Raw genomic sequence first — 57193 nt, 5'->3', positions numbered from 1 at the left:
TCCTGAATAGTTTTAGCACTTCTGTATCGCATTCATAATATATTTGTTGAACTGCATTAACATTTACTGCTTCAGCAACAGAACCATACTGATAACTAAACTTAAAAATTGTCTTGCCTTGAATGTTATTCTCAGAATACTGATACCATTGCACTGCACTAACATAAGAGTTCTGTGCAACAAATCTATTCAGGACCGTGACCAGATTGTCTTGCAGTCGATATTCGTTTAGTTCTCTATTAGCAGCAACAAGAATGGCCATTTCAGATTCCAATGTTTTTTCTAACTGATTTTTTCCTTCCTCTTTTTCATCCAACAGATATTTAAACAAAGTCATCAAACCGACAACAATTAATACGGTCCAGACGAGAGAAAACTTTGGTTCGTCGATAAATGGCTCAATCCATTTACCAAAGAAATTTGTTGCTTGCTCTGAATTTTCCACCCACAAATCAAAAAAGAGCAAAAATACCAAACTGCAATAAATATATAATAAAGTTGTCTTTTTCAAAGAAATCCCCTCCCCACTAGAAGGGACAAATATCTGACCCTACACCTTCCATTTTATCATATCCCTGTCCATTAATTTCTTGTTAAACATTTACCATTCAAACTTCGCTTTTAGTACACCCTTATGAAAAAATGATCTCGTATGAAGAAGAGCGTCATACGAATAATATTTTGTTTTTGTATGATGATCAATACAACGCATGGGAACTGGCACCTCTTTTCGATCACGGACTTAGCTTTCTTTCTGATACTCAAGATTATCCGTTAGATGTAGATGTTCAAATTTTAAAAAAGTAAAAGCAAAGCCTTTCAACTCAAGTTTTAAAAAACAATTGGCCATATATGAAGGTCCACCATTTTTAAAAGTAGAAACATTTATGAACGCGTTACAAATAGCACCGTTTCCGCTTGGACGTCTCATAGATGTATTAAAGATGAAGCTAGAAGATCCAGCCTATGAAAAATTGCTGATTCGAGGTGAATAACGTGGTTAATTATATGAAGTTTGATGTCATGCTTTTTGATCAAGTAATTGCCTCCGTTGATCTAAGACCAGAAGATGGCGGAACACTTTATGTTAAAAACTATATAACTGGCTTTAATAAACAATTTTCTGAGGATTCAGAAGGCCATATTACGACGGAACAGATGGAAAGTTGGCTAAAGTGGCGAACCTTCCCTCCGACACGAGTCAATGCGGATGAACTGCTCCAAGCTTTGGGACTAAATGCATTCAATCGCTGGGGTATTGTTCGTAAAACTCACGGTGTAATGGCTGATGATGAGATCTGGATTCGGTTTGAAGGCGAGGAGTTAAATCATAAGGATGTTTGTTTACGCAAAGACGTTTATTATCCGGAGGAATGACAATAAGCGCCTGCTGGGTTATCCAACGGGCGCTTACCATAATCTTGCGGCCTTTACGCCGTCTTCCCAAAATGACCTTTACTCAACCTGCATCCAAAATGAATATGATAGTGGCCATATTATTTTATATTTACAACAGTTCGTTGACTTTTACAATCACTTCATCCGAAATTTCTTTATGCACTTGGCCAAATTTCTTCTTTACTATATGTTTGGAAAGAGTATATAGTTTATCAGCTCTTATAGCAGAAGTCTTTTTTAACTTTCCTGCTGTTAAATTTTCTGTATGAATGATGATTGAAAAGTCTAATTCACTTAATTTAGATGTGATTGCTGCAACGATAATATCATCTGCATTTTGATTATACGTATTATTAGAAAGTACTAAAACCGGCCATTGTTTATTAGTGGTTAAGTTTGTATATAGAATAGGCAGCAGGAGAATGTCACCTTGGCTATACATCATTCCAAATCTTGTCATCTACATCATTGATCCAAAAGTCTAAACTGCTCTCACTTGCCTTCGTAATTTCTTTAAAAATCTTTTTATCTTCTTTATCTTTAATATATTCCGCAAAATCTAATACTTTTGCCAATTCACTTTCCGGAATTTCATTAATGATTTTAATCAATCGTTCTTTCGCAGAGTTCATATTTCTCACTCCTAATTAAAAGGATTTACTGAACCATAGCCCACACTCAATACTACAACGGTCTCACTATTGAAATACTATTCCAACTCTTTTTTTATCCGTCTTATTTCAGTGACCTCTAATCCAATAATATCAGCAATGGTCTCTGTTTCCATCCCTTTTTGAAGCATCCTTTTGACCATCTCTATTTTTTCATTCCGTCTTCCTTCTTCTATTCCTTGTTGAAGTCCTTGTTGAATCCCCCGCTCTAATCCCTCTTTCACGGCTTTTTCCACCGCTTCTTTTTCACTTAACTCCGCTTCGCGTTTAGCTGCTTCTGCATCTAAGACTTGCTTAAGTCTAGATTCATACGCCCAGATTTCTTCTTCTGTTGCACTTAATATATCCCAGCCTTGAAACGCTTGCTTTAATGTTGGATCTTTCATTGCGATGGCCTCCAATTCATGATAGATATCTTCATAAACTTTCCCATTCCGGTGATCAACAATACCGAGCAGCAGCATCCACCGAGCCAGTAAATCGTTCCATGGGTCAAGTAAGTTTTGTTTCCAATCACTTATCATCTTAGGCATTTCCAAAAAATGAAATTCCATCACATCAGTTAATAGAAAGAAGTCTTGGTCTTCATACAAATGATAAGAGGTGTGAAACCGTTTTGTATCCTGAAAAAGATTAAAATTTAAAATATTTATCGCAATCACTGGATATAACTCGCGATAAGCCATTCTTTTTTTCATCGGTCGGCGATAAATGCCTGCCCAGTAGTAAATGGAGCGTTTAATCATATCATATTGATTCGTAAATTGAATCTCAATATTAATACGCTTATCGTCATTTGTCACTGCAAGAATATCGAGCCGTGACTGTTTATCTTCCTCATACTCTCCGCCTGCTTCTGTGCTCGTAAACGAAAGATCACGAATGCTTTCGTGGCCGTTACGATTTAACACGGCATTTAAAAAGACAACGGTAATTTCTTTATTTTTCTCTGTACCAAACAGCTGCTTAAAAGCGTAATCTATCTTTAAGTCCATCAGCTGTTCAAGAGGCACGCGCTTTAAGAGTTTACTGACCATTATTGGTACTCCGTGCTTACGTTCATTATATCATACCCCTTCCTTTTCAAAATCTGCTGGAAACGCATTTTTCTTATCCTTCTCATCGGCTGCGTTACCTTCTTCAAAAGCCATGATCTCGACTAAATGCTCTAATAGAAACTGCTTGCCTGTTTCATTAAATAGAACCTGCTCATACTCTCTGTCCCGAAACTTCCTTTGGACTGATTCAATGCCGTAGCCTTCTGAATGATCATTAGTGACCGTATGTTTTCCTCCTTCTTCATCTTCTATTTCACTTAAAATCCCCATTCGCTTTAGCTGTTTATTAATCCTCACTGCCGTAAGCAGCTGACTATTTTCTCGGTCAAGCACTTGATTAACCGCTTTAGTAAATGCTTGAATCCCGATTTTCCCTTCTGGCAAGCAGACTGTCTGCAGCTCGGCTTTTGTTAAGTGTAACGGCAAATGCCTTGTTCGTTTTCGTTTGGATGGCTTTGATAACGCCTGATCAATGTAGGCACTGAGGTAAAAAAGCGAGGAGGTTAAAGTGGATTCGCGGAGGAAGCTGTCAGATGGGAGCGGCTCTTTCGTAAGGGGGTTGAGGCCATTGGCAAGTGTTTGAAGCAAATTTTTACTCTGTAATAATTGATCTTTTTCATAACGCATGTTTTTCATTCCTTTCGAGTGAGCTTACTTAAACAAACGGCAATGATTTCGTGTGTTGGGTGGCTGGGTGAAGCATGTCACGATTATGAAAGGTGGAGCTTAGATCAGCATAATGAATGGTGATGGGAAGCCGGGTTTTCAACATCGAATGAATATGCATGAAGGAAAGCTTATAGACATCTGAAATAATGTGATCAAATGGCAAATGGTTGGTTTTTTGGACAATCTTCATAACCTTTGCCATCCCAACATATTCCTTCGGTGAAGTGGAGCAAAGATAAGCCACATTGTTTTTCCTATAATACAAACTTTGTTCTGTGGTCCATCTCTCTTGATGATAGACTGCCATACGCCGGTTGACATTTTTTAATATCTCCACATAATCAAAGGCAATATTCGCTTTTGCCAATTGTCGTTCAATAAAGGCTAGGTCTTCTCGGCAAAACCCGTCCCGATGAAACGTGATATGGCGCGGAGGCTCCTTGTAATGTTCTTGATAAAAATGAATCGTGTCATATAAAAGCTCTTCAATGGTCGCAGAATGTATTTTTTCGCCAGTTTCAGGCATGGATAGTGACTTTTGCTGAATGAGCGTACCATCTCGGCTGATGGTTTGGATCATTCCACAAGCGTGATTGCCGCTCTCATGGCTGACATCCAACCCGATAAAACAGTCTGAGTGGAGAGAATCTCCTAATACCCACGGCTGTTTACCGGATTTCACGAAGATGCCTAATAAAAGGTTTTGGATCAAATAAAACGATTTCGTTATATCGATTAATTGTTCAGTATAGGTAACGAATTGAGTGATCATATCCTGCTTCCCGCCGAATTCCTTTTTAATTAGCCGGTACACCTGATCAATTGTTTGTTGAGAAGCAATGACGATGACAGTGCCATCAAAATACCTGGAAATGGATTTAAGCTGATAAGGAAATTCTTCGGACGTTAACAATTGAGGAGAAAGCTGGCCGCGAAGTGCGCGTGGTTTATCAGAGACGATTAAGTTTACTCCGAGCTTCGCTGATTGCTGTATTAACAGCTGGATAAACTGGCCAATATTCTTACGAGCAGTAGGGTTTTGCTGCAAAAGCGGATCGACGAAAAAGCTGACATGAACATTACCGCCTTTGTACACCCCTCCTTTACTCAAACCTTCAGTCACCTTTTTGTTAGTGACTTTATTTCCAAACTGAAGCAATGGAGGCGAGGCATACCCTACTTCATAACCTAGTTTTACAGCGCGAATATTGTCTTGAGGGAAAGTGATCATCGGAAGCTTCCTCAACAACCGGTAGGCTTCTTTATACAGCTCTGTCATTTTTTCGTGGGGTTTCATTTTAATGGTTTTGGAAGCGGCTTTAGAGAGGTGTGATGGAAGTGAATCAAAGGAACAGCTCAGTTTTAATAGATGCGGTAAATAAGGAAAGATCGCTCCTTCGCGGTTTTTTACGTGGATGACCGGCGACTGGTTGCTAACGCCGTTTAGCTTTCGTTCTTCTTTTTTTCGAATATAGTAGTCTATAACGGATTCCTTTAAGTAAGGACTTACCTCCCCAGCTTTGTATGGTGCCACTTCGACGAATTCATATTCATAGGTTCTTGCATGAGTCGTATCCACAACCGAGCGGCCGGTCATATTTATTTTTTGATCGGTCATATAGGCTTGAACGTTCTCTTTATATTCCAGCCGATGTACATAATCAAACCCTGCAATAATGTCTCCATTGACCTGTACTTCGATGTTCATTTGGATCGCTGGGTAAATTAACAGTTCCGCTGCATTCATCGGCTTAGACTGCTTGAGCCGAAACGCACCGCGATCAATGACATGGGTTAGACGCGACCGCTGTTCAAGCTCTTTTTTGATCAGCCGCTCCAGTAACGTTCTTTCATACGAAGCCGCAAGTTTTATAGGACGGTTTTCATAGTGAAGGCAATGATACCCTTGCCAGTTAGTGATCGCTTTGAAAGAAGCTATATATTGATCGAAAAATACCATCGTCTGAAACTGGTTTTGCTTACTTAGTCCATAGCAGACCTTGCCGCCCATCGAATGACGATTTTCCTCCATTGACAGAGGAATGGTATAAATGTGCACAGGTAACTCGGCCGCATTCGTTCCGGATAGCCATTCAGATAAATAATATTGATTCATGTGTGAGCCTCCGCTTCAAATATAGGGGAAATGTTTGCGTGAAAAAAGTGTTCAAAATGGATGGGGATTGTTTCAGTTAGAGAAAGACTGGACGTGATCGTAAATAGAGGTTGATAAATTAGAGGAAGAATGGAGGGATTATGAAAAAGCGTTCAAAAGAAAAGATTTCACTGTAATTATCTTAATCTTCTAACTACTTATCTGTCAATTAGTTTCAAGCAAAAAAAGATGGAGCAATCCTATCTTTTTTCAATCAGCTATCTAATAATGAGGTAACTTTCCTGCTTATGGGCAAGTAAGCCGTACACTTTTAACCTCTTTAGCTTATCGACTCAGGCCAGTATGCCACCTTCACAAAATTCCCTTATGTGAGCCAAATATGCGGGAATGCTCTTTTCAACGTCATGATCGCTAATGTTATTTAAATCGTGGAATACAAAAGACGGAAGATATTTCATACCTACCAAGTTGTTCATCGCCTGAAAGGGTTTTGTTAATTCATTGATTGAAAACTCATTTTTACCTCCAGCTCGGTAAGCAGTGTCAGAGCTGCCTGTGGAAATCGCCAGCATGAATGACTTTCCATGCAATTTTGTCCCGTCACGGCCGTATGCCCATCCATATGTTAGCACTTCATCTTGCCATTTCTTTAAGAGTGGAGGACTGCTATACCAGTAAAAAGGAAACTGAAAAATAATCGTGTCATGCTGTTCAACTAATTTTTGTTCTTTTTCCACATTGATCTTTTCGTCCGGGTATTCTTTATATAGTTCGTGTACCGTAATGTTCTCTTTATTCCTAAATGCTTCCGTCCATTTTTTATTTATTCTGGAATCCTCTTTATTCGGATGGGCAACAATCATTAATATTTTATTCATTTGTTTTACTCTCCCCAAAATGATGTAGATTTTACAAATAAGGAGCTATTTCATTCAATGGAAATAGCTCCTTCTATTTATTCAACGGTCTATTTTACTTCCACTACAAATGGATAGACTGTCACTTTTCCGTTTTTCTGAAACTCGGCCCAAATTTTGTATATCCCAGGTTGAGAGAATTCTGTTTCGAAAACAGGTCTCTTTTCATCTGCTGGATGAACGTGCAAGTATTCATTCGCTTCTTCGTCGAGGATAACCACATGGCCCATCGCACCTAGAAATGGTTCTAGTTCCGCCCCGTGAACATCAAATGTCAGAGTAACCGGCTCATTCTTTACTAATGGAGAGGTCTCAAGCGTTACCATGTTTCCGTCTACAGTTTTCTCTAATAGCTGATCTGCTTTTAATGATCCATGACTATGCTCATCTGCTGCAGGGGTGCCTACTGAAAATGCAAGTGGTTGAACTTCATAATCTAAGTTTTTGGGCTTGATATCCACAAACGCCTTGTACGTTCCTTCTTTAAGTGTACTTGCTGTTTCAAATTGACCCGGTGCTGTTTCTTCGGGATGTAAATGATAATATTGATCTAAATGTTCATCTACAACAATTAGATGGAGAAGCTTTTCGTGATTGATTTCTAGATCGGTCAATGGCTGGCCTGCAGGATCTTTTAGTGTCAATATTAATTGGCCGTTATCTTCTTTGACAGTCACATTGACTTCAGTTTCCTTACTTGTTTTCTCACCATGTCCGTGAGCTTCCTCTGAATGAGAATCTGTGGACTCAGTCTTGTGATCATCATGATCTTTTGTTTCATCTTCGTATACAATTTCAGACGATGTATGACCTTCCCCATGAACTTCTTCATTCTTCTCTTCTCCAAAGAGGACTTCATAGGAAAAGTATCCCGCAATAACTAGAGCTAAATAGGCTAAAGCTGAGAACATCCATTTTTTCATCACCCATTCTCCTTTATTCTTTATAATTTTACTCTTTGAAGACGTAAGGCATTAAGTACAACAGACACAGAACTAAACGCCATCGCTGCACCAGCTAGCCAAGGTGCTAAGAAACCTAAAGCAGCAATTGGAATTCCCATCGCATTGTACGCAAACGCCCAGAACAGGTTTTGTTTAATGTTTCGGATCGTCTTCTTACTCATAGAGATGGCATCAGCTATACTATTCAGATCTCCGCGAATCAGCGTAATGTCTGCCGCTTCCATCGCGACATCCGTTCCTGTTCCAATGGCCATCCCGATATCTGCCATCGCCAGTGCTGGGGCATCGTTAATTCCGTCTCCAACCATAGCGACAACCTTGCCTTGTTCTTGAAGCTTTTTCACTTCCTCTGCTTTTCCTTCAGGAAGAACTTCCGCGATAACAGAGTCAATGCCCGCTTCATTCGCAATTGCTTCTGCTGTACGCTTGTTGTCACCCGTAATCATGACCACTTCAAGGCCCATCTCTTTTAGGCGTTTGACAGCCGCTTTTGACGTGTCTTTAATCGTATCAGCGACAGCAATTAAGCCCGCATATTGACCATCAATTGCAACCAGCATCGCAGTTTTCCCGTTTTCTTCGAGCTCTTCCATGACCTTAAGTGCATGGTCTATATTTATTTCATGTTTTTTCATTAACTTTCGAGTTCCTGCTAATACGACTCGGCCGTTTACTTTTGCTTGAATACCGTATCCCGGAATCGCTTCAAACGTCTCTGCTTCAAAGAGTTCGATGTTTTTTTCTTTGATTCCAGTCACAATTGCCTCTGCGAGAGGGTGTTCTGATTGCTTTTCTGCTGTGCCTGCTAGCTGCAGGAATTCTTCTTCACTAAAGTCATCTTCTACTAGCACATCTGTTAAGACAGGTGCGCCATTCGTTACTGTGCCAGTTTTATCTAATAAAACCGTTGTTACACGATGGGTTCTTTCCAAGTGCTCTCCGCCTTTAAAAAGAATGCCAAATTCCGCTGATCTGCCCGAACCTGCCATAATTGAAGTCGGAGTAGCTAAACCGAGCGCACAAGGACAGGCGATCACAAGGACGGCGATTAATTTTTCCAATGACTCCGCAAAGTCTCCAGGTGTCACTAAGAAAAACCAGACAAGAAACGTGATAACCGCAATCCCAACGACAATCGGTACAAAGATACCTGAAATTTGATCGGCTAAACGCTGGATTGGCGCTTTTGATCCTTGCGCTTCTTCTACCACCTTAATAATTTGGGCAAGCGCGGTGTCACGGCCGACTTTTGTCGCTTTCACTTTTAAAAAGCCATTTTTATTCAGTGTTGCCCCGATCACCAGATCGCCTGCTGTTTTATCAACCGGAACACTTTCACCTGTCAGCATCGATTCATCTATCGCCGAACGACCTTCGATAATTTCACCATCTACCGGAATTTTTTCACCCGGTTTTACATGAACAATGTCACCAGCTGCGACTTCCTCTAACGGGACTTCTTGTTCGACTCCATTGCGTTCCACTATAGCGGTTTTCGCTTGCAGACCCATCAGCTTTTTGATGGCTTCAGAAGAGCGGCCCTTTGCTTTTACTTCAAATAGCTTACCTAAAATAATTAACGTGATCAGAACCGCACTTGTTTCATAATATAGTTCAACCATGTGACCTTGGCTGCCGATTGATTGAATGGATAAATATAAACTATAGAAGTAAGCGGCGGATGTTCCTAACGCGACTAACACATCCATATTGGCACTTTTATTTCTCAAGGCTTTATAGGCGCCTACATAAAACTGCTTCCCAACGACAAATTGAACAGGAGTCGCTAAAGCAAATTGAACCCATGGATTCATGAACATGTCTGGCAGGTAAATAAAAGAAGTGAAGCTGAAATGGCTGACCATCGCCCAAAGGAGTGGAAACGATAAAATAAGAGAGAAGATGAATTTTCCTTTTTGGGTCTCTATTTCTTTCGCTTTGATATCAGAGGAATCTTCTTTTTGTTCACCTTTCAAATTCGCCTTATACCCGAGCTTTTCTACTTTTTTGATAATCTCTGCTGGACTTGTTGCTGAAGGATTATACTCGACAGTCGCACTTTCTAAGGCTAAATTGACAGACGCCTTAGATACTCCTTCCAGCTTATTTAAGCCTTTTTCAATTCTTGTTGAACAGGCTGCACAAGTCATGCCGATAATATTGAATTCAGCCTTTTCTTCCAATACATCATAGCCCAAGTCATTAATTTTCTTTTTTACATCCGCGATACTCACTTGATTTGGGTCGTATTTAATAGATGTACGCTCTAAAGCGAAGTTAACGGAGGCATCTTCTACTCCGTCCATTTTCTTCATTCCTTTTTCAATTCGTACCGCACAAGCAGAACAAGTCATTCCGGTGATCGGAAGTGTAGCTTCTTTTATTTCTTGTGACATTTTTATCCCTCCGTATACCCCTTATAGGTATATTATTATTTAAAAGAAAACGTGCATTCACTTTGCACGTTTTCATGAACATTAAACTACATCATATCCTTGATCATCAATGGTCTCTTTAATCTGATCAACAGAGACTAGGGATGGATCAAACTCTACATCCACTTTTCCTTCGCTTAGGTGAACCTTTACTTCTTTAACCCCAGCTAATTCTCCAACATTTGTCTCCACAGCATTCACACAATGGCCACAAGACATACCTTTTACATTTAACGTGATATTTTCCATTACTTCATCTCTCCTTTATTTTTTCATTAATCTTTGAATAGTTACAAGCAATTCATCCACTACTTCAAGCTCACCATCTTTAATTCGTTCTGTCACGCAGCTTTTTAAATGGGCTTCTAAAAGAACCTTTGAGAAACTGTTTAAGGCTGATTGTACAGCTGCTATTTGTGTGATGACATCATCACAGTACGTATCCTTTTCAATCAAGCCTTTAATTCCTCTAATCTGACCTTCCACTCGACTTAATCGATTGATCAGACTCTTTTTGGTTTTTTCGGAGTGATGACTAGTTCGATCTGAGTGACTTGCACAGCAGGGTTCAATTAATAACACGTCATCATGATTTTCAACTTCCACAATTGCCCACCTCCTTGTAATTAATCTGCCATACCCCCCTATAGTATGTAAAGTGATATGATTAAATATTCTCACTTACTATATTCATCTCTATTCACTATGTGATTGATTTTAATAAAAAATTTAATAAAACGTTTCATATAGATGTTCAATTTCACCTTTGCTTTCCGGTTTTTTTGAAGTGAAAAGAAGCCATACAGATCTTCTATTAAAACACGGCCAAAGCCGTGCTTTAATATAGATGCCCTTCTCTATTATCGGGAATATGCCGGTTTCAATCCCTCCAAATTCCGCATCATTGATCCCATACCACACATTTGCTCTTACAATTATACTACCTTGGTGACAGAACAATAAACATTTTAACCCAATGTTCATGTCCCCATGCAGCCTTAATAGGTTAGAGGGGTATTTCTTTTATTATCATACCCTAATCGTTGAAGTTCTCCATCTAAAAAGGCGAGTTCCTGTTCCATATCTTTATCAAATATCTCCAGCATAAATTCCTGCTGAATATGATTGATAAATGATAAATGATTGATCATTCGTTTAATCGTTACTAGCATCCCGCCTACATCCAGTTTCTTTACATCTCTTGAGAGCGCAACATAAATCACATTGCTGGATGTGGCAATCGAATTGGCAATAAGTAAAATCTTACGGGTTCTTACCTCATATAGCTCTTTACTTCCATGTTTCTCCTCATTATAAAATAAGCGATGAATAAGTCCAATAATGGTGTTAATAAACATTGATATGGTGGCGCCGCGAGTTACACTGTATGTATCTATGCTATATTGATGTATCAATTTTTGGGCAAGATCATTATTGAGAGAACCGATTAACGGCAGCGGTAAGCCTTGTTTGGTAAAATAATCTGAGCCGAAATGAATCGCTTGTTTTACGACTGCCGCTGGCAAATTATGTTTCCCTTCGCTAGCTTTTCTTATAGCAGACTGCATGGCTCCTAGTGTCAATCCGTTATAGAGCGGCCCAATCTTTCCCCCTGTCACTTCATACGTTGTCACCATATCCGTTTTCGTTAATGAGTAAGACAATATATTTACTGGCCCAAATATCCATCCTAGTACAGGATCATGTCCTAGTGTGCGATAACGGTGTGTATTTGCGCTTAAGCCTGTATTCTCAGATTGCGGATCAAGCCGTGCTACGGCATCATATGGCACAGGCCCGAATAAAAAATCTTTCCATTCATCGGGAGCCATTTTTTTCAGAGGAGCTTTAATAGTATCATCCGCATCCTTAGCTGTTTGAAAACGAAATTGATCATTAGCGAAGATATATTGTCTTGCGCATTGCAGAGCAATTGTTAACAGTAAAAGCGCTATGTCTGATTTGTTTAAACTCGTTTTTTTACTAAATGCTTTTTTCACTCGGATGTACTCTGAGTCCGCCTCTGCAATTTCTTGTGGGGTTAGCAAGTCGTCGATGTTTGTATTTATGAAGCCTTCCTTCCCCGCTTCTTTTACTAGATCATTCCATTCACGTCCTTCGTTTGAATGGCGAGCTGGTTTTGGAATTTTTGCTTTTTTCTGGTTTTTTGGTAAATCTATTGATACACCACGACTTGACAACAGCTGCAAAGATCGCTGAATGACTTCATCGGCAGAATCTATGGATCGCTCAGACGCTGCCATGCTTTCTGTTGCACTGTTTGAATGTGTCTCCGCTTTCGATTTCGCTTCAACTAGCAGCTGCTCAGACTCGCTACGATTATAATTTAAAACATCGATAATTTCTTGTTGATCCTTTGACATTGTATCCCGCCTCACGCTGCTGATAAATCACTCATCATTTTATTGATTTCGTTTGTTAGAGCTTCATTTACAGCGGTTAATTCATCAATTTTTTGCCGAAGCTTCATGTTTTCTTCTAAGAGGTCCTTCGCTGATTTTTCAAGCTGCTGAATATATAGCTTTAGTTTGCGAATAACCTCATTTTGTAACGCGACGGCCTTTTTTAATCGATATTCCATTTTTTCTCGAAGTTCTCTATTTTTTTTATTTCTAAAGATTAAATAGGTTATCCCGCCTAAAATAGCTGCTGGTATAGCCACTGGAGCTAGCAAGGCACCCGCACCCATTGTTCCGGCTGCACCGAGTCCTCCTGCCGCTAAACCTGCACCTGTAAAGCTTGCAACTCCTGCACCGGCTGCTCCTAATGTACCTGCGCTTGCAGCTGCAACAGCTCCCGTACCTGCAACTGCGAGCAATGATTTTTTTAATGAAGATGGGATGTTTGAAGAAGTGGTAAATACAATTTTCGAAGTACTTAACGAACGCTCTGCCGCAGACATGATGGCATCTACAGACTGCAACGCTGCTACATCCTTATAATATTTCTTAGCCATTTTCAGGTCCTTCTTCCTGTTTATAGAATAATATAAATATATTCTACCATGAAACAACTAAAATACTTTTAAAAAGAACAGGAGAAAATAATGAAATAATTTTTCTCCTGCCAAACAAAAAGACACCCACACGGATGCCTCTCTTACACGCTATTCATTTCTAACAGCTTTACTTCTACCTCATTGGCAGGTAATGGTTTACTCAAATGATACCCTTGCATCATTTCTATACCAAGCGAACGAACAATATAAAATTGCTGATCTTTTTCCACGCCTTCTGCCACTACTTTTAAACCGATACTTTGCGCGATATTACTAATCGATTTAACAATTTCTTTTTTCATTCTGTTGTTAATATCTGCAATGAAAGATTTATCAATTTTAACGGAAGTGATAGGAAGAGTGCTTAAATAACTTAATGAAGAATAGCCTGTACCGAAATCGTCGAGCGCAATATTTACGCCGAAGTCTCTTAGCTGCTTTAGTTTATTCATTGTATCTGACAAATTGGTGATGGCCATACTTTCGGTTATTTCCAACGTTAAACAGGCAGGCTCCAGTTCGGTTTGCAGCAGTGTATTCTTAACGGTCTGAACTATGTTTTCATCCATCAGCTGGCGATTGGATAAATTAACGGAGATGGAAAGCTCCAGTCCTTCATCCCGCCACTTTTTTGTTTGTTTGCACGCTTCAAATAGAACCCATTCACCGATTGGCCCAATTAACCCGGTTTCCTCAGCAAGAGGGATAAATTCCGCTGGAGAAATACTTCCCTTCTTAGGATGGTACCAGCGCAGCAATGCTTCCGTTGAGACGATTCGATTGGTTTTTACATCGAGCAGCGGCTGATAATAGACTTTTAGCTGATCTTCTTCAAGTGCTCGTCTTAATTCATTCTCCAGTTTCAATTTTGATGAAATTTCCTCATTCATTTCTTGAGTGAAAAACTGATAATTATTTCGGCCTTTTTCCTTTGCTTTATACATCGCAAGGTCTGCATATTTAATCAAAGTTTCGGCATCTAATCCGTCTGCCGGAAAGAAGCTAACACCTATACTTGGTGTACAGTGCACTCTATTACCATCCAGCATAAAAGAAGGAGACATGGATTGAATGATATTCCTCATCAATACTTTTGTATCATCGTACGTAATCTCAGGAAGAAGAAGGATAAATTCATCCCCGCCTTGCCTCGAAACAATATCTTGCTCCCGGACATTTTCGACTAACCGGTTAGACACTTGTTTTAACAGAAGGTCACCCACGCCATGACCATACGTATCATTGATGATTTTAATCCGGTCAAGGTCAATAAATACGACTGCTAGCGAAGACTGATTTTCCTTTGCTTTTGCAAGGTGCTGTTCGATCATTAGATTAAAGTAGTTTCTGTTCACTAAGCCTGTCAGTGTATCATGATGCGCTAAATGGAGAATTTCTTTATTTGCTTTCTCTAATTCACTAGGACTTGGGATCAGTAATAGATTAGGGATGATCTTCCATAGCAATACGGCTGTAATGACCGAAATCGCTGCGGTTAATACTTTAAATATATCTTCAAGAATGAATACCGGTTTTATAGGGTAAAAGTATGTTAGGATATGCATCAAATGTGTAATGCCACAAAGCGTAATAAACAAGATAAAACAGATAAACATCCATCTAAACTCAAAACTTTTTCTTTTCTTAACGAATACGAACATCGTAATCGGAATAGAAAAATAAGCGATGCTTGTTAAAAAGTCAGAAATCGTGTGAACGGTAAAGATCACTGCAAAAGGCAGGGCAAAAATAGAACTCGTGGAACATATTTGAATCATGGATTAAGTTTCTCCTCTAAGCTGGTTAACAATCTATGTTTATCCTCATTTCATGAATATATAGTTTTATTTTTTTCAGTCTTTTTATAAAAAAGACAATTTGCGACAAGAATATATCAAAATCCTTCTGCCAATATTAATTATAAAAGTTTATATCATGATGTAAAGGAATAGTTTTACATACAACGAAAAATAGCCGTACTAACTTCATATCGTTAGAACGGCTATTTTTCATTGTCACTTATTCTTTCTTTCCACCTTCTCCATTTTGAGAAGTTGCTGGTGCAGTCTTTTTCGCTGTTGTTTCATATGCTGCATCATCTGGGGCATCCCCATTTGGCCAATCCTTTTCTTTTCCTTTAAAATCTGGACGTTCATGAGATAGGATATATGCGGCTAAATCTGCCGCTTGCTGGTCAGTCAGCTCTCCCTCATTAATTCCGCCCATTGCTCCTTTCGGCATGTTTCTTTGAATATATCCAGCTGCCGTTTTCATACGAGCCATACCGGCACCGATATTAAATGAGTTTTCTCCCCAAAGCGCCGGTCCAGTTGTAGCACCAGTGCCTTCACCATTTTGACCGTGACATTGAATACACGATTGCTGATATAGCTTTTCACCATTGCTGGCGTTTGGCTCAGGTAATTTTTCCATTTTGTTTTTCTCGATCCAAGGGCGTTCAGCAGCTAATGTCGGCACATCCTTAGAAATATAAGTTAAATAAGATACCATCGCCGTTAATTCTTCACTTCCACTCTCAAGCGGCTTGCCATTCATACTTCTAACAAAACAGCCATTAATGCGGTCCTCAATGGTTAACACTTTGCCGGCACGAGGATTATACTCAGGAAATACGGCAGTTACCCCTACTAAACTGCCGGAATCATCAAGTCCTCCAGTAGCATGACAGCTTGCACAAGACAGCTTATTGCCGACGTTCTCAGGCAGCATTCCATCTGTGCTTTGGAATAATTCATGGCCTTTTTTCACTGATTGGCTAAAAGGATCGTCTTTACCTTCTAAATCCTCTAAATTCGGAGGCTCGAAAGCAATGTCTTTTTGTTCGCTTGTTTCATTAGTGTTTGATGTCTCTTCTGAGTCTTTTTTAGACTCCTCGTTACTGCACGCCGCCATCAATAAAAGAAAAGCAGCAAGAAAAAATAGCAAATACACATGTTTCTTCAAAATCATTTCTCTCCTTTCTATTACTATCATTAAATGGAAAAAAGTGCTTACTTAATAGACTGTATCCTTTCTTTTATATCCATAAACTATCATTATGCAAAAAAATCATTTTTTCACTAAATATGTAAGTTATTGTCGGTTTTTTAAAGTTATTGCAGGCGTGCGTTTTCATCAAAAAACACACCCTAAAAGGATGTGTCTAAAATCATTGCTCTTTATGATGAAATGGGCACTTGCCCTTAATCGGCTCAATATCATCTCCGATAAAGAATTGTTTCCATTCGTTATGAGTGGGATCGCCATAATGGCTGATGTCAGGATGTTTCGGCAGCTGATCCCAGGCTTCAACCCGCTCCCGAACTTTTTCCCGAGACATAATTCCGCCCTTTTCCGTTCCTTTCAGCCCTTCAAAAATCTTTCGAGGCTGAAAACCTAACACCATCGAATTTCCTAAATGACGCGTTTTTCGTTGTTTATAGGCCGGTGCGTTGCCAAAAACAAAAATAGGTTCGCCGCCAAAGTGGAAATCCCATAAAAAATGGTCTGGATCCTTCGGGGCTTCTTCTGGCCATTCTACTTGATCCTGTTTGTGCAGATATTGAAGGATGGACCAAAACTGATCCCTATATTGTTCAAGTGAACCCTCCTCTTCAAACGGTTCAACAAATACAAACAAACCGTGTCTGACGAATGGCGGCTCTCTAAACAGTTCTAAAAATAAAGAAACTGCCTGAGGAAGATTACTCCAATCCTCTTGTGTGATATAAGCATAACGCAGTTCGCCTTTCCTTTCCCCATTCATTCCAAAGTAGCAAGGGAAAGTAGGATCTGTCACGGTGTTATGAAAGGTCGCGTATTCTTTTTTTAGCCATTCAGGTAAATCTTCACGTGTTTCCATGTCTTCCTTCGTTAATAAAGCAGATCGTGTTTTCAGCAAAATGTAAATCCTCCCGTTCTTGAGCATACTCTTACATTTTACGTACCCTTTTAAGAAGGTTCTTCAAACCTTAAAACAGAAACATTTTGTTAGTTCACACAACACTCTAGCAAACAGCTATTGAAAAAATTAAATTAAATCTAACCAAGTGGATGATTGGTGCTATAATTCATCATATTATGTGCCATTTATCTCTAGAATAAGCAGGTGTAAATAAATGAAAGAACAGCATTATGATGATCTGCTCCATATTAAAACGAGAGCCGATCAAAAAACACTAAATCATTCCTTGCATTACCACCCATATGAACCGACGCCGTATCATGCGTTAGAGGAATTATTTAATCAATACGAGCTAAAAAGTACAGATCAATTTGTTGACTATGGATGCGGAAAAGGCCGATTAAACTTTTTTGTGCATCATTTATTCCATTGCCGTGTCACTGGAATCGAAATGAATGACACGTTTTACCGCGAGGCGATAGCTAATCAAAAGAGTTATTCAGCTAAATCTTCACCCCGTCATAGTGAAATTCAGTTTTATCACTGTTTAGCTGAAGATTACCCCATTAATCCGATAGACAATCGATTTTATTTTTTCAATCCGTTTACCATCCAGATTTTCATGAAAATCATTTATAGTATTTTGCATTCTGCGGAAACCTATCCTCGTGACATTGAATTGATTATTTATTATGGATCGGATGATTATATATATTTTATGAATAACCACACTTCATTTGAATTAGAGAAGGAAATTGAGGTGCCTGGCTGGCATGAAAAAAATTCATATGAGCGGTTTTTAATTTATCGATTAACATAAAAAAGCAGGAGCTGTCGCATTGACAACTCCTTTTCCGTTTTTGCTTAACAAGCTATTCAAAGTTGAAATCTATTTTCGACCTAATTAAAGGTCTTGTCTAATTTTTAATTTCTTGATTAAAAAAGTCAGTGCAACTAAAACGATAGGAAAGTGAATAAAAAATGTCATGGCTAAGAAAGCGCCAAAAGCCATAAACGGGTTGTTAAACTCATCTCCATCTCCGCTAAAAAGCAAAATGATTGAAAAAGTCACCGTATATAAAATGACTGTAACTATTAGAGATAATAGTATGTTTGGGGTGTTTCTAATAAGTTTATTCATCTTTTTTCTCCTCATCTGCTTCACATAAAAGCAAGGACAGATCAATAAATACTTTAGTCGGCGGTTATTCAGGAGTTCCCTGATCATTTATTGTTCTTTTCTCTAAACTGTCACGCCATTCGTCAGCAAGTTCTTTCACATTCAATATTTTTCGGATGGCTTCTTTATCTGTTTTTTGATGGTACTTCACTTCATTGGTGAACTGGATCGACACTTTCATAGGATGCCGCTCTATTAATTCAATTGAAGAATCTTTTCGCACCACTCCTTCTTCAAGCACTCTGCATAAATACCCGGTAAATCCGGTATCAACGAGCCTTTTTAAAAGTTCAGGAATAGGAATCCTTTTCGTGATGGTGCTGCATGGTACGCGCCCCTGTGTCACTTGAATTACAGCATCCCCAAGACGATAAATATCACCAATGCAGACATCCTGCTCGAGCATACCAGCTACTGTAAGATTTTCACCAAAAGCAGCAGGCGGCAGCACCGTATGAAACTCCTTTTCCCATAACTGATAATGCTCATAAGGATACACACATACAGCACGATCCGGTCCGCCGTGGTGTTTTTTATCGGCTACATCATCGCCTCTAAATCCATCCTTTGTCAAAAAAGCTTCCTCAATGATATCTTTGCATATGGCCGTATGTACTTGCTTCTCCCCATAAGTCATTGTTTTTGGTTTTCCCACTGCAAAATAAACGATTTCCACCCTGACACACTCTCCCCTTAGCTGCAAAGAATTCTTATTTATTATATAGTTCCTTATAGGCAATTACTTTTAAAGCAGCAATTTCTTCTTCTGTTAAATCTTTTTGCATCATCTGCAATACTTCATCCTTTGTGATTGAACCCTCTTGGACTTTTGACTGAATATTCTTAAGTTCAGATACGCCCACTTTTTTAACGAGTACGCGAGTGGCTTCTTCCTTCGTAGTAAAAGGCAGCTTACTTTCATCCGCCGTTTCAGCTTCTTCTACAAACTTTTTCAGCTCTGGATCATTCTCAATGTAAGCTTTCACTTCTTCTTTCTGTCCGCTGTTCTCTAATTCAGTGGTCACCGCGTCCATTACCTTTTCAGAAGCAAGATTCGTGCCGAAATAAAAGGCTGCAAAACCTAAGCCAGCTAAAAGAATAACTGTAAATAAAATAAATTTTAAAAATTTCTTCATTGTTTTCCCCCTTCACTCTGCCAATATTATACTATTCTTTCTCTCTTTCCGTCATTGTCTATTATAATTATTTAGCGAAATTTTTTATCGTATATAAAGCAGGCTTACAGCAATTCATTTATTAACAAATCCTTTGAACTAAATTTGGCGAGTTGTTTTTCGGTGAATTGACCTCTGATGATACTTCAAATGCTTCCATTAACTCATCATTAAATGGTGTCAATAACCGCTGTAAATAATCCGTGTCATTGATCGATGGATCTAGCCAATCTTTTTCATCTTCCGGCTTAAGAATGACCGGCATCCGATCGTGGATAGAAGACATGAATGCATTCGGTGTGGTCGTGATGACAGAGCAAGAATAAATAATTTTTCCTTCTGGCGATTTCCAGCCGGACCACAAACCTGCCATCGCAAAAGGTTCATCTGACTTTAATTTAATCCTCATGGGAATCTTTCCTTCATCCGTTTTTTTCCATTCGTAAAATGAATCGGCCGCGATCAAACATCTTTTCTTTTTAAAAGAATCCCGAAAGCTTGGTTTGTCAGCTAATGTTTCCGCTCTTGCATTAATCATTTTATAACCGATCTTCTGATCTTTCGCCCACGGCGGGATCAATCCCCAGCGCAAATAGCCTAATCGGTTTTTCGATCCATCATTGATGACAGCCGCCACTGATTGAGAAGGAGCGATATTATAACTTAACTGATACTCCGCTTCCGAAAACGCGGCCTCAATATCAAACCGGTCGATTAACTGCTGATAATTTGAAAATAACGTGAACCTTCCGCACATGATTACCACCTCTTTTTCTCTTTATTATTCCCCATTTTTATTCCTTCTTATGGTTGCACTGTAACGAATTTTACCCCTGCCTCATGATAAGGCGGGGGCTTTTCAAGAAATATGAAAGAAAACTTAGGGTACAACTCCATATATATGCTCAATACGTTTTCAGGTTATAAATGCAAACAGGCTTTTATTTTACGAGTAAATTCATAAATATCAAAAGGTTTATCAATCAGCATCACACGAGAGCAGCTGATGGATTCCTTTATGCCGCTCCCTGCTTCATAAGTCAAACCAATGATTTTTTGGCTGTTATCTTCTTTTTTAATCTTCTTTACAAGCTGAGTTTCATATGCTTCTAAATCAATGATCACTAAGTCAGGTCTATGTACTTTATATTGCTCTAGCGGTTCTGTCTCTTCTGTGGCTAATAATACATCTATATGAAAATTTCTCCCAATAATTACTTTCATTAAATTAGCTAAAGAATGATACGTGCTAAAAATTAAAATTTTTTTCATCTGTCTCCCCCTTTTTCTTAGCTGCATATAAAACAGTCCCTTGATTCTACTGTTCATACGATGAAAACTAATATTTTCTTAATCGTAAAACAACTGGTTAAATATGTCTAATTGACTTTCCTTCATTTAATCCAATGAGCGGACTATTCGGAAGGAGCATCAGGCATTTAAGGCTTAATTTCGAACATTTCGCATAAATAGTCAAGAGAATAGGAATATTCCGGAATTTTTATGAAATATCTTTATTTTCACTATATTAATGGTAAAATCTAATTGATAAATAAAATATACTTCTATATACGAGGAGAAAATATGTTTGGAGATAAATCTTATAATATTTTTATAGGTCTAGATCATTGCCTTCGCATTAAATATATAAATAAGCTGGGCACTGATATTTTTAGTAAAACAAACCAGCCGCTAATTGGACTGCCAATTACAAGCCTTCTTTCCCACTCACAAGATTTTTTTGAAGAACCTATAGAAAAAACATCTATTTTCACAGTAACCATACATAATAAAGAAAGAAAAATGGTTGCGGCTCTTTTTCCTTATGAAAGCGATTTCATCTTACTTATGAAGGATATAACCTCCCAATACACAATCGATAAAATGATGAATGAAAACCAGGACTTCCAAGGAATTATTAATGAAATAACGAAAGATTTGATATTTAGCAAAGAACCGAAAGAACTATTAGATAATTTATTCGGAAAATTAGCTAGTTTGCTTGATATTGATACATATTTTAACTATTTAATTAATCCGGAAAATCTGGAATTAAATTTAATCAATTATAAAGGGATCAGCAAAGAGACAGCATCCCGTATTCAAACCCTTCAATATGGCGAGTCGGTTTGCGGCTACGTGGCTCTTACCGCTCAAAGGCTGGTAGTCAATCATTTAGCACGCTCGGAAGATTCTCGTGAGACTTATATTAAAAACCTCGGTATTACTGCCTATGTTTGTCATCCCTTATTTGTCGGGGAGAAAATTCTTGGCACACTGTCATTCGGATCAAAAACGAAATCATCCTTTTCTTCGGATGAATTGGAATTAATCCAGCAGGTTTGCAAGCAAGTTAGCCGAGTCCTTGTAAAAATGCTGATGATTGAAGACCTGAAATATAAGAATCATTCCCTAGAGAACACAGTCAAAGAAAAGGAAGAACTAGAAGCGCTCTCCGTTTCTTATAATAACCAGTTTCATGAAGTGTTTCATGCCTCTAAAGATGCCATGTTTATCACAAGCTTGGATAACGGGCAGACACCTTACTTCTTTAAAGTCAATCAAGCAGCCATTAAAATGCTTGGATATTCAGAAGAAGAATTTAAAACCTTAAGCCCGATTGATTTAGTTGACCCTGATTTTGGGAAGATCCATGACAATGTATGTGAAGAAATTACGGAGGGAAACAAATTAACGATTGAATTTGGATGGATCAAAAAAAATAAAGAAAAGCTCCCTGTCGAACTCAGTATTTCACACTATATTTTTCAAGGAAAGACCTATTATTTAACGATCGCACGGGATCTAAGTGAACGAAAAGCTTTTGAAAAATCTCTTATTGATGCAAAAAATGCAGCAGAGCGCGCCAACTTTGCTAAGTCTAAATTTCTGTCTATGATGAGTCATGAAATGCGCACTCCCCTAAATTCAATATTGGGCTACTCGCAAATTTTAGAATTAAAAGCAGAAGGCTTGCCGTTAAAACATATCGAAAAAATTAAAAACGCCAGCATCCATTTAACGATGCTGATTAACGATATTTTAGATTATGTAGGAATAGAAGAAGGAACAACTACCATTCTACAGGAACCCGTTAATCTTTTAACCTCGGTTCAAGACAGCATGAACATGATTTCTGCTGCGGCTGAGATGAAGAACATTATTGTCACTTCAAACATACACACTGCCCGTCCTGTTTATATATATGGCGATGCCCTCAGGCTGAAACAAATTATCTTAAATTTATTGTCCAATGCGGTAAAATACAGCAATCCGTCTGAAGTTGTAACAATCGTATACAAAGAACTCGATAATAAAGTGCGAGTAGAAATTCGTGATCAAGGAATGGGCATTCACAAAAAAGACTTAAAAAAGATTTTTCAGCCATTTTTCCGCAGTGACCGGGTGCTTAATTTAACAGAGGGCCGCGGTTTAGGTTTATCACTAGTCAAAGAGTTTACTATGCAAATGAATGGTACTTGTGGAGTTGATAGTGAAGTCGACAATGGAAGCTTATTTTGGGTGGAGTTTCCTAAAATAGCGAATGACATTAACAGCCCATTGAAGCTGCCCTGCCATTCAGAACAGAACAACACACAAGTGAGCGTGCTTTATATTGAAGATCATGCAGATAACCGCCAGCTGATGAAGGATCAATTCCAGCTGTTTAAGGAGATTGAATTACATACTGCCCCAGATGGACCAGCAGGCTTAGAGCTTCTAAACAATCATTCATTTGACCTCATCTTGCTCGACATTAATCTGCCTGTTATGAATGGATTGAAGGTATGTCATTTGATCAGAGCGTTACCGGGGTATGAATCAACTCCTATTATTGCCGTGAGTGCCAATGCACTAAAAGAAGACATCGAAGCAACGCTTCAAATGGGTTTTGACGATTATATGGTGAAGCCAATCGATGTTCATCAGCTGAAAGCAAAGATGAACATCGCCTTAAATAAAAATAAAATTAACATGTATGAGTAACTGAATATAATCGGCACTGAAACAATCCAAAGAGTCTGGATTGTTTTGGCGTTGAGCTAGCCTATCGGTTTGGTTTATAAGATCTCGCGGAAGGATTTAGCTTGCACGCTTAGGTGAGCAGAGTCCTTGCTCATGCCTTTAAACTCTTCTACCACCTGTTGAATAAGAATTTCGCTTTGCTTTATATCTGTATGTGAATGTTTGATCTTACTCACTTCTGCCGTCATTTTTTCAACATTCTGATTTATATCTTTAATCGCTGTTTGCACCCGATTGGCAAGCTTCCTCACTTCTTCTGCTACTACACTGAATCCTCTTCCATGCTCGCCTGCACGCGCTGACTCAATGGCTGCGTTTAGTGCTAAAATGTTGGTTTGAGCGGCTACATCTAAAATCGTTTTTACTGTCTGCCGAATCGATTCGTTTTGTTCATTAAATGTTTCGACGGATTGAAGGTTCTTCGCCAGCTGCTCTGTATTAGAAACCACATTTTGAATACTTTCCATTCCATTTTCCGCTCGGTTTTTTAATTTCTCGGACATGTCAAGGAGTTCAGTAGCCACCTCATTAACATTTTTCTCTCGTTCGGTAATATCCGTTGCTATTTTCACTACCGCTTCTACTTGCCGTCGGTGGTTGAAAACCGGAGTATACGTCGCTTCAAGCCAAAGTAAGCTTCCGTCCTTTTTGACACGCTGAATCTTGGATTGAAAACTTTTTCCTCTTGCCAGATTGGCCCACAATTCCTTATATTCAGGGCTGTTCGAAAAGTGAGAAGGGCAAAATTGCCGGTGCATCATACTCTTGATTTCATCAACTGAGTAACCTAACGCTTCTGCAAAGTTCTGATTGGCCCATAATACCTTGCCTTCTAGATTAAATTCGATCATCGCTAATGACCCTTCAATCGCTCCTAATACCGCATCTTGATCGAGTACTTGTGTACTTAACCGATTGCCCGCTATTTGTTTCATAGCCATATCCCCCCTCTTCATTCTTCGCCCTATCATTTGTTCTCTGTTTTCACATTGTACTATAGAAAGTTCAAAATCATTAATTTAAATAGGCTGGACATCCTTCGCATCCGTAATCTGGCTGGATCATTGGCAAACTGACAGACTTTTTTCACACGGACTTCTTACTTTCTTCACATTTCTTTTATATAAACAAAGGAGAGAGGTTGTGAACGTATGAAAAGATGTTTCTTCTTATTACTATTGCTTGCGATTCTTCCATTGCCGGTTCAGGCGGAAAGCATGGATCTCCACCCAGGCGAATCTTTACAAAAAGTATTAGACCACGCCCCTCCCTATGCGGAAATTAATCTGCACCCTGGACTGTATAACGGTTCTGTTTCTATACATCATCCGGTAACGCTTAAAGGAAAAAAAGGGGCTGTGATTGTCGGTAATAAATCCGGCCATGTTCTCTCTATTTACTCAAATGATGTCATAGTTCAGGGAATCGAAATTAAAAATTCCGGACTTGCCAGCCGTGATGCTGCTATTCTCGTTGATTCCGCTCGGAACGTTAAACTATATCAAAATATTTTAAAAGAAAATCATACAGGTATTTTCATAAAAGGCGGCGGCCGCCATAGCATCCAGCATAATTCGATTCATGGGCGTGATGAGCATTTCTCTAAACGAGGCAATGGGATCTATTTATTAGCCACTGATCAAAACAACATTTCAAACAATCGTTTAACTAACGTACAAGATGGAATTTATGTCGATGAATCCAACAGCAATCAATTTTTAAAAAACCAAGTCGCGAACTCACGATACGCCATGCATTTCATGTACTCAAAAACAAACGAGGCTGGATATAATACATTTCGTTCAAATATTAACGGGTTTATGATCATGGAATCGTCGGATTTAACTATTCATCGCAATAAGCTTGAAAAACACACCAATTTCAGAGGCTACGGGGCACTCATTTACAACAGCCAGGACATAGATTTTGATCAAAACGAAATCACCTATAACCGCACTGGCCTCTCTTTGCAAAAAACAGAAAATGTGACGGTCACCTCCAATCAATTTAATGGGAATACAGTCGCTTTTCAGGCGGATAAACAAACGACAGATGTTTCACTATCAAACAATGAATTTGCTGGAAACATTGTTCAGACACAAGTAGAACGTGACAGGTTTCGTTTAGATAGTGGCAGAACCGGAAACCACTGGGATGATTATCGGTCTTATGATGTAACTGGCGATGGAATTGGTGACGTGCCTTACCAATCGAGTTCAGGTTTCAGCGAGCTCATAAATAAACAGCCGCCTATGCAATTTTTCTTTGAAAGCCCAGCCATGGTCTTGTGGCAGTCCGTGGAAAAAATGTTTCCCATCAGTAGCGGGGCGAGCGGAATAGATCAGTTCCCTATTGCTCAAGAGCGGCAAACAAGCCACCCGCTAATCTTTAGCCCTATCTTATTGATCATCACCATTTTATTTTTTAGATGGGTCAGAAAAGCACGCTTATCTAAAAACCTATAATTAATTGAGCATTGATCGAGAGGAAAAAGGAGAGAATTGTCATGATAAAACGAATGATTTTACCAGCCTTATCTATATGGGTGCTTGTCGGCTGCGGGAAAGAAGCCAGTTATGAGCCTGTAGAAATCAACCCGGACATTGACGTGTGTGAAGTGTGCAATATGAGCATTACTGAACCTCAATTTGCTGCGGAAACAATCATGAAGGATGGTCATGTACATACATTCGATGACATTGGGTGTATGGTGGAATTTCTAGAAGAAGCCAGCAAAGATGACATTGGCGAATCATTTATCCGTGATACAAACGCTGGAGAATGGGCCGTTCTGAATCAAGGCTCATTTGTTTATGACCCAGAATCGTGGACTCCAATGTCCTTTGGTGTTCTCTCTTTTTCAAGTGATAAACAAGCTGAGGCCTACCTAAATAAACATCCTTCTGGCGAACTTCTTTCTTATGAAGACTTATGGAATCACTCCTGGGAGGCTGTAAAATGACCGCCTGGACAATTGCCCGTGAAGAATGGAGAATGGCCATGAGAAGTAAATGGCTTTTCAGCTTTGCCCTTTTATTTACTTTACTCGCCTTTATTATTCTCTTTTTTGGCAGCCAAAATGAATTCGCCGGTTTCAACCGGACGACAGCCAGTTTATTGAACTTGTCATTATTTCTTATTCCGCTCTTAACTTTATTAATTGGCGGACTATTATTTTCCGGTGAAAAGGAGGATGGGCGCCTAGCCTTGTTCATGACCTATCCGATTTCGTCTTTATCTGTCATGGCAGGCAAGTTTATCGGCCTTTTTCTGTCTCTCGCCTCCGTTTTGCTGATTGGTTATGGCTTTTCTTATATATTATTAAGTGCAATAGGTGAAACCTCTTTTTCCATGCTTGCCTTATTTTTAGGGCTGTCTTTGCTATTAATGATGATGTATTTGTCCATTGCCCTCTTTATTGGCTCTTTGGTGTCTAGCCGTTTAATGGCATTGGGTTCGGCGATATTTACATGGGCATTCTTTGTGTTATTTTATGAATTTATCATCATGGGATTGGTCACAGTTACCCCTCCTGCATGGACATTAGGGATTTTGAGCCTATCAGTGTTTTTGAATCCCGTTGAATTGATTCGCGTCTTTACCATTATTTTTCTTGGAAGCGGCACAATCTTTGGACCATCGATCTATGATTTCACCATTTGGGCAGAAAGCTCAGCCGGTACTATGATGTTTGCTGCTTCGTGCTTGGCATGGACGATCATCCCTATATTTATAGCCAATACTAAGCTTAAGAGAGGGAGAAATCTATGATTCAATTTAAGATGGTTAGAAAACAGTTTAAGAACAAAGAAGTGATTCAAGAATTGTCCTTTGAAGTAAAAGCTGGAGAATGTTTTGCTCTATGTGGAGGCAACGGCGCGGGCAAAAGTACCTTGCTTAAGATGCTGACTGGAATTTACACGCCCGATTCCGGCGCGATTACATTGAATGGAGAGCCAGTGAACCGAACATTAGATTTTAAAAGACAATTCGCTTTTATGCCAGATGATCTCTCATTTCTCCCCCATGCAAGCGGACGGGAAACACTTGAGTTTTTTGCTAAGCTGCAAAAGCTTCCTATACAGCGTGCAGCAAAATTATTAGAACGGGTTGGGCTGACCGAAGACGCGGATCGAAAAGTGAAGACCTACTCTAAAGGAATGCAGCAGCGGCTTTCGTTTGCGCAAAGCTTGCTGAGTGATGCTCCTATCTTAGTTCTCGATGAACCAACCAACGGCCTTGACCCCTTTTGGGTGCACAGAATGAAAGAGATGATCCTTGAAGAAAAAGCATTAGGCCGTACTGTGCTGTTCACTACACATATTTTATCTTTAGTAGAAGAAATAGCGGATACGCTTGCCTTTTTGCAAAATGGGCAGTTGCTTGTACAAAGCCCGGTTGAGGATTTGTTAAAGAGTCATTCTTCACTTGACGCTGCCTTATTCTCCGAATACGAAAAGAAAGCGGTTCTTCATTGAGCCGTTTTCTTTTTATTTCATCCTTTTTTAAATTTTCTCATAAAAGCGAACAGTTTCATGGTACAGTAATGGTTATAATATAAAACAGTAAATTTTGGGAGGTGGGGCTGTGAAAGAAATATTGATTGGTATTTTAGCTTCAATGTTTTTTGCGGTCACATTTATTTTAAATCGTTCGATGGAGTTATCAGGCGGCAGCTGGATGTGGAGTTCTTCATTACGTTTTTTCTTTATGCTTCCTCCACTGTTTCTTATCCTGCTATTAAGAAGAAGAACCATGCCCGTGATCAAGGCCATAGCTAAACAGCCTATTCAATGGTTCGGCTGGAGTTTTGTCGGTTTTGTGTTATTTTATGCTCCTTTAACTTTTGCAGCGGCATACGGTCCTGGCTGGTTAATCGCCAGCACATGGCAGTTGACGATTGTTGCCGGCGTATTATTGGGTCCATTATTTTATGAAACGATTCAAACAAAAAACGGACTTGCAGAAGTGAGACAGCAAGTTTCGATAAAGGCCTTATTTTTCTCGTTTCTTATTTTTATCGGAGTCGTACTCATTCAATGGCAGGAGGCACAAGAATTGACCATTCAGCTGCTGCTTGCCAGTGTGTTGCCGGTCGTCATTGCGGCTTTCGCCTATCCGCTGGGCAACCGCAAAATGATGGAAGTGTGCAATGAAGATTTAGATACTCTTCAGCGTGTATTTGGGATGACGCTGGCAAGCCTCCCCTCCTGGCTCACCTTAAGCGGGATTGCTTTTTTTAAAGAGGGTGCTCCCGCATCAGATCAGATCCTTCAATCTTTCATCGTTGCGATCTGTTCAGGCGTCATTGCCACGACATTGTTTTTTATAGCGACGAACAGAGTGCGCCAGCAGAAAGAGCGATTAGCAGCTGTTGAAGCGACGCAGTCCACACAAGTTCTATTTGTTATTTTAGGTGAGTTTTTCTTGTTATCTTCTCCGCTGCCCACCGGCATCTCCCTTTTAGGGCTAGCGATTGTTATTGTGGGCATGATCCTTCATAGTTTCAATTCAAAAAAGAAACCTGCAAATCAGCCACAGGTTAGCACGCAGGAATTGAAAATATAAGCTTTGAAAATCACGAAAAACGGTTTGGCCATTAAGCCGAACCGTTTTTCAGTGAAATTATTGCATATGCCCTTCTTTCTTTTCCATATCTTCTTCCTTCATCTGCTCATTGTGCGGCATCTCTTTGCCTTGTTCCTGCATTTGCTTCTTTTTCATATAGCGCTCTAATGCGACTCGGTCGATCTCACTGACTTCCGCTTCGTGAGAATGTTCGTTTAAATCAATAAACTTCTTCTCGCCATCCGCATCTTTAAAGAAAGCATAGCCATAATTCATCGGCGTTTTCATATCTGATTTTACTATTTCTGCTTCTTCAAGCTTCACCCATTCCAAGCTGTCATAGTCACGTACATAGCGCTCTTTCGCTTGGTCTTTCGTGTCGCGTTCATAATTGAATAAACAGCCGATATCATCAAAGAATAAGGTTTCGCCTTTATCATTAACCATCTTCGCTGTGAATTTGCCCATATCCTCGCTCTTTGTATAGACCTTCATATTGCAAAAAGCACAAGTAGTATGTTCGTCTAGCTCCCCATTATGATCACCATGATCGTGTGCCACTTTTTCTTTTTCTTCCATTTCAGCTTTTTCTTCCATTTCAGCTTTTACTTCTGTTTCAGGTTTCTTGTCTGCTTTTTCTTCCTCTGTACACCCGCCTAAAATAATAGCTGCAGATAATGCAGCGCTTACGAAAAGAATCTTTTTCATGCTGTTTATATTCCCCTCTCATTTATATATCCTCATATTAAAAGATAAATGTGAGAAAAGAATGAAGTCTTTTCGTCTGATTATAAAAAATAAGAACTCAGCTATCTGTTAGCTGAGTTCAAAAAAATCAGTTGCCTGCTCCACGATATTTAGTCACTCCGATATTCCACATAAAAACGGAAAATCCGAAAAACACTATACCCATCACAGGCGTCATAAACGCATACATATACCACTCTTCTCTCCCAAGAAAGTAAGCGGCAGGATAGACGCCAACAAAGGCAAACGGCAAAATCCATGTCAGTACAAAACGGATGACTTTATTATAAATATCAACCGGATACCGGCCGTAATTTCCGATATTGTACATCATCGGCATAATGCTTGTCGGGCTGTCCGACCAAAAACTGATGCTGGCAATTAAAACGAAAATGGCCGCATAGACAAAAGCGCCACCGAGTACTAATGCGACTAATATAAATGGGTCATACCAGGAGAAACTTAAATCTAGCTTAAGACCCGCATAGATCATAATGCTAAGTCCAGTGATGGCTCCAAACAGCGATTCAAGCTCCATTCGCTCTAAAATAATTTGAAAAAGACTGTGAATCGGACGTGTTAATATCCGGTCCATTTCTCCTTTGACAATATAACGTTCATTGAAATCCCAAATATTAAAGAAAGCGCCAAAGATCGCATAAGGAACAAGAAAGAATCCATAAATAAAGATAATTTCGTTCTGTGTCCAGCCTTTTATAAATTCAGTGTGGTTAAAGACAACCAATATGAATACTAAATTAACTGCTTGGAACAACAAGTCCGATAGAATTTCAATCACTAAATCGACTCGGTAGGTTAAACGAGTCTTTAAATACTGAGAAACATATTGAAAAAAGATTGATACGTAAGCCATCTGTTATCCCCCCTGCACAACTAGCTGTTTTCTTGCGATCAGCCATAGAATTTGTATAGGTATAATCAGGACGAGTACCCAGATGATTTGAGACAGAATCGCTTCCCCTATTTGAGCGCCTGTAAAGCTTTCGGTGAAGATCATGCTTGGAATATAGCTGATCCCTTGAAAGGGCAGAAACTCCATGATCCGCTGCGCCCAACCAGGATAAAAACTAATCGGCAGCAAGAGTCCTGAGAATAAGTCAATGACCACTCGTTTAGCCCGGATCAGCCCTGCATTGTTAAAAAAGAAAAAGGTTAAAATACCCGTCAGCAAGTTAATTTGTATATTAATGAAGAAACTGAACATTAGCGAAACGGCAAACATGGCCCAAACATTCACATCAGCAGAAAACGTAATGTTAAAGATCAGAGCGACAATGACCATGCCTGGAATGGAAAAGAAACTTAACCGGAAAATACCTTCTCCTAATCCTTGCATCGTTTTCATCATCAAATAATTATAAGGACGAATAAATTCAACAGCAACCTTGCCCTCTTTAATTTCTTGAGCAATTTCTCTGTCGATATTATTAAAATAAAATGCTCGTGCCATCCATGCAATCGCCACATAAGACGTCATCTGAAGAACGGTCATGCCTTCAATATATTGTTTGTCTCCATATATCGCATTCCACAAAAAGTAATAGGCTCCGATATTGATGCTGTAAATAAGAATGCCGCTATAGTAATTCGTCCGGTAGGCAAGCATCATCAAAAAACGAATGCGAATCATTTCAATATACTTACCCATGGATAACGCCTTCTTCATAAATATTTCGGATGATATCTTCAATGGAAATTTCATGAACTTTTAAGTCGGTGATTTTATATGAAGCGACGACTCGGCCGATCACCTCGGAAATCACTTCTTCACTGTTTAATACATTGGCTACCCAGACGTTTTTACGATCTCCTGGGGACCAAACCGCTTCTACCCCTTGAACCAATGAATTCAGCTTGTCCTTTGTCACATCCATCTCAGCAAACTGAAATTCGATCTGTTTTCCTTCTCCCCAATTGGACCTTAGCTTGGACAGTTTCCCGTCATAAATGATTTTTCCTTCATCAAGCATCACGACCCGCTCACACAACGCTTCAATATCAGATAAATCATGCGTCGTCAGCAAAACCGTCGTCTGATATTTCTCGTTCATTTCTTTAAGAAAGTTTCGGATTTTCAGCTTTACTAGCACATCTAATCCGATCGTTGGCTCATCTAAAAACAGCATAGACGGATTGTGTAACAGAGCGGCCGCCAGTTCACATCTCATCCTTTGTCCTAAAGACAGCTTACGAACAGGCTTGTCTAATAATGGCCCAATATCCAATGACTCAATGACATGGTTCATATGCTCGTTGTACACATGATCTGGTACATTGTACACTTTTTTCAACAGCCGGAATGACTCCTGTACAGCTATGTCCCACCAGAGCTGCGACCTTTGGCCAAACACGACGCCAATGGAGCGGACAAACGCTTCCCTTTCTTTATGAGGGTTCATCCCGTTGACCCTGACAATTCCGGATGTAGGCGTAAGAATCCCTGTCAGCATTTTTATGCTAGTTGATTTCCCCGCACCATTTTCTCCAATGTAACCGACCATTTCTCCTTTTTTTACATTAAAAGAAATATCGTTCACCGCCGGAATGATTTGATAATTCCGGGTTAATAAATCCCGAAAAGCGCCCATCAGCCCGCTTCGGCTTGAATGAGACTTAAATTCTTTGCGTAAATCTTTTACTTCTATCATATTTTCCATTACAAACGACTCCTCTTTCTTTTGCACCTTTCCTAGTGTACCTAACAGGACAAAAAGAAACAATGATTCAGTCTGGTTTCGACTAGAATGATCAAAATTTCTTCCCGTTAGCAGTTATCTAGTAGTCAACACTTTCTCTCTTCAGTATAATGTAGTAAAATAAGCATAAGAATAAAAAAGCCATTTCGATGCTGGAGACATCGAAACGGCAGACAATAGCAGGTTCCCTCTAAGGGATCAGCGCACAGACAGATTAAAACCGCCCGAGCTCGCTAAACTCAAGGGCGGTTTTAGTCTTTTTTTATGGACAGAATGAACACAACCAATCCCGCAAACGAGATCATTAATGTAAGAGCTTCATAGACTGTCATACGGCAGCACCTCCCTCCTCTTTTCAAATGTAGAGGAGTACAAAGCGCCGACCACCCTTGAGAAACCTTTTATTGTCTCTTAATTATAACACAAAATACGCACATTTGTTCCCTTTTTGTTCATATCTTTCATGCATTTTCCTTTACTTTCAATTCAACATTTTACATAATGAAAAGACAGAATATTTTTGAAAAGGAGGAAATTCTCTATGAAAATTCTTGTCTCTATATCAGTCAGTCTATGTATGTTGATCATATTTTTCTCTATGAATACCCATCAAGCTTTTGCCTATCAAAAAGACCCCTCCAAAAGTCATTTAGTCGATATTCGCAAAGTAGACCCATGGATCGTTATTGATTTGCGGTATGCAACAACGAATAATTTCACTAAGAAAAAAATCTATCCTGCCGCCATTCCTCTCCTGCGAAAAGAAACTGCCTACAAATTAGCAAAAGTCAATCAAGAGGTGAAGAAAAGAGGCTACCGTGTCAAAATTTGGGATGGCTACCGTCCGTTTTCTGCTCAAAGAGTGCTATGGAATGCCTCACCTGACAAGCGATATGTAGCAGACCCAAACAAAGGATCTAAGCATAACCGCGGAGCAGCTGTAGACATTACGCTCGTTGATCAAAACCGAAAGGAAGTCATCATGCCAACCGGTTTCGATCACTTTACACCCGCTGCATCCAGAAACAGCAAGACAATGAATCAACGGGCCAGAATCAACTTAAATTACCTCACGCATGTCATGAAAAAGCATGGCTTCAAAACGATTAATAGTGAATGGTGGCATTATGAAGATACCAATTGGGCGAAGTATCCGTTGTTAGATGTGCCGCTTGAGGCGTTTAAATAGAATATGTTAAACAAGCCAGAGAGGACGATATCTCTGGCTTATTCATTATCTTCATCTAATCTTAGGGTATCTTATTTAACCGCTTAATAAGTTTGTTTCAGATGACGTACCAACTCTTCGGCACTTTCATGGACTTGTTCATCCGTTAAGAATCGTACACCCTGCTTCGTAAAAGCGGGTAAGAACCGCATTCCGGTTAAGTTAGCTGTTGCTTGAAATGGTTTCGTTAATTCACTCATGCTGTATTGATTGTATCCGCCAGCTTGGTAAGCTTCCGCGGGTCCGCCCGTTGAAATAGCCAGCATAAATTCTTTGCCGTGCAATTTTGTTCCTTCCGATCCGTAAGCCCATCCATAAGTAAGAACTGTGTCCTGCCACTCCTTTAACAAGGCTGGACTTGAGTACCAGTAAAATGGAAACTGAAACACAATCCGGTCGTGATCCAAAAGCAATTGCTGTTCATAGGCCACATCATTGGCTCCATCGGGATATTTCTCATATAAATCATGTACAGTGATTCCATCCTCTAGGATTAATCGCTCCTTCCACGCCTTGTTAATGACTGAAGTTGTTAAATTTGGGTGTGCAATAATAACTAATGTTTTCATCATTTCGCTCCTTATACATTTGTATATGCAAATTTAAGTTTAAAAATTTTTACTCCTATTCAAAAATAACTTCTGCGTCTTTTCGGTTTTCATACATGTGATAGAAAGTTTCTGCAATATTTTCCGGGGAAAAATAAGTGCCTTCTTCCACAAAGCCTTTAATCGTTAAAGTTCCAACATAAATGCCTCGTTCACTTAGCTCTTGATTCAAGCTATAGGCTATGTTACGAATACCTGCTTTTCCAATGGCTAATGAAGAATAGTCTGCATATGGAGTAAGCGCTAATCCGCCGCCTGTTAACAAAATGGCCCCGTTTTCCATGTGAGAAACCACTGATTTTACGCTAGTTAAAGCTCCAGCTACGCTGATTTTAAAGTCTTCCACTAATTGATCTGCGCTTAGCATGGTTGGTTTTCCCGGTTTTCCTGAAGCTGCATTATATAATAGGACATCAATTTTTCCGTAAGTTTTGATCACCTGATCAATAGCTGTTGTTAATGATTCTTCTGAAGAGACATCCCCTGGAAATCCTTTCGCTTCGATCCCTTCGTTTTGCAGTTCATTTTCATATTTCGCCAAGGACTCTTTACTGCGAGAAATCATCGCTACTTTAAAGCCTTCTTTTCCAAATTTTCTTGCTGTATGTAAGCTAATTCCTGGACCCGCACCAACAATTAGTACTATTTTTTCTGACATTATAAAAAACCTCCTCTATATTTGTATATGCAAATGAAGGTGTAAAAAAATTACGATTCTCTTTCTAGCTTATTGCTGGCTTCGTGAAGCATTTTACTTAAGTCACTGCTGAATTCGCTTCCCAGCACTTTAGAATAATTCGAGTATAATTCTTTTAAAGATACACGAAATTGATGATAGACTTCTTCTCCTTCTTCTGTTAAAGAAATAAGTGTCTGCTTTCCATCCGCTTTTCTAGTCACTAGTTTTAATTTTTCAAGCTTATCAATAAATCTGGTACTTGTAGAAGGCGCAATCGATAGCTTGTGACATAATTCTTTCTGTGTAATTCCAGGATGAAACTTTACAATCATGATCATGTAAAGATAAGAAGGGGCAATATCACCAGCATTAAATGTCTGCTCAGCCAACTTTGTGATATTACGGGCAAACCGGCTGGCTGTAAAATAAAGACAATGGGTTAATATTTGTTCTTCTTCATTATTCATATCATCAGTCCTTTAATTCATTTGCATATACAAATTATCACGTATTGAGGTGGAAGTCAACAAGATCGTGTTTATCCTAAACGTGAAACTTATATCTTCCATCGTCACCGCTCTTTTTTATTCCAAGTACCGACAGATTAGAGACATATAAATAAAAAAGCATCAAGCAGCTTAAGAGTTGCTTGATGCTTTTTCACTAATATAATTAATCTTTTTTTAAAAGGCTGTAAATGCTAAAATATATTTCTAAGATCTTTTTCGTTATACTTTCCCATGCATTAGTAAATCCTTTATAAGCATAGGGCTGATAGAGGCTTTGGAGTTCACAAGATCAAGTACCTTTTGCTGCATTGCAGGAGAGAGACTCAAACTTTCTAAATGCAGATTGTGGAGCACTCTTTTAAATTCTTTAGAATCCATTTTTAAGATCTTCATTTAATACAACCCATCCCCTAAATTGCTCTCCATTTTATTATACAGTTTTACATCATTTTTTGCTATTAAGCATGCATCCAAAGATTAATTACTCAAAATGTTTTTAATTAGAGCTACTATAATGGTACTTTCATCACTCACCTATTATTTCTCATAGATTAGTCCATCCTCTACTCTGATCATTCTATTGGCTTTTGCTGCAATATTTTCATCATGAGTAATCATGACAATGGTTTTCCCCTCATTATTTAGCTCCTGAAAAAAAGAAAGGACTTCCGCGCCAGTTTTTTGGTCAAGGGCTCCTGTTGGTTCGTCTGCAAGAATTAAAGGACAGTCTCCGACGAGGGCACGGGCGATCGCCACCCGCTGCTGTTGTCCCCCTGAAAGCTGATTGGGGCGATGATTGATTCTGTCTTCAAGTCCTACCCTTGCAAGCGTCTTTGCTGCTTTCTCTCTAGCGTTCTTAAAACTTTCTCCTCTTAGCAAAAGCGGGAGAGCCACATTGTACAAGGCAGTATATTTAGAAATAAGGTTGAATTTTTGAAAGACGAAACCAATTTTCTCATTTCTTATAGATGCATAGCTTTTTTCAGTTTGTTTTTGGATATCGAGTTCATCTAAAAAATAGTGCCCGCTATCCATGGAATCAATGAGTCCAATAAGATTCATTAGTGTGGTTTTTCCGGATCCGGATGGACCGAGAATGGCAACAAACTCCCCCGCATCAACCGAAATAGAAACACCCTTCAGGACATTCACTTTATTTTCTCCTCTGCCATAGGACTTGTAAACATCCTTCATTCTAATTAGCGCCTCTGCCACCTTGCCCGCCTCCTGTCCTTGGTTTTTGAACTTTGATCTTTTCAATTGTCTTGCTGTCTTTCTGGTAATAGACAGATAGAACGCTGCCCGATGTCACTTCATTTAAGCTGATTTCATTTTCTTCCCTGCCGTCCTCCCCGCGTATAACAGTTACTAGCGGAGCACCTACTGGAATAATAAAGGTTACCTCTTCACCTGTATATTTTCTTTCTCTCATGACGCCGCCACTGCTGCCATCACCAGTACGACTCCCGGCACCGCTTTTACGACCATCATTATTTGCACTGTTCTCTCCATTTCTTTCAGGTTTTTCAGGCTTTTCTATTAATCTCAATGTCACTTCATTGCCGATTATTTCGGATACTTCACCATATAAACCTATTTCATCCGTGCTAGTTTGAGTGAGAGAAGGATTGCCCTTTTTCTCTTTTGGAGAAGAGGACGCACTTTCTTCTTCTGAACTTTGACAAGCTGACATGGTAAAAGTAAGCAAAAGTATTAAAAATGATCGGATAAATGTTGTTTGCAAGATGACCACTCCTATTAATCGTAGTTTAATGCTTCAATTGGCTTTAATTTGGAAGCTTTAGCGGCAGGATAATAGCCAAAGAACATTCCCGTTATAATAGAAAACCCTAGACCAATGATCACACCTTCAACTGAAGCCACGTATTTAATGTCAGTAAACGATAGCATCCACGGGGCAAATAGGCTTATTACGACCCCTATCAGTCCCCCGCAAAGACTAATAAATGTAGCTTCAAGCAAAAACTCCATTAAAATAACCTTTCTTGCTGCGCCAATGCTTTTAAGAATGCCTATTTCGCGCGTACGCTCTTTAACGGCTACCATAAGCACGTTCATAATTCCAATCCCGCTTACAATCATGACGATAGCGGCCACTGCAATGAGCAGAGCAGACATGGTTTTTGACGTTTCCTGAGCCGATGCGAGTGTGCTCCCTGCGTCTACAACACTATAGGATTCAGAGTCACCCGTGATTTCACCAATATATTGCTTGATTTCATCTATTGCTGGCTGAACACTGTCAATGTTATTCGCCTGTGCAATGAAGGTGACTGCTGCACCTCCGCCTCCTCTGCTGCTTCCTGATGTATATTTAATTGCTACATCATATGGGATAAATACCATGTCATCAGCAGAAGCAGAATTGGTCATTCCTCCGCCGCCGCTGATCCCTCCTGAACCCCCAATTCGATCGAGCACGCCTGCGATCGTATAAGATGTTCCTTTAAGGAGAACCGTCTGACCTACTGCTGATTCTATTTGTCCTTCGAATAAAAGGTCAGCCATATTATAGCCCAGCACTACAACCTTGTTTCTCAGAATGCCATCTTCATCCGTAAACAGTTCTCCAGCGAATGGAGTAAGATTTGTGATATCGGCGTATGCTTCATTGATTCCCTGAATATTTACCGTCTCAGCTGTCGTTCCATAGGCAATCTCCGAAGTGGTTCTTGTACTGACGCCGACACTTTTAACGTTCGTCAATACATCAGGCATCAACAGAGCATCATCTTTCGTTAGGGACTTGGCACTTGAACTTCCACCTCTCCCTCCGCCACCCCGCGCCTTGGATATAGTAATGCTTTCTACAGACAACCGTTTATATTGATCTTCAACTGCCTTTTCACTGGCATTTCCAATCCCCACAACCATAATGATCGTAAACGTGCCTATGATAATTCCAAGTGAAGTCAAAAACACCCGAAGCTTATTGTGAGCCACGCTGAGCATAACAGAACGCAATTGCTCAACTAATGTCATTTTTTCACACCGCCTATAATGAGAGTCTCTCCTTGCTTAAGACCCTTAACGACCTCTGTTTGCACGCCATTCGTTAATCCTCCGGTTATCGCCCTTTTTTCTGTTTGATCTTCTGAGGTTTTCACGTTGACATATTGCTTGCCGTCTTCAACAAAAATGGCTTTATTCGGAACGAGAAGGATGTCTTTCTTTTCTTTTTTAAGAAACGTAGCAAAAGCTGTCATGCCTTCTTTAATCGCAGCGTTAGGTTCAGACAGCTTTCCCGTAACTTCATAAGTGACTATACCTGAACTATCAATGTTCGGTGTGTTGCTTACAGAAACCACTTCACCTTGGAGGTTTTCTAGTGACAAAGGATCCACGGCCACCCTCATTTGCTGGCCTTTTTCGATTCCTGAGATATCACTCTCAGTCGCACTTGCCTTTACATAAATCATTGATGGGTCGACGATGGTCATAAATGCTGTCTCTGAGGAGGCATTGTTGTCTGTTCCGCTTTTTACACCTGCAACCACTTCTCCCACCTTATAGTTCATACTCATAATTTCTCCATTGCTTGGTGCCTTAAGGTAAATTTTATTCAGGTTATTTTTCGCTTCCTCGAGCTTATTTTTTGCTTCTTCTATCTCCAAATTGGCACTTTGAATAGCGCCATTGCTGTTGAGAAGTGTTTGGTATTTCTTATTTTCTAAATTGAAAGCTGCTGTAAGAGATGCTTCATCTGGTTTGGCGTCCATTTTAACTCTTGCTTCATCCACCTTTAATTTAGCTTCCATTTTATCGATTTCATATTTGTTAACCGCTTCGGTATACTTTGCTTTCGCCTTGCTTAATGCATTCTCTGCCTGAGTAACCGCAAGTTTTAATTCCGTATCTTCAAGCACCGCAAGAAGATCACCTGCTTTTACTTTTTGTCCCACTTCTACTTTTAGCTCTTTGACAGTTCCGGCAGCTTCAAAATTCAAGTGAAATTGAGGCAAACGAATGCGTCCATCTGCTCCCAGTCCAATTTCTAAATTCCCTTTTTTCACTTTTTGTTCCGTGGTTTTCACAGGCAGCGATTCCGCTTCTTTAGAACACCCTGTCATTACCCCCGCTCCCAATAAACCAAAAAGCAGGATGGCTGTTACTTTTCTCTTCATGTGTATCCGCCCTTTCTTTTGTGTAAGGTCTATCATAAAGGGTGATTGTGATGCCTATGTGAGGGTGTGGAGAAAATTGGTTAAAAAAAAGACAGCCTCCTTTGTCAGGAGCTGCCCTTTAAGAATGATACTTATGAAGTGAAAACCAAAATTCTACCCCATTTTCAAGATTTCTTACACCATACGCACCTCTATGATAATGCATGATGGCTTTGACAATCGAAAGCCCAATGCCGGAACCTCCGAATTCTCTTGTACGTGCTTTGTCAATTTTATAGAAACTGTCCCATATCTGTTCCTGCTCACTCGTTTCAATCAGTTTTCCTGAGTTAAAGACACCTACCCTTACATGATCGGCTCTCTCTTTGATAGAAACAGAAATGATACGATGTGTATCCACATGATCCAAAGCGTTGTTTAGATAGTTAGTAATAACCTGTTCGATTCGTTCAATATCAGCCACTGCTAAGCATATTCCTTGGGATGAAATATGCCATTTGATCTCTTTTTCAGCAAAGATTAATTTATACTTAGCAAGGATTTCTTCTGCCAGCTGAAAGATGTCAACCTTCCTCATATTCATTTTCTTATCACCTGCTTCAACCTGTGCAAGATCCAGCAGACTCAACACCAGCTTGTTCATCTTTTTCGTTTCATCAATAATGACATCACAGTAAAAATCTTTGTCATCCTTATTAATATTAAGCTTTAATCCTTCTGCATATCCGCCAATCAGTGAAATAGGCGTTTTTAATTCATGAGAAACATTTGAGAGCAATTCTTTTCGTGACTGCTCCACTTTTTCCTTTAGCTGTATATCTTTTTTTAACTGTGCATTAGCAATGGCTAGCTCATTCATCTTACTGTCTAATTCTTCTGAAAGGACGTTAATGCTATTGCCTAGTTCCCCAATCTCATCTGATGTGTTAACTTCTATTCTTTCCGAGAAATCCATGTTCGCCATTTTCGCAGTGATTTTGTTTATTCTCACCACAGGCTTTGATATCCTGTTTGCTAAATAAAGCACCCATGCTGTTCCAATTACGCCAACCAGAAGTGAGATATAGAGAATAAAGTCACTCGCAGCCCTTACACTGTCTTTCATCGCGTCAATTGACGTACTAATCACCGCATATCCCTTTGTCCCATCAGGGAGGGTAATACTAGAGTATAGAGTTAAGAATTCCGTCTTTGTTCTTCTGTCCGTTCTTTTTGCAATGACAGGCTCCTGCTTAAATCTTTCCAGATTGTTGCTGACCAGTCCTTCATCATGCCCATTAGGGAACCTTGTTTTTTGATTCTGAAATTTAGCTCCTCGATTTAATAAAGCTAATTTAAAAAAAGGCTCATATTCACTGTCTAGAATTAAAATGGTCACATTTTTATGATCCTGGAGAGTAGATAGCTTTTCTTCATAGTCCTTTTCAGTCGATATGACTTGCTCTGTTTGACGAAAACTTTCTTCTAAGGTTTTCTTCTTATTAGACTGATAAAATTCTTCGAGGAATAGTGCGCTGAAAAGTTGGATCACGATAATAAATAAAAGAATGATAGCGAATAGGATGGTAAATAATTTGCTCCTAATTGACAGCTTCATTTGTATTCCTTCAATCTGTAGCCTACACTTCTTAGTGTCTCAATATAAGCCCCGTATTTTCCAAGTTTGGCTCTTAACTGCTTCACATGGGTGTCAACCGTCCTTAAATCACCTTGATAGTCATAACTCCAGACCCCATTTAAGATCCTGTCTCTTGATAAGGCTAACCCTTTATTCTTAAATAAATACAACAGCAAATCAAATTCCTTCGGAGTCAAATCAATGCTGTTTTCTTCAACATAGACGAGGTGCCGATTAGTATCTATGGAAATCCCTCCGACTTGAAGCATGTCCATCCCCTTTTTCTGTACAGCTTTTAACTGGTTTTCTACTCTGGCGACCAAAACGCTAGGGGAAAATGGCTTACAGACATAATCATTTGCGCCAAGCCGAAACCCGGTAAGCTGATCACTTTCTTCCCCTTTGGCTGTCAGCATGATGATCGGGACGGTTGATGTGCTTTTTATTTCGCTTAAGACTTCCCAGCCGTCCATCAACGGCATCATCACATCGAGAACGATCACATCAATTGAATCGCTAAACTCTAAAAATTTGTCAAATGCCTGCTTTCCATTTTCAGCGCAAATGACTTCAAACCCAGCATTTATAAGAAAGTCAGAAACGAGCTTTCTCAGTCTTAATTCATCATCTGCAAGCAATACAATTGGTTTATTCAATAAGTAACACTCCAAATACATTTGTTTTTATTAGTAATATCATATTTCTGTGATGTTTGTGTGATGGAAGTCTTGTACACTTCTCAGCTTTATTAGAAAATTTGTTGACCTTTACCTTAGCTGCGTTTTGTATAAGGCACTCCAGGAATAATCACACCAGAATACTATTAATTGAGATTTTTTAAACATAGGAATTCCAATCAATTGCACGCAAAAGAGTGACTTTTTAATACAGTATAAATTTCCGGCCTCCCGTGAAAAATATAATAAATTCAAAAGTGACAGGTGATTATTATTAATAAATCTGATTTAATTACACCACTCCAATTGGTATTGATTGCAATGACAGCTATAGGTTTGAAGAACCATGTATTTGCCATATCTCCTTTAGTTCAGACTGCAGGCCGGGACGCATGGATGGCCGTTTTATTTACCATGATTGTAACTGTCATTTGGGTGCCGTTATTAATTTATATTAATAAAAATTCGAAAAGGCGATCCCTATTTGTGTGGCTCACCGAAAGTGTTGGATCAAAAGCATCAAAATTTCTTGCTCTCATGTTAATTATTTATTTATTGTTAATGTCAAGCGTCACCTTGAGGGAAACGATCACATGGACAAATATAGTGTTTTTGCCTCAAACGCCAATTTTTTTGCTGACGTTCTTATTTCTGTTCACTTGTTGGCATTTAGCTGTTACGAACCTGAGAACATTAAGCATAGTTAATATTTTTCTTTTATTTTTTATTGTTGTATTTGGTTTTTTGGTAGCTTTTGCTAACATTCCTCATAAAAATTATTCTTTGCTTCTGCCGATTTTGGAACATGGGTATGATCCAGTCTTTAGAAGCATGATCTTTCAGGCTTCTGGCATGATAGAACTATTTATTTTTGTGTTATTGCAACATAAAGTCAATGCACCTTTAAATTTTCGCCATTTTCTTGCCATTATTGTCGTATTGACTGGGTTAACACTAGGACCTCTCGTTGGAGCTATTATTGAATTCGGCCCTATAGAAGCTTCTAGGCAAAGATACCCTCCCTATGAAGAGTGGGGGTTAGTAAGGTTTGGAAACTTTATCGAGCATTTAGATTTTTTATCTATTTATCAATGGCTGGCTGGAGGTTTTATCAGGATTTCATTACTGCTGCTTTTAATAAAAGAAGCTCTGCCTGTTAAAACAGAAAGCAGAAAAAAAAGAGTGCTGTTTCTGTTTTAAATCATTATTGGCGGGCTGGTTTTAGCTCCAATTAGCGACTTCACATTCTCTGAATGGTTAACAAAAATGATCTTGCCGGCCACATTCTGGTTCTTCCTTGTGTTTTCTTTCGTATGTTTCTTGGCAGTTGCAGTGACTAGGAAAAAACGGAGGTCGTCCACCAATGAAGCATAATAGACATCAGAAGGTAAGCGACTCTTCCCCTTCTCATAAACAAATGAATGAAGAAAGAATAAGAAGCCTGTTTGAAAAATGTGAGGATGTTCAATATTCCTTTTTGCAATACAAACAAGAAACGGTCACCCTTGTTTATTGTAATGGGTTAGTAAGCAACGACATTCTGTTTCAGGTTGTTCCTGCCCAGCTAGAGAAGTTTTTCGATAAATTAGAAGGAGAAATATCTGAAGACTCGATTAAATACCTGCAGCTCCCTTCTGTTGAGTTGTTAAAAACTGAGGATCAAGCGATCTCAGATATTTTTGCTGGCAAATTGATTTTGCTATTCAATAGCATTGAGCTGGTTATTACCATTGACATGGCGGATCGTCCAGAACGCCAGCCCGAACAATCAAACATAGAGGTAAGCGTGAAGGGACCAAGGGATAGCTTCGTAGAGAATATCTCTGTTAACCATGCACTAATAAGGAAAAGGCTGAGAACTGCCTCCCTAGTAAGTGAAGCTTTTCAAGTGGGCAGGAGGTCTAAAACAAAAGTATCCATTTTGTACATGGATGATATTACAGATAAAGAGTTGCTGCAAAAATTTAAACAGAAGATCCAGTCTATTGACATTGATGGCCTATATAGTGGGACACAGCTCGAAGAACTAATCAATGATGGCACTTTCTCTATCTTTCCTCGCCATGCTTACACTGGCAGGCCTGATTTCGCAGTTGAATCATTATTAAACGGCCGGCTGGTTATTTTGATTGATGGCGTAGCTTATGCTTATATTACTCCCGTTAACTTATCGTATTTAATCAAGAGTGCTGAGGATAAAGAGAATAATTATTTATACACCTCTTTTGAGAGACTACTTCGAGTTGCGGGCATCTTAGTGGCGGCTTTTCTTCCAGGATTTTGGGTAGCATTAACAGCGTTTCATCAAAATCAGCTTCCGCTTAATTTACTTGCCACGGTCATTGAATCACGTAGAGGCGTGCCATTTCCCACAGCGATGGAAGCTATATTGGTATTGCTGTTATTCGAGTTATTTCGTGAGGCTGGGCTGAGGCTCCCCTTAGCTGTAGGTCAAACACTAAGTGTAATCGGAGGGCTCATCATTGGAGATGCGGCTATTAGAGCGGGATTGACGAGTCCTGCAATGCTTGTTGTCATTGCGGGATCAACGGTTGCAACGTTTACATTGACGAATCAATCACTTATTGGAACTGTTTCTCTTATTCGTTTTTTTGTTATTTCTCTCGTCTCTCTGTTTGGATTTTTCGGTTTCTTTATTTCACTCTTTATTGTCGGTACCTTCCTTGCCAAAATACGTACGTTTGGCGTTCCATATTTAGAATTAGCTACACGAATAAATTTGAAAAATATTTTGCAAGCGATCTTTCTCTTGCCTGCTCGTAAAAATAATACTCGAGCAGATGCCCTAAATCCAAGTGATCCAGATAAACAAGGAGGGTCATGATGAGAACTTGTATTAAAAGGAAACAATTACTTTACACCATTTTACTTATCTTCACTCTCCTGTTAGCTGGCTGCTGGGATACGAATGAACCAGAAAGAATGGTCTATATCCACGGACTCGGAGTTGATTATAACAAAGGCAGATACACCATTTATTTGCAGATCATAAATACGGGACTTTTAGCAAAATCAGAATCAGGCGGCGGCGAGAATCAAGCAAAAGTAGAGGTTGGCAAAGCTTCAGGCAAGAATATTAATGAAGCCATCTTTAATTTGTACAGATCGTCTCAACGAAAAATTTTCTGGGGACATTTGGGGTATGTCGTATTTACAGAAAGTGCTTTAAAGGAAGGAGCCATTCGAAGTACCATTGACCTGTTAAACAGGTATCGAGAAACAAGGTACCGAATGTGGATGTACGCAACAAAGGAGCCCCTCTTTGAACTGTTGAGCACCTCTCCTATTATGGAATTATCAACTGCTTTATCTCGATTAAGTGACCCCTATTCAACTTACCAACAAAGTTCATTTATTCAGCCGGTTGATATGAGAGAGCTATTAATTTTACTGGATGAGCCCCCTTATCAAGCAATCATCCCTTATATGAAATTGACAGAAGATAACTGGACAAAAGATGGACAAGTTCGTAAAGCAATTAAAACTGAAGGAATCGCTGCCGTGACATCCGATAAGCTATTAGCAGTTATGACTGAAAAAAAAGTAAATGGATTGAAATGGCTGAATAACGATTTAGTTCGGGAAGAAGTTAAACTCATTAAAGAAGGATATGAAGATATAAACATGCTAATTGATAAATTGAATGTTGAAGTTAAACCCTTCAGTCGAAAAGGCAAGGTTTATTTTTCAATCTCAATAGAAGCTGATGCGGTCTTAAGAGAGATGCCGGAGAAGAAAAGTATAAAAGAAATAGCCAAAGTGTTAGAACAGACAATGGAGAAACAGGTGAGAGAAGCGTATTTAGCTGGACTTAAAAATAATACAGATATTTATCGATTATCCGAATCTTTATATAGAAAAGATGTTCAACTATGGAAATCCATTGAACAAAAAGGAAAAATACCGTTAACAAAAGACTCCCTTCAGCAAATTGATATTAATGCAACGATCATTAATGGAGCGAAACAACGTAAAGAACCGACACTATATTGAGACCATTACTCAGATATGTTTGTTCTTGGCTGGCCTTTTGCAAAAAAATCGTACCGTATTGGCTTAGAAGGGTTAGATTTCTCATCTATGTAAAAAGCGATCTACTCTTCACTCCCCTACAAAAATACACCTTAGAGAATGGTACTATCTCTAAGGTTTTTATAATATATTCCTGTGCTAGGGGTGAAATACAATATGCAATCATTTGCACAAGTTTTCATTTGGGTAATCTACCTTTTATTCTTGGTATAAGCACTAAATAACCCAAAAAGAGTTAATATCACAATTCCAATTAGAGTATTATTTGACCAAAGTACACGCGGATCTAGAATCTGAAACATAAAGGTGAAGATTGGAATAAAAGTCATTGATACCATAACAAAGAATGTATCACAATTTTTAATACCGACTTGAAGCATATAAAGTGGTAAAATTACTCCGGTAATACTTATAATTATGATCCAATTTAAATGAGGCAACAATTGAGCCCCTATCTCCTTTTGAAAAAGAGAGACACTTAAAGAAATAGCAATAATAGCATAGGATCGATGTGCTAATATTTGAGAAGAAGTCCAACCTGTATTACTTAATTTTTTTGAATAAATAGCAGACAAAACTGCTCCAAATCCACACAAAAAAGAAACACAAATTCCTATAATAAATTCAGATGATTGATAATTCAGACCCGATCTTCCTGTTAAGGCAGTCCAAAGTAGAAATAAACTACCTAAGAAAGCCCCTATGGAAACTATGCTATCAATTTTATAAAAATGTTTATTAGTATAGGATCTATATGTTAAAAGTAAAGCAAATATAGGTCCTACCCCCATTTCTAACGCACTAACAATTGCTGGCTCTACATACTTAAGCGCATAATAAAAAGTTAAAAAAGCTAGTGCTGTACTCAAATTAAGGAATACTAAATTTTTCGTAAAGAGCTTGCCGTTATTTCCACTTATTTGTGGTGATTTTTTTAAAGTTAGTAGTAAAAAAACTATTGTGGTAATCAAAAAACTAATAAATGTGAATGTAAAAGGACTAATTTCTTGTATTTTATGTGAGTAATATACTTGATTTGCTGCCGTTAAAATAGCAGACATCACAAGGGAAATGGTTCCCATTAAATAAGCATTTAAGTTCTTATGTGTAACCTCAGCCGGCATAAAGTTGCTCCTTTTTTCTATATGTTTCAACTTTCATCCGACTAACAATATCTACTGAAACTTTAAAGGATATATTATTTAGAAATTCGTCATTATTCATAATGATATAATTTCCACTTGTTATATGATCTATTGCTCTGATATAAGCGTTTTCTTGATTTTTAATGACAAACACAGATCCATTATTGGATTAATCCACTGAACTGCGAATTCTAATTCTTTCGATGATTGAAACCATCAGTTCATAATACGATTTGATATTAGAATGTATTTTAACAGCCACTTCTTCATTATAGGTATGTACCGTCAAATTTCGGTCATTGACCATCGTCAAACCATGGATTGCTTCTTCCTCACTTAGAAGATCTATTTCTCGCAAACTTCTTATGACTCCTTTAGGAGAAGCAATATCAATACCTTCCATATCATACAAAAATTGCTTTGCAGCTTTCCAGCAAGCCTCAAAGGAAAATTCAAAACGCTGAATGCACGCATCACGTTCCACATCTGTCGGGTTTTCAATACTGACTAGCTGACTAAAGGATAATAAGGCTTTTTCTGATGAACTTAGGCGTTCACGAAGTCTTTCCATATGATTCCCTCCCTTTTAATATTTTTTATTAATTCTTCATTGGCTTTATCCATATTAACTACATCCACGCGATAAGGAATAGTGGATTCCTCAATTCGCTCAAGCAAATTAACCCAGGTAAGTGGTTTTATTTCGTTTAACGAATCAACAGCAACATCAATGTCCGAGCTTTGCTTTTCCTCATTTCGAGCCCACGATCCAAATAAGTATATCCTTGCGCTTTCTTCTTTTAATTCCTCTAACATTATGTGTTTTAATTGGTTAAGTATTAAATCTCTTTGTGTTTTATCTTCCAATTATTCACACCTCGATTTTTTTGTCTTTTTTCATGTCTGTTTATTACCACATTATAGCATAAAAACACAAAAACCCCTGCACCTGCAGGGGTCAACACAACTAATTATGGCATTAAGTTTAATAGTTAAAACTGTTAAACAGTTAAACGTCTATTTCGCTTTCACCTTGAATGGGGAACTTCTATTACTCCCCAATGACCTCAAAATTCCTTGACTCAAACTGGTCCAGACACTCGCGCACTTCATCTGTTGTCTCCGTGTTCATTAATTGATTCCTTAGTTCGGCTGCCCCTCGGAATCCTTTGACATAGATCTTAAAGAAGCGATGGAGAGCCTTGAACGAACGCAGCTCTAATTGTGAATATTTATCATGAAGATCCAGGTGCAAGCGCAGAAGATCAAGCAATTCTTTGCTGCTGTGATCTTTCGGCTCCTTTTCAAAGGCAAATGGGTTAGTGAAAATACCACGCCCGATCATCACCCCATCCACACCATATTGCTCTACTAGCTTCAAACCCGTTTCACGGTCAGGAATATCTCCGTTGATGGTCAATAAAGTATCTGGAGCCACCTCATCACGAAGCTGTTTAATCTCTGGGATCAGCTCCCAATGAGCATCGACTTTGCTCATTTCCTTCCTTGTACGCAAATGAATAGAAAGATTGACGATGTCTTGTTCCAATAGATGTTTAAGCCACACTCGCCATTCATCTACCTCTGTGTAGCCAAGCCTTGTTTTTACACTGACTGGCAATCCTCCTGCTTTGGCTGCTTGTATTAATTCTGCCGCAACTTCCGGACGACGGATCAGGCCGCTTCCCTTCCCATTCTGTGCCACATTCGGGACAGGGCAGCCCATATTAATATCCAAGCCTTTAAAGCCTAGTTCCGCCATTCCGATACTCATTTGCCGGAAAAATTCAGGCTTGTCTCCCCATATATGGGCGACAATTGGCTGTTCATCTTCTGTAAAAGTCAAACGGCCGCGCACACTTTGAATCCCCTCTGGGTGACAGTAGCTCTCAGTGTTTGTAAACTCGGTAAAAAACACATCTGGTCTGCCTGCTTCACTTACTACATGGCGAAACACAACATCCGTCACATCTTCCATTGGTGCCAATATAAAAAATGGTCGTGGTAAATCACGCCAAAAATTCTCTTTCATAGCAAAATGTCAAATCCTCTCATGATGGGATGCTAGCTATATTCTTCACCCCAAAAGTAAAAGAAGCAGAATGACTCTGCTTCTTTTACACTTATACCATGTTTCGGTGCTTTTTATCAAACAGAAATTTCTCCTTTTTCACTTACGATATGTAACTAATGAGGATTAAATGTTTGTATGAAAAATGCGGACATAAAAATACTGGATGTTACTTCCCTAACTATATTCTTTCTGAAGTTTATGGCTGTAGATTGGCGTTCCATTTTAAAGGCTATTTAGGAGTCGCCATGCATGAAAACGACTCCCCTTTTAACCTAAGCAGATGCATAATAGGCGCGGTTATTCTTAGTAAGAATAAAAAGAAGCGCCAACGATGATTAACAGGATAAACAATACAACAATTAACACGAAAGTACTGCCATTTCCGCTGTAGCTCATTCATTTCACCTCCATAATGAAGCTTATATATACTATTTTCATTTTCATTTTTTTGGAACGGACAAATAGAATGAGAGTGAAAAAATAATAAAAAACCCCAGTGATTAAGCGGATAATCACTGACCTTTGAAAGTCTTCTTCTCATATAATCGCCATTTAAATGGACTATTTGTTTTATCAAAAAGTCTAGAATCCTAAGATTATTAAAAATGACTCAGATGATTATGAAGATTTAAGATTTTTGGGATAAGGCAAAAAAAAGACCGAAATCCAATTCGAATTTCAGTCTCTTGCTAAACATTATTTTGGCAATAATACACGATCAATGACATGGATAACACCATTTGAAGCTTCAATATCAGGTGTTGTGACAGTCGAGTCATTGACTCTGACAGGGTTAAGGGAGATGGTTACTTCTTTTTCAGCGAGAGTTTTTGCTTTCATTCCATCTTTCAGGTCAGCAGACATCACTTTACCTGGAACAACATGATAAAGCAAGATTTCCTTCAGGTCCTCTCTTGCCAATAACTGTTCTGCCGTAATGTTTAAGTCCTTAAGCAGCTTGTTGAATGCTGCATCAGTTGGAGCAAATACAGTGAATGGCCCTTCGCCTTTTAGTGTTTCCGCCAGTTCAGCTTTTTCCAGAGCAGCAGCAAGGATCTTAAAATCTCCCGCTCTCATAGCAGTATCAACGATGTCCTTATTGCCCTCTGGACTTGATGCGGATGCAAGTCCCGAAAAGGCCAGCATCATCACAAACATCATGGAAATAACCGCTAATTTTTTCATTTGCCATGCCTCCTATTTTTAAAAAAAGGTCTACATAACTCAACTATGTAAACTCCAAAATATTATACGTTTGATTGTATATTTTATCCTGACTGTTATAAATTTCTATATTAAAGGACTGACCAGGCTCTATTTTTTAGCAAAAAAAAATGGCGTGTGTCGCACACGTCATTTTGCATTTCAAATCGCGGGATTCTATTGTTTCTTTTACTAAAACACAATACTCTCCGGTATCCGCAGGAAAAAGGGACGATTATTCGATCCTTTTCCCTTTCTATTTTGCGTTTACATCTGGTTGGTGAATTCCGAAAATATTGCCCTCGGAATCCAGGTAATACCCCTGCCAAGCCATGCCAGGCAGAGCATGCTTAGGCATTGCGACCTTGCCGCCATTCTCCAAAATTTTGGCTTCCGTTGCATCGTAATCTTCCACTCCCATTGTACACGCAAAACCATTTAAAGCTTGACTTGTTTCTGGCGAAGCACTTTGCCGCTTCATCAAAGCACCATTGATCCCAGGTTCATGCTCATCACCAGTCACCGCTCCAAAATAAGGCATCCCTGCATACTCACTCCAATCTTGAAATGACCAGCCAAATACTTCTCCGTAAAATTTCTTTGCTCGCTCCATGTCTTCCACATGAATTTCAAAATGAATGGGTCTGCTCATGATAATCCTCCAATTTTAAAAATATATAATATTCTTGTTGTCTGATTACGATGTCGTTATGGTCATTATAACGAAGGTGGAAAAAAATTCAATATTAAAAAAGATGCCATCGATTATTTACAAATGGAGATTGTCCTCACCACAACTCAGAAAAAAATCCTAAGTGATATGGTGAAGAGCTGCATAAAGTGTTTAGCTGCGTTAACGTCTTTATTCTATCCGAAGTATCGATGGTATAGTGTCTTTGCTTCTGTGATATCTTTCGTTCCGTGAATAAGCGCACGTCCATCTTTAAAGAGAACCATTCGTCTATCTTTTTTCGTGAAGGAAACGAGATATGGATTTTGCTCTACCTCTCCCTGCTGCTTAGCGAGCGTTTTAGCTACCTTTTCTAAATTCCATACCTTTTTTTCTGAAGGACGAATCTGCACGGAATCACGTCCGCATAAAACGGCAGTCTTCATCTGCTGGCTATATTCTAAAAAAGGATACGTCGGATTGTTCCCACAAGACGGGCAGGCCTCATTTCTCATTACCGATACACCGATAGCGGAATGCTGATTCTTCCACAGATCAAAAGAAACAAGCTTTTGCCTGAGAGCCGACCAGTCTTCTACTAAAATCTTCATCGCTTCAGCCGTTTGGTGAGCGACCACCATTTGCACTGCCGGACTGATAATCCCAGCAGTATCACATGTCATGCCGCCAATCGGGACTTGATCAAGCAGACAGTTTAAACAAGGTGTCTTTCCCGGAAGAATCGTATAGCTGATTCCGTAGCTGCTCACGCAAGCGCCGTAAATCCAGGGAATTTGATATTTTTGAGCCAAATCATTCATCATCATTCTAGCGTCGAAATTATCGGTCGCATCGATCATGAGATCCACCCCGCCCAATAACCGCTCGACTTCAGCCGGAATGCCATCCATTACATAGGCGTCAACCTGGACTTCACTGTTCACTTCCATTAACCGTTGTTTGGCAGCCATCGCTTTTGGAAGGCGTTCTCTTGCATCGTGTTCGGCATATAATTGCTGCCTTTGGAGATTGCTGCACTCCACGTAATCACGGTCGATGATGGTCAAACGGCCAATTCCTGCCCGGACAAGCGCTTCTGCATTTCCCGTTCCAAGCGCCCCTGCTCCGAGAAGCAGCACATGTTTTTCTCTGAATTTTTTTTGCCCGGCTTCTCCTATTGGAGAGAAGAGGATCTGCCTGGAATAGCGTTCAGTCATGTCTGGCTCATCCCTTCCATAGGACTGCTCGCTGCTGCGTAGCGTTTTTTTGAAATCCTCCCTGCTTCATAACCGAGACGCCCGGCCTTGATGGCTAGTTTCATGGCCTCGGCCATTTTCACAGGATCTTGTGCTGCTGCAACAGCTGTATTTAATAACACCCCATCGGCTCCGAGTTCCATCGCCTGAGCTGCATCGGCAGGTGAACCGATCCCGGCATCTACTATGACTGGTACGCTTGATTGTTCAATAATAAAACGAAGATTTCCAGGGTTGATGATACCTTGTCCAGACCCGATTGGAGAAGCTCCCGGCATAATGGCATGCGCGCCTAGTTCTTCAAGCAGGCGGGCAAGCACCACATCATCAGATGTATATGGAAGAACCGTAAACCCCTCTTTTAAAAGCTCTTCGGTTGCTTTTAACGTTTCCACAGGATCTGGCAGTAATGTCTTGTCACATCCAATGACCTCTACCTTGATCATATCGCAAAGTCCTGAAGCATGAGCTAATTTTGCATGACGTACCGCTTCTTTTGCTGTTTTTGCACCAGCTGTATTCGGCAGCAGGGTATATTTCTCTACATCCAGCTGTTCCAAGAAATTCGGCTGACTCGGTTCAAAGATATTCATTCTTCTAATGGTAAAGGTCAGAATATTTGTTTCTGAAACCTCAACTGCTTTTTTTTGCACCTCAAAATTAGGATACTTTCCTGTCCCCAAAAGTAAACGTGACTCTAATTCTTGATTTCTAATCTTCCACATGATTATCCGCCTCCTACAAATTGTACAACCTCAATGACATCTCCATCTTGAACCTTGCTTTTCGCTCGTGAGTCTTTCTGCAAAATCGTTTCGTTCTGTTCGACCATCACGACTCGCTGATCCAGCTGAAAATGTTCCAGCAGTTGATCAATGCTTCCGATCGATTCCGGCACACTCAACCATTCTCCATTGATTCGCAGCTTCATAATTTCACCTCTCTATGCAAAAGATTTTCAGTACTCAGCCATTCTTCTGGCACTTCTTTTCCTTCGATTATATCGGCCATGATCTTTCCAGTGATCGGAGATAATAAAATGCCATTGCGGTAATGCCCAGATGCGATCGAAAGAGCAGTGTATTCCGGGTGCAGGCCAAGAAAAGGAACCCCCGATTTTGTTTGCGGACGGAGACCTGCCCAGGCCGTTTCCCATTCCGCGGAGACGATTTCAGGCACTAATTGAGCCGCCTCTTGTATCAATGGAATTAACCCTCCTAAGGTGACTGTTTCATCAAACGTTCCAGCTCTCTCCGTCGCACCAATCACTAATCGCCCCCCTGACTTAGGAACGATGTAGCATCCTTTCGAAAAAAGCGTCCCCTGAATCAATCTTCGCCTCGTTCGGACAGAAAAACATTCCCCCTTCACCGGGTACGTCTCCATCACTATACTGTGACGTCCAAGCAGATCTTCACTCCAGACGCCGCATGCAACTACCACATGATCAGCCATGAAGGCACCGCGATTGGTTTGCACACCCGTGACGTGATGTCCTTGTCTAATCAACCCTTGAACATCTGTGTATTCTAGAATCTCTGTTCCAAGTTCTGTTGCTGACAAGGCAAAAGCTCTCGACAAATCAGGCGCGGAAACTTGACCGTCGTTCGGAAGGTATAAGGCTCCGCTTAAGTGAGAAGATACAGCCGGCTCTCTCTTTTGCAATTCTTCTGGCTTCAACCAAACAGCTTGTTCCCCTTGCTCTCTATAAAGTCTTCCACGTTCGATCAGTTCTTGCTTTTCTGTTTCATTGGCAGCGATTTTATAAATGCCGTGCTGCTGCAGGCCGATGTCGATGCCGCTATAGTCTTTCAACTCTTTGGCAAGAGCCGGAAACATTGCCCGGCTTGCTTTAGCAAGTTGGAATAATGGACTGTCCTCCTTAGCCCCAAGCATGCCAGCAGCAGCTGAAGAAGCTTTGCCAGCGATTCTTCCCCGATCTAACAGGAGGACGCGATGTCCCCGCTTTGCTAAGTGATAAGCAATGGAGCTGCCGATTACACCTGCGCCGGCAACAATCGTTTCATAATGCTTGTTCATAATATCCCTCCTCCACCGATTTCCGGTAAGCTTTGGCTGCTTTCACTGGTTCATCCGCCTGTAAAATTCCGGACATGACCGCAATTCCCTGGGCCCCAGAAAAAATGACGTCTTTGGCTCGATCGGGGGTGATCCCTCCAATCCCAAGAACCGGACACCTAACAGTTCGTGTTATTTCTCGCAGCGATCGTAAACCTCTTCCGACTTTTCCTGGCTTTGAAGACGTGAGATAGAGATGACCAAAAAGCAGGTAATCAACTCCTTCTTGCTCCGCCAGTTTAGCTTCTTCTAGAGAATGTACGGATTTGCCTGCGCTCAAGCCTGGAAAGGTCTTCTTCACCACGGATGCCGGCAGGCTATGATGAGCAAGCTGCACCCCAAAGGTTCCAAGCGCAGCGGCTACATCGCCCCGGTCATTTATGATGATACGCTCTACTGGAAACCCTGCGTCTATGATTTCTTGAACACCTTTATAAAGCTCAATTGCCGTACGGTTTTTTTCTCTAATATGAAAAAAATCAATCTGCTCCTGTACTGACATCACAATGGTGGTGAGTTCGGTAAACGTATGGGTTCCTGCAGTTATTAGGTGAATGGTCGGTCTCAACATTTATTCTCCTTTTCTGCGTTTACAGACGCTTTCAAGTCGAACGGCCATTCTTCCATCTGATACGCCATCTCCCAAAATTGGTACTCATATTGACTGCTGATCACAAACAGTTCTTTCATTCGTTCACGCTCCGCTTCCGTTTTTAGCGCTGCCAACTCATCAAGACGCTGAATCTGTTCTTCTACGAGTTTACGGAACCATTCGCCTCCGTAAGCAGCAATCCAGTCCTGATAGATTGGCTCTTTGGGCTTATAACCCTGCAAATGCGCACCCACTTCGTAATAGAGCCAGTAGCATGGAAGAATGGTAGCAATGATTTCTCCTAAATCTCCGAAAAAAGCTCCGCGGTACATATGAGACGCGTAAGCATAGGCAGTCGAAGCTGGTTTGAACTGGTTTCTTTCTTCTTCAGTAATGCCAAGCCGCTTCGAGAAATCTTTGTGAAGCGCCATTTCTGCTTCATATGTGCTTTGAGCATGTGAAGCCATGCTTGCCATGGTTTTCATGTCTTCCGCTTTAGCCGCCCCCATCGCCTGTACTCTTGCAAAATGGGATAAGTAATATGAATCTTGAAGTACATAATAGCGAAATTGTTCAAGTGATAAGTTTCCTTCTCCAATTCCTTTCACAAAAGGATGATGAAAACTTGCTTCCCAAATGGGATCGACAGCTTTACGAATATCTTCTGAAAATGTCACGATTATTACCCCTCTTCCCGACGATCCACGTTCAAGGAAAAAACAAAGAGGCATAAGCTAAGAGGTTGGTACAAAGCAATTAATGCCAAGCTTAGAAGATTGTCTCTTCTTTCGACTCTTAACGCGGTTACCGGAGTCAACGTGCTTATGAATGGTTCTCATGCTACGGATATATAGACAACAAAAAAACCACTTTCCTTATTCGCATAAAGAAAGTGGTCGCAGGTTCATCGTTTTATGTATCGAAAAATACACTCAACCGCCACTTCCCTACGCTGGTATCAACCAGATCAGGTTCTAAGAGTCTTAAAGCTATACTTTAATCTCAGCCTTTTGAGAAGGCACCCCTAGTGGATCGTCTATGAAATTATTGATTTCAATCATATCGTAAACATGTTTAAGAAGTTTGTCAAAACATTTCTGACAATTTTTAAAACGAACAACGGCCGTAAGTAATAATATAAGCAATAAGGGCAGTCGGAACAGCCAGCGGATATTATTGTTGGTGATACACTTATCGAGAGGATTGGACAAATAAGGGAAGATGAAAAAATTGATAATAACCTGAACCGCGTTCACTTAATAACTGGGCTTCGCAACCTGCTTCACGCCCTTTTCGCTCCGTACCCTGGTCTTGCCGGACCAATATGGACAGCGGCAACTGCTACAGTAATCGAGAGATATTCTTTTGGCCGCAAAGCGATGGATTCTATTTTTAGCGGAGCTGGAACATTTCATATTGCTAATTTCCTGGCACTTTTCCTTCTTCCACTAGCATCCTTTTTTCAGCCAGTACTCCCTATTGCACTGTCACTTTCTTTGCTTGTGACTGGTTTTGTTTGTGTACAGGTCGGAATGGAGCAAATTCGCACACCTGCAGAGCAAGGAGTAGCAGGAGTAACAGCTGTTGTTTTGGCCATTCATGGTGCCGCATATGGATTGATCACAGGTATTGTTTTATATATCTTAATTGAAAAAGTATTTAAAGATAAAAATGAAAAAAAGAGTGCTAAAGAGTTCAAGACTCCTCAGCAGAAAGCTCTTTAACAAGAACACCACAATCTAAAGACCGGATATAATATAGCGGTTGCTGCTTAAGCCCGGTCTTTATTGCTTTCTCATTCCTGCTAAGCGTATCATTCGGTTCTTAATACGTTACTTTTATTCTAATAACCCTTCATTAAATGTGCTTTTTATAACTTTCTACTTCAATGATCGCGATCATTTCAAAAAGGTCTTCCTCATTTATTACATATCGGTCAATATTATTTCCCCTTCGGACTAGTCTTGATCAAAATCATATTATCATTATCTTAAATTATCGAGTAGGAGGATAATCATTAATTGATTATCCGACCTCTCACACCACCGTACGTACGGATCCGTATACGGCGGTTCAATTTTATACTAAGCAT

General features: G+C 39.6%; 62 protein-coding genes, 1 pseudogene and 1 riboswitch (1 of these 64 cut by a window edge). Of the genes and pseudogenes, 13 read left to right on the top strand and 50 right to left on the bottom strand.

Going from position 1 to position 57193, the window contains the following annotated elements:
• A protein-coding gene (locus JOC78_RS13585) for a hypothetical protein (RefSeq protein ID WP_204556786.1) crosses the window boundary here: on the bottom strand, positions 1 to 511 show its 5' portion. Its footprint begins 509 nt before the window's first position; the window shows 511 of its 1020 coding nt (coding positions 1-511); it begins with the start codon at positions 509 to 511; its stop codon lies beyond the left edge, outside the window.
• Positions 512 to 1008: 497 nt separating this feature from the next.
• On the opposite strand from JOC78_RS13585, the gene JOC78_RS13580 reads away from it, so the two are divergent.
• Entirely contained in the window at positions 1009 to 1377 is a 369-nt protein-coding gene (locus JOC78_RS13580; RefSeq protein WP_239587169.1) for a hypothetical protein, read from the top strand.
• Between the two features lie 130 nt (positions 1378 to 1507).
• On the opposite strand, the gene JOC78_RS13575 is transcribed toward JOC78_RS13580, so the two are convergent.
• The 15 genes from JOC78_RS13575 to JOC78_RS13505 all read right to left on the bottom strand — a co-directional run bounded on the left by JOC78_RS13575 (position 1508) and on the right by JOC78_RS13505 (position 17110).
• Complete coding sequence (locus JOC78_RS13575) at positions 1508 to 1843, bottom strand: type II toxin-antitoxin system PemK/MazF family toxin (RefSeq protein WP_239587168.1); 336 nt, start codon at positions 1841 to 1843, stop codon at positions 1508 to 1510.
• Entirely contained in the window at positions 1833 to 2030 is a 198-nt protein-coding gene (locus JOC78_RS13570) for a DUF2281 domain-containing protein (RefSeq protein ID WP_204556781.1), read from the bottom strand. The genes JOC78_RS13575 and JOC78_RS13570 overlap by 11 nt, the downstream gene beginning before the upstream one ends.
• A 77-nt stretch (positions 2031 to 2107) precedes the next feature.
• Positions 2108 to 3106 carry an Rpn family recombination-promoting nuclease/putative transposase gene (locus tag JOC78_RS13565; protein ID WP_204556780.1) on the bottom strand — a complete coding sequence of 333 codons (999 nt, stop codon included), beginning with the start codon at positions 3104 to 3106 and terminating at the stop codon, positions 2108 to 2110.
• Positions 3107 to 3136: 30 nt separating this feature from the next.
• A complete protein-coding gene (locus JOC78_RS13560; protein ID WP_204556779.1) occupies positions 3137 to 3754 on the bottom strand; it encodes a hypothetical protein in 618 nt (205 codons plus the stop codon).
• A 28-nt stretch (positions 3755 to 3782) separates the two neighbouring features.
• On the bottom strand, positions 3783 to 5912 hold the full coding sequence (locus JOC78_RS13555) for a Piwi domain-containing protein (RefSeq protein ID WP_204556778.1): 2130 nt from the start codon (positions 5910 to 5912) through the stop codon (positions 3783 to 3785).
• A gap of 332 nt (positions 5913 to 6244) precedes the next feature.
• Positions 6245 to 6790, bottom strand: a complete 546-nt coding sequence (locus tag JOC78_RS13550; RefSeq protein WP_204556777.1) for an NAD(P)H-dependent oxidoreductase — start codon at positions 6788 to 6790, stop codon at positions 6245 to 6247.
• Between the two features lie 89 nt (positions 6791 to 6879).
• A complete protein-coding gene (locus JOC78_RS13545) occupies positions 6880 to 7752 on the bottom strand; it encodes a hypothetical protein (RefSeq protein WP_204556776.1) in 873 nt (290 codons plus the stop codon).
• A gap of 20 nt (positions 7753 to 7772) precedes the next feature.
• Positions 7773 to 10190 carry a heavy metal translocating P-type ATPase gene (locus tag JOC78_RS13540; protein WP_204556775.1) on the bottom strand — a complete coding sequence of 806 codons (2418 nt, stop codon included), beginning with the start codon at positions 10188 to 10190 and terminating at the stop codon, positions 7773 to 7775.
• 81 nt (positions 10191 to 10271) lie between these two features.
• Positions 10272 to 10478, bottom strand: coding sequence for a copper chaperone CopZ (copZ, locus tag JOC78_RS13535; protein ID WP_204556773.1), 207 nt, complete (start codon positions 10476 to 10478; stop codon positions 10272 to 10274).
• A 15-nt stretch (positions 10479 to 10493) separates the two neighbouring features.
• Positions 10494 to 10835 carry a metal-sensing transcriptional repressor gene (locus JOC78_RS13530; protein WP_204556771.1) on the bottom strand — a complete coding sequence of 114 codons (342 nt, stop codon included), beginning with the start codon at positions 10833 to 10835 and terminating at the stop codon, positions 10494 to 10496.
• A gap of 392 nt (positions 10836 to 11227) precedes the next feature.
• On the bottom strand, positions 11228 to 12613 hold the full coding sequence (locus tag JOC78_RS13525; RefSeq protein ID WP_204556768.1) for a hypothetical protein: 1386 nt from the start codon (positions 12611 to 12613) through the stop codon (positions 11228 to 11230).
• A gap of 11 nt (positions 12614 to 12624) precedes the next feature.
• A complete protein-coding gene (locus JOC78_RS13520; RefSeq protein WP_204556761.1) occupies positions 12625 to 13206 on the bottom strand; it encodes a hypothetical protein in 582 nt (193 codons plus the stop codon).
• Positions 13207 to 13349: 143 nt separating this feature from the next.
• The gene (locus JOC78_RS13515) at positions 13350 to 15026 is read right to left on the bottom strand and encodes a putative bifunctional diguanylate cyclase/phosphodiesterase (protein WP_204556759.1); all 1677 of its coding nucleotides are present in this window, start codon (positions 15024 to 15026) and stop codon (positions 13350 to 13352) included.
• A gap of 241 nt (positions 15027 to 15267) precedes the next feature.
• Complete coding sequence (locus JOC78_RS13510) at positions 15268 to 16218, bottom strand: c-type cytochrome (RefSeq protein WP_420829940.1); 951 nt, start codon at positions 16216 to 16218, stop codon at positions 15268 to 15270.
• A gap of 199 nt (positions 16219 to 16417) precedes the next feature.
• Entirely contained in the window at positions 16418 to 17110 is a 693-nt protein-coding gene (locus JOC78_RS13505; RefSeq protein WP_420829942.1) for a YqcI/YcgG family protein, read from the bottom strand.
• 256 nt (positions 17111 to 17366) lie between these two features.
• Here JOC78_RS13505 and JOC78_RS13500 point away from each other — a divergent pair, with 256 nt between their 5' ends.
• Entirely contained in the window at positions 17367 to 17972 is a 606-nt protein-coding gene (locus JOC78_RS13500; RefSeq protein ID WP_204556753.1) for a class I SAM-dependent methyltransferase, read from the top strand.
• Positions 17973 to 18056: 84 nt separating this feature from the next.
• Here the strand turns inward: JOC78_RS13500 and JOC78_RS13495 are convergent, their stop codons facing one another.
• From JOC78_RS13495 to JOC78_RS13475, 5 genes are all read right to left on the bottom strand, one after another.
• The gene (locus tag JOC78_RS13495) at positions 18057 to 18293 is read right to left on the bottom strand and encodes a hypothetical protein (protein WP_204556751.1); all 237 of its coding nucleotides are present in this window, start codon (positions 18291 to 18293) and stop codon (positions 18057 to 18059) included.
• A 64-nt stretch (positions 18294 to 18357) separates the two neighbouring features.
• On the bottom strand, positions 18358 to 18969 hold the full coding sequence (locus tag JOC78_RS13490) for an MOSC domain-containing protein (RefSeq protein WP_204556869.1): 612 nt from the start codon (positions 18967 to 18969) through the stop codon (positions 18358 to 18360).
• Positions 18970 to 19042: 73 nt separating this feature from the next.
• On the bottom strand, positions 19043 to 19468 hold the full coding sequence (locus JOC78_RS13485; protein ID WP_204556749.1) for a hypothetical protein: 426 nt from the start codon (positions 19466 to 19468) through the stop codon (positions 19043 to 19045).
• Positions 19469 to 19589: 121 nt separating this feature from the next.
• Complete coding sequence (locus JOC78_RS13480; RefSeq protein WP_204556748.1) at positions 19590 to 20264, bottom strand: SOS response-associated peptidase; 675 nt, start codon at positions 20262 to 20264, stop codon at positions 19590 to 19592.
• A gap of 164 nt (positions 20265 to 20428) precedes the next feature.
• Positions 20429 to 20779, bottom strand: a complete 351-nt coding sequence (locus JOC78_RS13475) for a response regulator (protein WP_204556747.1) — start codon at positions 20777 to 20779, stop codon at positions 20429 to 20431.
• Positions 20780 to 21091: 312 nt separating this feature from the next.
• Here JOC78_RS13475 and JOC78_RS13470 point away from each other — a divergent pair, with 312 nt between their 5' ends.
• Positions 21092 to 23494 carry an ATP-binding protein gene (locus tag JOC78_RS13470; RefSeq protein WP_204556746.1) on the top strand — a complete coding sequence of 801 codons (2403 nt, stop codon included), beginning with the start codon at positions 21092 to 21094 and terminating at the stop codon, positions 23492 to 23494.
• 74 nt (positions 23495 to 23568) lie between these two features.
• On the opposite strand, the gene JOC78_RS17890 is transcribed toward JOC78_RS13470, so the two are convergent.
• On the bottom strand, positions 23569 to 24000 hold the full coding sequence (locus JOC78_RS17890) for a methyl-accepting chemotaxis protein (protein WP_420829941.1): 432 nt from the start codon (positions 23998 to 24000) through the stop codon (positions 23569 to 23571).
• A gap of 75 nt (positions 24001 to 24075) precedes the next feature.
• Positions 24076 to 24468, bottom strand: a pseudogene (locus tag JOC78_RS17885) (PAS domain-containing protein); the annotation flags it as partial.
• A 216-nt stretch (positions 24469 to 24684) separates the two neighbouring features.
• On the opposite strand from JOC78_RS17885, the gene JOC78_RS13460 reads away from it, so the two are divergent.
• From JOC78_RS13460 to JOC78_RS13440, 5 genes are all read left to right on the top strand, one after another.
• A complete protein-coding gene (locus JOC78_RS13460; protein ID WP_204556744.1) occupies positions 24685 to 25998 on the top strand; it encodes a right-handed parallel beta-helix repeat-containing protein in 1314 nt (437 codons plus the stop codon).
• A gap of 41 nt (positions 25999 to 26039) precedes the next feature.
• Positions 26040 to 26495 (top strand): nitrous oxide reductase accessory protein NosL, encoded by a 456-nt coding sequence (locus JOC78_RS13455; protein ID WP_239587166.1) that lies wholly within the window; start codon positions 26040 to 26042, stop codon positions 26493 to 26495.
• Positions 26492 to 27304 (top strand): ABC transporter permease, encoded by an 813-nt coding sequence (locus JOC78_RS13450; RefSeq protein WP_204556743.1) that lies wholly within the window; start codon positions 26492 to 26494, stop codon positions 27302 to 27304. Before JOC78_RS13455 ends, JOC78_RS13450 begins: the two co-directional genes overlap by 4 nt.
• The gene (locus JOC78_RS13445; protein WP_204556741.1) at positions 27301 to 28011 is read left to right on the top strand and encodes an ABC transporter ATP-binding protein; all 711 of its coding nucleotides are present in this window, start codon (positions 27301 to 27303) and stop codon (positions 28009 to 28011) included. Before JOC78_RS13450 ends, JOC78_RS13445 begins: the two co-directional genes overlap by 4 nt.
• A gap of 109 nt (positions 28012 to 28120) precedes the next feature.
• Complete coding sequence (locus tag JOC78_RS13440) at positions 28121 to 29101, top strand: multidrug resistance efflux transporter family protein (protein ID WP_204556740.1); 981 nt, start codon at positions 28121 to 28123, stop codon at positions 29099 to 29101.
• Positions 29102 to 29158: 57 nt separating this feature from the next.
• Here JOC78_RS13440 and JOC78_RS13435 read toward each other — a convergent pair whose 3' ends face one another.
• The 5 genes from JOC78_RS13435 to JOC78_RS17495 all read right to left on the bottom strand — a co-directional run bounded on the left by JOC78_RS13435 (position 29159) and on the right by JOC78_RS17495 (position 32897).
• A complete protein-coding gene (locus tag JOC78_RS13435) occupies positions 29159 to 29809 on the bottom strand; it encodes a nitrous oxide reductase accessory protein NosL (RefSeq protein WP_204556739.1) in 651 nt (216 codons plus the stop codon).
• A 127-nt stretch (positions 29810 to 29936) separates the two neighbouring features.
• Positions 29937 to 30722 (bottom strand): ABC transporter permease, encoded by a 786-nt coding sequence (locus tag JOC78_RS13430; protein WP_204556738.1) that lies wholly within the window; start codon positions 30720 to 30722, stop codon positions 29937 to 29939.
• A gap of 3 nt (positions 30723 to 30725) precedes the next feature.
• Positions 30726 to 31517 carry an ABC transporter permease gene (locus JOC78_RS13425; RefSeq protein ID WP_204556734.1) on the bottom strand — a complete coding sequence of 264 codons (792 nt, stop codon included), beginning with the start codon at positions 31515 to 31517 and terminating at the stop codon, positions 30726 to 30728.
• Positions 31510 to 32526 (bottom strand): ABC transporter ATP-binding protein, encoded by a 1017-nt coding sequence (locus JOC78_RS13420; RefSeq protein WP_204556733.1) that lies wholly within the window; start codon positions 32524 to 32526, stop codon positions 31510 to 31512. Before JOC78_RS13420 ends, JOC78_RS13425 begins: the two co-directional genes overlap by 8 nt.
• A gap of 290 nt (positions 32527 to 32816) precedes the next feature.
• Entirely contained in the window at positions 32817 to 32897 is an 81-nt protein-coding gene (locus JOC78_RS17495) for a putative holin-like toxin (protein ID WP_275582035.1), read from the bottom strand.
• Positions 32898 to 33106: 209 nt separating this feature from the next.
• Here JOC78_RS17495 and JOC78_RS13415 point away from each other — a divergent pair, with 209 nt between their 5' ends.
• Positions 33107 to 33754: a M15 family metallopeptidase gene (locus tag JOC78_RS13415; protein ID WP_204556729.1), complete on the top strand. Its 648-nt coding sequence runs from the start codon at positions 33107 to 33109 to the stop codon at positions 33752 to 33754.
• Positions 33755 to 33837: 83 nt separating this feature from the next.
• Here JOC78_RS13415 and JOC78_RS13410 read toward each other — a convergent pair whose 3' ends face one another.
• The 9 genes from JOC78_RS13410 to JOC78_RS13370 form a co-directional block, all read right to left on the bottom strand.
• On the bottom strand, positions 33838 to 34362 hold the full coding sequence (locus JOC78_RS13410; RefSeq protein WP_204556728.1) for an NAD(P)H-dependent oxidoreductase: 525 nt from the start codon (positions 34360 to 34362) through the stop codon (positions 33838 to 33840).
• 55 nt (positions 34363 to 34417) lie between these two features.
• A complete protein-coding gene (locus JOC78_RS13405) occupies positions 34418 to 35059 on the bottom strand; it encodes an SDR family oxidoreductase (RefSeq protein ID WP_204556727.1) in 642 nt (213 codons plus the stop codon).
• Positions 35060 to 35109: 50 nt separating this feature from the next.
• Positions 35110 to 35547, bottom strand: coding sequence for a MarR family winged helix-turn-helix transcriptional regulator (locus JOC78_RS13400; RefSeq protein ID WP_204556721.1), 438 nt, complete (start codon positions 35545 to 35547; stop codon positions 35110 to 35112).
• Positions 35548 to 36126: 579 nt separating this feature from the next.
• Positions 36127 to 36804, bottom strand: coding sequence for an ATP-binding cassette domain-containing protein (locus JOC78_RS13395; protein WP_338023209.1), 678 nt, complete (start codon positions 36802 to 36804; stop codon positions 36127 to 36129).
• Positions 36785 to 37333, bottom strand: a complete 549-nt coding sequence (locus JOC78_RS13390) for a hypothetical protein (RefSeq protein WP_204556712.1) — start codon at positions 37331 to 37333, stop codon at positions 36785 to 36787. Before JOC78_RS13390 ends, JOC78_RS13395 begins: the two co-directional genes overlap by 20 nt.
• A gap of 14 nt (positions 37334 to 37347) precedes the next feature.
• Positions 37348 to 38592, bottom strand: a complete 1245-nt coding sequence (locus JOC78_RS13385; protein WP_204556711.1) for an ABC transporter permease — start codon at positions 38590 to 38592, stop codon at positions 37348 to 37350.
• Positions 38589 to 39734 carry an efflux RND transporter periplasmic adaptor subunit gene (locus JOC78_RS13380; RefSeq protein ID WP_204556709.1) on the bottom strand — a complete coding sequence of 382 codons (1146 nt, stop codon included), beginning with the start codon at positions 39732 to 39734 and terminating at the stop codon, positions 38589 to 38591. The genes JOC78_RS13385 and JOC78_RS13380 overlap by 4 nt, the downstream gene beginning before the upstream one ends.
• A gap of 118 nt (positions 39735 to 39852) precedes the next feature.
• Positions 39853 to 41331, bottom strand: coding sequence for a sensor histidine kinase (locus tag JOC78_RS13375; RefSeq protein WP_204556707.1), 1479 nt, complete (start codon positions 41329 to 41331; stop codon positions 39853 to 39855).
• Entirely contained in the window at positions 41328 to 42008 is a 681-nt protein-coding gene (locus JOC78_RS13370; protein WP_204556704.1) for a response regulator transcription factor, read from the bottom strand. Before JOC78_RS13370 ends, JOC78_RS13375 begins: the two co-directional genes overlap by 4 nt.
• A 285-nt stretch (positions 42009 to 42293) precedes the next feature.
• Between JOC78_RS13370 and JOC78_RS13365 the strand changes: the two genes are divergently transcribed.
• From JOC78_RS13365 to JOC78_RS13355, 3 genes are all read left to right on the top strand, one after another.
• Positions 42294 to 43229: an endospore germination permease gene (locus JOC78_RS13365; protein WP_204556702.1), complete on the top strand. Its 936-nt coding sequence runs from the start codon at positions 42294 to 42296 to the stop codon at positions 43227 to 43229.
• A 163-nt stretch (positions 43230 to 43392) separates the two neighbouring features.
• Complete coding sequence (locus JOC78_RS13360; protein ID WP_204556700.1) at positions 43393 to 44874, top strand: spore germination protein; 1482 nt, start codon at positions 43393 to 43395, stop codon at positions 44872 to 44874.
• On the top strand, positions 44874 to 46043 hold the full coding sequence (locus tag JOC78_RS13355) for a Ger(x)C family spore germination protein (RefSeq protein ID WP_204556698.1): 1170 nt from the start codon (positions 44874 to 44876) through the stop codon (positions 46041 to 46043). The genes JOC78_RS13360 and JOC78_RS13355 overlap by 1 nt, the downstream gene beginning before the upstream one ends.
• A 230-nt stretch (positions 46044 to 46273) precedes the next feature.
• Here JOC78_RS13355 and JOC78_RS13350 read toward each other — a convergent pair whose 3' ends face one another.
• The 13 genes from JOC78_RS13350 to tenA all read right to left on the bottom strand — a co-directional run bounded on the left by JOC78_RS13350 (position 46274) and on the right by tenA (position 55778).
• Positions 46274 to 47206, bottom strand: a complete 933-nt coding sequence (locus JOC78_RS13350; protein ID WP_204556696.1) for a DMT family transporter — start codon at positions 47204 to 47206, stop codon at positions 46274 to 46276.
• Between the two features lie 190 nt (positions 47207 to 47396).
• Positions 47397 to 47798, bottom strand: a complete 402-nt coding sequence (locus tag JOC78_RS13345) for an HI0074 family nucleotidyltransferase substrate-binding subunit (RefSeq protein ID WP_204556694.1) — start codon at positions 47796 to 47798, stop codon at positions 47397 to 47399.
• Complete coding sequence (locus JOC78_RS13340; RefSeq protein ID WP_204556692.1) at positions 47774 to 48094, bottom strand: nucleotidyltransferase family protein; 321 nt, start codon at positions 48092 to 48094, stop codon at positions 47774 to 47776. The genes JOC78_RS13345 and JOC78_RS13340 overlap by 25 nt, the downstream gene beginning before the upstream one ends.
• A 184-nt stretch (positions 48095 to 48278) precedes the next feature.
• Entirely contained in the window at positions 48279 to 49259 is a 981-nt protein-coding gene (locus JOC78_RS13335; RefSeq protein ID WP_204556690.1) for a tRNA dihydrouridine synthase, read from the bottom strand.
• Between the two features lie 345 nt (positions 49260 to 49604).
• Positions 49605 to 49697 (bottom strand): YjcZ family sporulation protein, encoded by a 93-nt coding sequence (locus JOC78_RS13330; RefSeq protein ID WP_204556688.1) that lies wholly within the window; start codon positions 49695 to 49697, stop codon positions 49605 to 49607.
• A gap of 300 nt (positions 49698 to 49997) precedes the next feature.
• Positions 49998 to 50486 carry a fasciclin domain-containing protein gene (locus tag JOC78_RS13325; RefSeq protein WP_204556685.1) on the bottom strand — a complete coding sequence of 163 codons (489 nt, stop codon included), beginning with the start codon at positions 50484 to 50486 and terminating at the stop codon, positions 49998 to 50000.
• A 274-nt stretch (positions 50487 to 50760) separates the two neighbouring features.
• Positions 50761 to 51156, bottom strand: a complete 396-nt coding sequence (locus tag JOC78_RS13320) for a VOC family protein (protein WP_204556683.1) — start codon at positions 51154 to 51156, stop codon at positions 50761 to 50763.
• Positions 51157 to 51371: 215 nt separating this feature from the next.
• A complete protein-coding gene (locus JOC78_RS13315) occupies positions 51372 to 52391 on the bottom strand; it encodes a thiazole biosynthesis adenylyltransferase ThiF (protein ID WP_204556681.1) in 1020 nt (339 codons plus the stop codon).
• Positions 52388 to 53155 carry a thiazole synthase gene (locus JOC78_RS13310; protein WP_204556679.1) on the bottom strand — a complete coding sequence of 256 codons (768 nt, stop codon included), beginning with the start codon at positions 53153 to 53155 and terminating at the stop codon, positions 52388 to 52390. The genes JOC78_RS13315 and JOC78_RS13310 overlap by 4 nt, the downstream gene beginning before the upstream one ends.
• A gap of 2 nt (positions 53156 to 53157) precedes the next feature.
• Positions 53158 to 53361 (bottom strand): sulfur carrier protein ThiS, encoded by a 204-nt coding sequence (gene thiS / locus JOC78_RS13305; RefSeq protein WP_204556677.1) that lies wholly within the window; start codon positions 53359 to 53361, stop codon positions 53158 to 53160.
• The gene (gene thiO / locus JOC78_RS13300) at positions 53358 to 54470 is read right to left on the bottom strand and encodes a glycine oxidase ThiO (RefSeq protein ID WP_204556675.1); all 1113 of its coding nucleotides are present in this window, start codon (positions 54468 to 54470) and stop codon (positions 53358 to 53360) included. The genes thiS and thiO overlap by 4 nt, the downstream gene beginning before the upstream one ends.
• Entirely contained in the window at positions 54454 to 55080 is a 627-nt protein-coding gene (locus JOC78_RS13295; RefSeq protein ID WP_204556673.1) for a thiamine phosphate synthase, read from the bottom strand. Before JOC78_RS13295 ends, thiO begins: the two co-directional genes overlap by 17 nt.
• Positions 55074 to 55778: a thiaminase II gene (gene tenA / locus JOC78_RS13290; protein WP_204556665.1), complete on the bottom strand. Its 705-nt coding sequence runs from the start codon at positions 55776 to 55778 to the stop codon at positions 55074 to 55076. The genes JOC78_RS13295 and tenA overlap by 7 nt, the downstream gene beginning before the upstream one ends.
• A gap of 250 nt (positions 55779 to 56028) precedes the next feature.
• Positions 56029 to 56137, bottom strand: a riboswitch (TPP riboswitch).
• Between the two features lie 343 nt (positions 56138 to 56480).
• Here tenA and JOC78_RS13285 point away from each other — a divergent pair.
• Entirely contained in the window at positions 56481 to 56825 is a 345-nt protein-coding gene (locus JOC78_RS13285; protein ID WP_204556662.1) for a hypothetical protein, read from the top strand.
• The last annotated feature ends 368 nt before the right edge of the window (positions 56826 to 57193 follow it).

The sequence above is a fragment of the Bacillus ectoiniformans genome (genome assembly GCF_016908875.1).
Classification (GTDB): domain Bacteria; phylum Bacillota; class Bacilli; order Bacillales; family Domibacillaceae; genus Bacillus_BX; species Bacillus_BX ectoiniformans.
Note: the sequence above shows the minus strand (reverse complement) of the source record. Positions and strands in the feature narration are given on the sequence as shown.

Excerpts from the sequence above, each read along its gene's own strand:
- JOC78_RS13310 (WP_204556679.1), bottom strand. The coding sequence starts at position 53,155 with ATGTGGAAGATTAGAAATCAAGAATTAGAGTCACGTTTACTTTTGGGG.
- JOC78_RS13315 (WP_204556681.1), bottom strand. The coding sequence starts at position 52,391 with ATGACTGAACGCTATTCCAGGCAGATCCTCTTCTCTCCAATAGGAGAA.
- JOC78_RS13410 (WP_204556728.1), bottom strand. The coding sequence starts at position 34,362 with ATGAAAACATTAGTTATTATTGCACACCCAAATTTAACAACTTCAGTC.
- JOC78_RS13320 (WP_204556683.1), bottom strand. The coding sequence starts at position 51,156 with ATGAGCAGACCCATTCATTTTGAAATTCATGTGGAAGACATGGAGCGA.
- JOC78_RS13515 (WP_204556759.1), bottom strand. The coding sequence starts at position 15,026 with ATGATTCAAATATGTTCCACGAGTTCTATTTTTGCCCTGCCTTTTGCA.
- JOC78_RS13375 (WP_204556707.1), bottom strand. The coding sequence starts at position 41,331 with ATGAAGCTGTCAATTAGGAGCAAATTATTTACCATCCTATTCGCTATC.
- JOC78_RS13445 (WP_204556741.1), top strand. The coding sequence starts at position 27,301 with ATGATTCAATTTAAGATGGTTAGAAAACAGTTTAAGAACAAAGAAGTG.
- JOC78_RS13505 (WP_420829942.1), bottom strand. The coding sequence starts at position 17,110 with ATGGAAACACGTGAAGATTTACCTGAATGGCTAAAAAAAGAATACGCG.
- JOC78_RS13355 (WP_204556698.1), top strand. The coding sequence starts at position 44,874 with ATGAGAACTTGTATTAAAAGGAAACAATTACTTTACACCATTTTACTT.
- JOC78_RS13415 (WP_204556729.1), top strand. The coding sequence starts at position 33,107 with ATGAAAATTCTTGTCTCTATATCAGTCAGTCTATGTATGTTGATCATA.
- JOC78_RS13435 (WP_204556739.1), bottom strand. The coding sequence starts at position 29,809 with ATGAAAAAGATTCTTTTCGTAAGCGCTGCATTATCTGCAGCTATTATT.
- JOC78_RS13470 (WP_204556746.1), top strand. The coding sequence starts at position 21,092 with ATGTTTGGAGATAAATCTTATAATATTTTTATAGGTCTAGATCATTGC.
- JOC78_RS13460 (WP_204556744.1), top strand. The coding sequence starts at position 24,685 with ATGAAAAGATGTTTCTTCTTATTACTATTGCTTGCGATTCTTCCATTG.
- thiO (WP_204556675.1), bottom strand. The coding sequence starts at position 54,470 with ATGAACAAGCATTATGAAACGATTGTTGCCGGCGCAGGTGTAATCGGC.
- JOC78_RS13360 (WP_204556700.1), top strand. The coding sequence starts at position 43,393 with ATGAAGCATAATAGACATCAGAAGGTAAGCGACTCTTCCCCTTCTCAT.
- JOC78_RS13560 (WP_204556779.1), bottom strand. The coding sequence starts at position 3,754 with ATGCGTTATGAAAAAGATCAATTATTACAGAGTAAAAATTTGCTTCAA.
- JOC78_RS13540 (WP_204556775.1), bottom strand. The coding sequence starts at position 10,190 with ATGTCACAAGAAATAAAAGAAGCTACACTTCCGATCACCGGAATGACT.
- JOC78_RS13425 (WP_204556734.1), bottom strand. The coding sequence starts at position 31,517 with ATGGGTAAGTATATTGAAATGATTCGCATTCGTTTTTTGATGATGCTT.
- JOC78_RS17890 (WP_420829941.1), bottom strand. The coding sequence starts at position 24,000 with ATGGAAAGTATTCAAAATGTGGTTTCTAATACAGAGCAGCTGGCGAAG.
- JOC78_RS13455 (WP_239587166.1), top strand. The coding sequence starts at position 26,040 with ATGATAAAACGAATGATTTTACCAGCCTTATCTATATGGGTGCTTGTC.
- JOC78_RS13420 (WP_204556733.1), bottom strand. The coding sequence starts at position 32,526 with ATGGAAAATATGATAGAAGTAAAAGATTTACGCAAAGAATTTAAGTCT.
- JOC78_RS13330 (WP_204556688.1), bottom strand. The coding sequence starts at position 49,697 with ATGAGCTACAGCGGAAATGGCAGTACTTTCGTGTTAATTGTTGTATTG.
- JOC78_RS13285 (WP_204556662.1), top strand. The coding sequence starts at position 56,481 with ATGGATTCTATTTTTAGCGGAGCTGGAACATTTCATATTGCTAATTTC.
- JOC78_RS13385 (WP_204556711.1), bottom strand. The coding sequence starts at position 38,592 with ATGACATTAGTTGAGCAATTGCGTTCTGTTATGCTCAGCGTGGCTCAC.
- JOC78_RS13575 (WP_239587168.1), bottom strand. The coding sequence starts at position 1,843 with ATGATGTATAGCCAAGGTGACATTCTCCTGCTGCCTATTCTATATACA.
- JOC78_RS13295 (WP_204556673.1), bottom strand. The coding sequence starts at position 55,080 with ATGTTGAGACCGACCATTCACCTAATAACTGCAGGAACCCATACGTTT.
- JOC78_RS13510 (WP_420829940.1), bottom strand. The coding sequence starts at position 16,218 with ATGATTTTGAAGAAACATGTGTATTTGCTATTTTTTCTTGCTGCTTTT.
- JOC78_RS13525 (WP_204556768.1), bottom strand. The coding sequence starts at position 12,613 with ATGTCAAAGGATCAACAAGAAATTATCGATGTTTTAAATTATAATCGT.
- JOC78_RS13480 (WP_204556748.1), bottom strand. The coding sequence starts at position 20,264 with ATGTGCGGAAGGTTCACGTTATTTTCAAATTATCAGCAGTTAATCGAC.
- JOC78_RS13345 (WP_204556694.1), bottom strand. The coding sequence starts at position 47,798 with ATGGAAAGACTTCGTGAACGCCTAAGTTCATCAGAAAAAGCCTTATTA.
- JOC78_RS17495 (WP_275582035.1), bottom strand. The coding sequence starts at position 32,897 with ATGACAGTCTATGAAGCTCTTACATTAATGATCTCGTTTGCGGGATTG.
- JOC78_RS13495 (WP_204556751.1), bottom strand. The coding sequence starts at position 18,293 with ATGAATAAACTTATTAGAAACACCCCAAACATACTATTATCTCTAATA.
- JOC78_RS13405 (WP_204556727.1), bottom strand. The coding sequence starts at position 35,059 with ATGTCAGAAAAAATAGTACTAATTGTTGGTGCGGGTCCAGGAATTAGC.
- JOC78_RS13555 (WP_204556778.1), bottom strand. The coding sequence starts at position 5,912 with ATGAATCAATATTATTTATCTGAATGGCTATCCGGAACGAATGCGGCC.
- JOC78_RS13335 (WP_204556690.1), bottom strand. The coding sequence starts at position 49,259 with ATGAAAGAGAATTTTTGGCGTGATTTACCACGACCATTTTTTATATTG.
- JOC78_RS13325 (WP_204556685.1), bottom strand. The coding sequence starts at position 50,486 with ATGAAAAAATTAGCGGTTATTTCCATGATGTTTGTGATGATGCTGGCC.
- JOC78_RS13485 (WP_204556749.1), bottom strand. The coding sequence starts at position 19,468 with ATGAAGAAATTTTTAAAATTTATTTTATTTACAGTTATTCTTTTAGCT.
- thiS (WP_204556677.1), bottom strand. The coding sequence starts at position 53,361 with ATGAAGCTGCGAATCAATGGAGAATGGTTGAGTGTGCCGGAATCGATC.
- JOC78_RS13520 (WP_204556761.1), bottom strand. The coding sequence starts at position 13,206 with ATGGCTAAGAAATATTATAAGGATGTAGCAGCGTTGCAGTCTGTAGAT.
- JOC78_RS13350 (WP_204556696.1), bottom strand. The coding sequence starts at position 47,206 with ATGCCGGCTGAGGTTACACATAAGAACTTAAATGCTTATTTAATGGGA.
- JOC78_RS13450 (WP_204556743.1), top strand. The coding sequence starts at position 26,492 with ATGACCGCCTGGACAATTGCCCGTGAAGAATGGAGAATGGCCATGAGA.
- copZ (WP_204556773.1), bottom strand. The coding sequence starts at position 10,478 with ATGGAAAATATCACGTTAAATGTAAAAGGTATGTCTTGTGGCCATTGT.
- JOC78_RS13545 (WP_204556776.1), bottom strand. The coding sequence starts at position 7,752 with ATGAAAAAATGGATGTTCTCAGCTTTAGCCTATTTAGCTCTAGTTATT.
- JOC78_RS13430 (WP_204556738.1), bottom strand. The coding sequence starts at position 30,722 with ATGGCTTACGTATCAATCTTTTTTCAATATGTTTCTCAGTATTTAAAG.
- JOC78_RS13380 (WP_204556709.1), bottom strand. The coding sequence starts at position 39,734 with ATGAAGAGAAAAGTAACAGCCATCCTGCTTTTTGGTTTATTGGGAGCG.
- JOC78_RS13550 (WP_204556777.1), bottom strand. The coding sequence starts at position 6,790 with ATGAATAAAATATTAATGATTGTTGCCCATCCGAATAAAGAGGATTCC.
- JOC78_RS13490 (WP_204556869.1), bottom strand. The coding sequence starts at position 18,969 with ATGACTTATGGGGAGAAGCAAGTACATACGGCCATATGCAAAGATATC.
- JOC78_RS13475 (WP_204556747.1), bottom strand. The coding sequence starts at position 20,779 with ATGAAAAAAATTTTAATTTTTAGCACGTATCATTCTTTAGCTAATTTA.
- JOC78_RS13565 (WP_204556780.1), bottom strand. The coding sequence starts at position 3,106 with ATGGTCAGTAAACTCTTAAAGCGCGTGCCTCTTGAACAGCTGATGGAC.
- JOC78_RS13580 (WP_239587169.1), top strand. The coding sequence starts at position 1,009 with ATGAAGTTTGATGTCATGCTTTTTGATCAAGTAATTGCCTCCGTTGAT.
- JOC78_RS13400 (WP_204556721.1), bottom strand. The coding sequence starts at position 35,547 with ATGAATAATGAAGAAGAACAAATATTAACCCATTGTCTTTATTTTACA.
- JOC78_RS13570 (WP_204556781.1), bottom strand. The coding sequence starts at position 2,030 with ATGAACTCTGCGAAAGAACGATTGATTAAAATCATTAATGAAATTCCG.
- JOC78_RS13500 (WP_204556753.1), top strand. The coding sequence starts at position 17,367 with ATGAAAGAACAGCATTATGATGATCTGCTCCATATTAAAACGAGAGCC.